Below are 57,671 nucleotides of genomic sequence, written 5' to 3'. Positions count from 1 at the left end.
GCATCCGTCTTGGCCTTCATGACCTCATTGCTCAGGTCGGTAGGAATATCTACGTGGAAGGTGCGTGGTATCACACTCAGCTGCTTCTTATTCGTAATTGGCTTCAGGCCTGGAATAATGGGAATGTCGATCCCTTCTTCGCGGCAGCGCTTGACGAAATCAAAATATTTCTGGTTGTCGAAGAACATCTGCGTCACAACATACTCGGCGCCGGCTTCCACCTTGGCTTTAAGGTACGACAGGTCGTTTTGCAGGTTAGGCGCTTCGAAGTGCTTTTCGGGGTAGCCAGCCACACCAATACAGAATTTGGTACGGAAGCCATCCCGGATATCTTCTTCGAGGTAAATACCATTGTTGAGATTGATCACCTGTTTGAGCAGGTCGAGGGCGTAGCGGTTGCCACCCGGTTCTGGTTCAAAAGTAGCCTCATTTTTAGCTGCATCACCGCGTAATACCAGCACATTGTCAACCCCGATAAAGTTCAGGTCGATGAGAGCATCTTCGGTTTCGCGCTTGTTGAACCCGCCGCAGATCAGGTGTGGAACGGCATCTACCCGGTAATGGTTCATAATGGCGGCGCAGATACCTACGGTGCCGGGACGTTTTCTTACTTCCACTTTGTCAAAAGTGCCATCCGCTTTCTTTTTGAACACATGCTCACTGCGGTGATAGGTAACGTTGACAAAGGAGGGCTTGAACTCCATAAGCGGGTCCAGGTGATCGAAGATCGAATTGATGGTCTTTCCTTTCAAGGGAGGTAAGATCTCAAAAGAGATCAACGGCTTGCTGGCCTGCCGGATATGGTCGATAACTTTCATGAATAATTGTTATAACTGCGTATTTTTCAACAATTCGCGCGCTTGTCGGGTATTTGACCTGTCAAACGGCCTTTATTGAACAGCGTGCAAACATAAACAAGGAATCCCGTATGGCAAATACTTGCCATACAGACTGTTTAACATTATTTTGCGGCGAATAGAGCCGTGCAGGCATGGCAAATCGATTAGTTCCGGTATTTTTGTCCTTAAAGCTACAGCAAGTGATCAGTGAAATTCATACCCGCGACCTCGTCAAGATCTACCGCAACCGTACCGTGGTAAACCATGTTTCCGTGAGTGTAAAGCAGGGAGAGATCGTTGGTTTGCTGGGACCCAATGGGGCCGGCAAAACCACCACTTTTTACCAGGTTGTAGGCCTCATCAAGCCCGATGAGGGACAGGTATTCCTCGATACCACCGAGATCACCCGCTTGCCCATGTACAAAAGAGCCCAGCTCGGCATCGGCTACCTGCCGCAGGAAGCATCCGTATTCCGCAAGCTGACGGTAGAAGAGAATATCATGGCGGTACTAGAGATGACCAAGCTGAAAAAGGCGCAGCAGCGGGAAAAGCTCGAAGCGTTGCTCGACGAGTTTCGCCTGCACCACGTTCGCAAGAACAATGGTGATAGCCTCAGTGGTGGCGAGCGCCGCCGTACAGAAATTGCCCGCGCACTGGCAGTAGATCCCAAATTTATCCTCCTCGACGAACCTTTTGCTGGCGTTGACCCCATTGCGGTAGAGGACATTCAGACAGTCGTTGCCCGCCTCAAATACAGAAATATTGGTATACTGATTACCGATCACAACGTTAATGAAACCCTCTCCATCTGCGACCGGGCCTACCTCCTCATCGATGGAAAGATCTTCAAACACGGCACAGCCGAAGAGCTGGCCGAGAACGAGCAGGTACGCCGCCTGTACCTTGGCCGCAATTTTGAATTGAAGCGGAAGGATTACCTGCACGAAGAAGCGATGAAAGGACAGGCCAGCCTGTCGGATCTCCGTGAGATTGACGGCGTAGAGTAATTCCGCTATTAAAAAACTGTGATAAATCAGGCTGCTCAACCGGCTGCTCCTGATTCTCTCATTACTTTTCTTTATTTTGCCGATGGTGAAACTATTATCGCCTGCCATATCATCTTTGGCCCGCATGCGACTGTGGCGCATCGAAGCGTGGAAAAACAACCCCGTTGATGCGCAGCGTGAGGTATTACAAGACCTCGTGACGTCTGCCCAGAATACCGAATTCGGACGCAAGTACGATTTTGCCTCCCTTTTCAATATCCGGTCATTCAAGCAAACGGTACCTATACACGAGTACGATGATATCAAGCCGTATATCCAGCGTACCATGGAAGGCGAGCAGAATGTGGTTTGGAATACACCCATATACTGGTTTGCCAAGAGCAGCGGCACCACGAGCGATAAAAGCAAGTTCATACCCGTCAGCGACGAAAGTCTGGAAGAATGCCATTACAAGGCCGCCAAAGACGTGCTGACCTTTTATTACCAGTTCTATCCCGAATCAGATCTGTTGACCGGCAAGGGGCTGGTGCTGGGCGGTAGCCATACCATCAATCCCCTCAACCAGGAAGCACAATATGGCGACCTGAGCGCCGTGCTGCTGCAGAATTCTCCTTTCTGGGGGCATTGGCTGCGGGTGCCCGACCTGAGCATTGCCCTCATGGATGAGTGGGAAAGTAAGATCGAAATGCTGGCGCAAAGCACCATCAAGGAAAATGTAACCTCCATATCGGGTGTACCTACCTGGACGCTGGTACTGTTCCGGCGCATCCTCGAGATCACCGGCAAAAGCACCATGGCCGAAGTGTGGCCACACCTCGAATTGTATATGCACGGTGGTGTATCTTTTACGCCTTACCGCGAGCAGTTTCAGAAACTGATCGGCAAGCCGATCCATTACCTCGAAATGTACAATGCCAGCGAAGGTTTCTTTGCGGCACAGGACATTCCCGGTGAAGAAGGGATGCTGCTGTTTGTAGACCACGGCGTGTTCATGGAGTTTATGCCCATAGAAGAATATGGCAAGCCCCATCCGCAAACCATTGGCCTTAGTGAAGTGGAATTAGGGAAGAACTATGCATTGGTCATCAGTACCAATGGTGGTCTGTGGCGCTACCTGGTAGGGGATACGATACAGTTTACCTCCCTGTCGCCTTTCAGGATCAAGGTCAGTGGCCGCCTCAAGCACTATATCAATGCTTTTGGTGAAGAAGTGATCCAGGATAATACAGACAAGGCCATGGCCATCGCCTGCGAGCATACAGGAGCCATCGTCAACGATTATACTGCAGCCCCGGTCTACTTCAGCGACAACGGCAATGGGGCCCATGAATGGCTCGTAGAGTTTGAAAAAGAACCGGTCGATCTTCACGCGTTTACCGAATCGCTCGATGCCGCACTCAAAAGCATCAACAGCGACTACGAAGCCAAAAGACATAAAGACATCGCCCTCCGCCTGCCATTGCTTAGGTCATTGAAAAAAGGTATCTTCAATACCTGGCTGAAAAGCAAAGGCAAGTTGGGTGGTCAACACAAAGTGCCCCGCCTCAGCAACGAGCGTAAATACCTCGAAGAAATATTAACGATCGCCAATTTGTAAACATCGGTGAAGGTATCCAACGTATCATGCGTCAACTGTGGACAGGTGTTCACAGGCAACTACTGCAATCGCTGCGGCGAAAAAGTACTGCACGATCACGACCGATACATTGGTCATTTCTTTGAAGAAGCCTTCCATTTCATCACCCATTTCGACGGTAAGTTCTTCACCACCCTGAAGACTATTCTTACCCGGCCCGGTAAACTTTCATTCGACTTCTGCCGCGGCGTACGGCGTCCCTACTTCCGGCCGCTTTCTTTTTTTCTGATGCTGGTCGTCATTTACTTGTTGTTTCCGGCTTTTTCAGGCCTCAACATGCCACTGTCGGGGCATATGGGGCAGAATGGCACCTATGGCGGTTATGCTACCAGCCGGGTAGAACGTTACCTGCAATCACACCCCGAAGTGACGAAGCAGATATTATCGGATACATTCGCGAAGAAATCGGCTACCACGTCCAAGCTGCTGCTGTTTATCATCATACCACTTACCGCGCTTCCCCTATGGCTATTGGGTTACCGCAAGCGACCCTGGTATTATGATAACCTCGTTTTTGCCACGGAGCTCAACTCCTTTTTTATCCTGTTGAACTTCCTGGTCTTTCCGGCTTTGCTTAATGCACTGCATTTTGTGTTGGGAGGAGCCGGGAGTATGGCCGACCTGGTCCTTACGATACTCGTGTATGCCGTGATCCTGTTGTTCAGTTTCCGGGCCATTACCCGGTTCTACCAGTTTCCGTGGCCGATCAGTCTATTGCTATTACTGGTCTTGATCGTCGTACAAACCTTTATCGTGTACGTGCTCTATAAATTCGTTCTCTTCCTGACCGTCTTTGCCCTCCTGTAATGGCTTCCCGGCATACTTAAATTGTTGAAATTCGATGTTTTCAATACATTCGGGCCTTAATTTAAAACCAATATGAAATTACTGGAGAACAAAGTGGCCATCGTTACAGGTGCTGCCCGGGGAATCGGGGAGGCCATTGCCCTAAAATTGGCTGAGCATGGAGCCAATATCGCCTTCACCTTTGTGAGCGACAGCAGTGCAGAAAAAGCGAATACCTTACAACAAAAAATAGAAGCGTTGGGTGTAAAGGCAAAAGCTTACCAGAGCAATGCCGCAGATTTTGCCGCCAGCGAAGCGTTTGTGAATGATGTCGTAAAAGAATTTGGCGCCATCGATGTATGTGTCAACAACGCCGGTATCTCTAAAGACAATCTTCTGTTGCGCTTAAGCCCCGATCAGTGGGATGATGTGATCAATGTAAACCTGAACAGCGTATACAATATGACGAAGCAGGTGATCCGCCCCATGATGAAGGCACGTAAAGGCTCTATTATCAACATGAGTTCGATCATCGGTATCCGGGGTAATGCTGGTCAAAGCAGCTATGCCGCCTCCAAAGCAGGCATCATCGGTTTCACCAAGTCGGTAGCCCACGAACTGGGTAGTCGCAACATTCGTTGCAATGCCATCGCGCCCGGCTTCATCGAAACGGATATGACCCATTACCTGAAAGACGGCGATGCTTCCAAGGCTTTCCTCGAGAAAATTCCTTTAGGACGTTTTGGTAAGGCAGAAGAAGTAGCCGATACCACCCTCTTCCTCGCTTCCGACCTTAGCTCTTACATCACTGGCCAGGTCATCAGCACCTGCGGTGGTTTAAATATCTAAAAGAAAACAGGGTGTACCATCGGTACACCCTGTTTTCTTTTATTCAAACCCATAGCTCGCGCCTGAGCTTATTTTTTCTTCTTGATCGCCGCAATGGCATTTTTGCTGAAGGTACTCAATACGAGTTTGCCACTGATTGCTGCCCGCTCCTGCAGCAATTGATCCCAGTGTTCCGTTCCTTTCCACAACACCTGTTTCAGCTCATGCATGGCTTCCGGGCTGGCATGTGCTAATGAGTGCGACAAGCGGTCGATGCTTTCATCCATTTCCGTTACACCGGTGTGAAGCTCGGCGTACAGGCTCTTGCGTTTGGCCCAGTCTGCACTGCGCCACATCGCGGCGTCGATGGCGAGATGTCCAAAAGCTGCCGCCCCGATCCGCCGTTCCACCGCGGGTCCTACTACAAAAGGACCGATACCGATGGCCAGCTCACTGAGTTTTACATCGGCTCCTTCTACCGCAATGGCATAATCGGCCGCTGCTGCCAGTCCGACACCGCCTCCCACACATTTACCATGTATACGGGCGATGATCATCTTGGGACATTTACGCATGGCATTGATTACCTGCGCAAAGCCGTTGAAAAAATGTAGCCCCTGCTCTTGGGTGCTGATGGCCGTCAGTTCTTCAAAAGAGGCGCCGGCACAAAAAGCCCCGTTACCCGAGGAGCGCAATACGACCACACGGGTATCGCGTTCGTTGCCCGCACCATGAATGGCATGGTGCAGCTCTTCCAATATGCGATGGGGCAATGAATTGCTTTGGGGGTGAAAGAACTCGATCGTCGTTACCCCATTATGAGTTTCAGTCTTTACGTAGCCATTTTTCACTTCTTGGATCATATGCTAAGTATTAACGTTATTGAAATTTTAGTTTCACCATTGTCAGAATAGTCGCTACGGCCACCGCTTCACCGGTTTGATCGCTGACCTCTACCAGCCATTTTACGATGCCTTTTTTTACATCGCTGGCTTCTTTCTTCTCCTGTACCGTCTTTTGCTTACAGGTCAGTTTCACGCCGATGGTAGTGCCAGCATACACAGGTTTCAAAAAGCGGCACTCTTCCAGTCCATAGTTCAGCAATACCGGTCCCTTCTTCGCATCGACAAACAAACCCGCCGCTGCACTCAGAATGAAGTAGCCATGGGCCACTGGTTTTTCAAAGATGGTACCCTCCAGCGATGTGTGATCGGTGTGGGCGTAGAAATGATCCCAGCTCACATTGGCAAAGTTCACGATATCCGCTTCCGTAACCGTTCGTTTGTGCGTGATCACGGCATCACCGATCGACAGCTCTTCAAAGTATTTGCGGAATGGATGTTTTTCATCTTCATGTACGGCTGCTCCTGCCTGGTACACATTCGTGATCGCCGTGATCATCGAAGGCGAACCCTGAACAGCCACCCGCTGCATATAATGTTTTACACCACGAACACCGCCCATTTCTTCACCGCCTCCGGCACGTCCGGGACCTCCATGCACCAGCATCGGCAGCGGAGATCCATGGCCGGTGCTTTCTTTGGCGCATTCATTGTTCAATACAAGAATGCGGCCATGATGAGAAGCTGCCCCCAATACAAAATGACGCGCTATTGTGGTATCGGCCGTTACGATGGAACAGACCAGCGATCCCTTGCCCATCCTGGCAAGCTGCGTAGCTTCTTCCAGTGATTGATACGGCATAATGGTGCTAACCGGACCAAAGGCTTCTACCTCATGAACAGTTGTATCCGCAAAAGGGTTCTCGTTAAGCAACAATAAAGGACTCATAAACGCGCCTTTTTCTGCATCCGCATCAACCACCTGTACGCTGTCCAGTGATCCATAAACGATCTGAGAGGAACTGAGCAGTTTTTGCACCTGCGCCCGCACCTCGTCGCGTTGCGATTGGCCGGCCAGCGATCCCATGCGCACCTGTTCATTCAGCGGGTTGCCAATGGTGGTTTGCGACAACGATTTGGCGATGGCTTTCCAAACGTCTTCTATTTTACCGGCCGGAACGAAAATGCGACGGATCGCCGTACATTTTTGTCCGGCTTTTGCTGTCATTTCTTTACGCACTTCTTTCACAAAAATGTCCCACTCGGGCATGCCGGGTTCCACATCGCCGCCCAATACAATACAATTCAACGAGTCGGCTTCCATATTGAAAGGCACACTTTCGGCCAATACCCGGGGGTGAGATTTCAGTTTCAGTCCGGTAGTGGCAGAACCGGTAAAGGTGATGACATCCTGCGACTGCACATGATCGAGCAGGTCGCCTGCCGAACCACACAGTAACTGCAAAGAGCCCTCCGGTAATATCCCTGAAGCAATGATCTCCCGTACAACAGTTTCGGTAAGAAACGAGGTCACGGTCGCTGGCTTCACGACCGCCGGCATGCCGGCCAGCAGGTTCACGGCAATCTTTTCCAGCATGCCCCATACGGGAAAGTTGAAGGCATTGATGTGGATGGCCACCCCTTCGCGGGGCACCAGCAGGTGTTGCCCGATAAAACTGCCTTGCTTGCTGAGCCCAATGCTGTCACCATCGATACAAAAAGGCTCATCGGGAAATTGACGGCGCAGGGATGCGTACGAGAATAAATTGCCGATGCCTCCCTCGATATCGATCCAGCTATCGGCTTTGGTGGCGCCGGTCTGGTAGCTGATCTGGTAAAACCGGTCGAGGTGATCGCGCAGGTGAAGTGCCAGGGCCTTGAGTAGTCGGCCGCGGTCGTGAAAAGTAAGCTTGCGCAGGGCGGGTCCGCCCGTGCGGCGTCCATAATCGAGCACACTGCCGAAGTCGAGCCCTTGGGTAGTAGCATGACCGATCAATGAGCCATTCACAGCATGGTACAAAGCCTGTCCATCACCGTCGCCGGTGATCCATTGGCCCGTAACGTAATTCGCCAGTTTAGTCATATAGCAATACAATTTATGAAGATACCTGCCGACCGGTACCGGGTAGGTCCCGTAGCAGCAATACTAAAATAGGGTAAAGCTTCAATTCAACAGGCAACGTATTTTTGTGTTATACTACAACCTACAATTAAATACAAAGAATTATGCATAAAAGGATAAGATTATTCGTGGCTATCGCCTGTATCATGACGGCAGCCTGCAACGATGCCCCCACCGAGGCTGGTCGCAAGGATGGTTTTGGCGATACGCCCGTCAGCAAAGAAGATTCCCTGCACCACGCAGTCATGGAAGGACATGATGTAGGCATGGCCAAAATTGGCCGCCTGCGTAAATGCATCGGCCAGCTACAACAGCGGGAAGACAGCATCGGTAAGCTACCGGTTGCCAAACAAGACAAACAATACCTGCAGGCACTGAGCTCCCTGAAAGCCGACCTCGCGGCGGCCGATAAAGGCATGAATACCTGGATGGAGGAATACAAAGACGATTCTGCCAAAGGCAACGAACCCCTGCGCCCGCAATACCTTGAGTCGGAGAAGGTGAAAGTTACCTTGGTAAAAGACCAGATCCTCGGGGCCTTGAACCGGGCCGACTCTTTGTTAAAGCAACCCTAACTGGCAGATTCCCTACCGGAATACCTGCCAGCCCTTCATAAGTCTGGCCGTCAGGCTCCCGGAATAGCGAAGGGCCCGGCCAGCCTGTCAGCAAATGCGATTGGTCACAAGTTTGACGGATAACCGGTATGGAAACAACAACACCGGTTCGGCTGGTACAGCACAACGATGCTGACCTGCTCGACGTTTATTCGAAGACCATCACCGGGGTCGTCAATACCATTGCCGATGCCGTAGTGCATATACAGGTCACCAAAAAAGTACTGGATCGCCAAACCCGGCAGGAACGTCTCTTGCCGGGCAGTGGTTCGGGTTTCATCATATCTTCCGATGGGTTTATCGTGACCAATCACCACGTGATTGAAAACGCTACCTCCATCAAAGCATCACTCGCCGATGGAAGGCTGGTCACGGCCGAGCTAAAAGGAGCCGACCCATCCACTGACATTGCGGTGCTCAAGATCTATGAAACCAATCTCCGGGCCCTTCACTTTGCCGACTCGGCCCAGCTACAGCCCGGCCAGATCGCTATTGCCATCGGCAACCCGCTTGGGCTGCAGCACACCGTAACCGCCGGTGTAGTAAGCGCGCTCGGCAGAACCCTGCGCGCCACCAATGGACGGCTCATCGATGACATCATTCAAACCGATGCGTCGCTCAATCCCGGCAATTCCGGCGGGCCGCTCGTCAACTCATTCGGACAGGTGATTGGTGTCAACACCGCCATGATCCCCACCGCACATGGTATCTGTTTCGCCGTATCCTCCAACCTCGCCGCTTATGTAGCGGGTAAGCTCATCATTCATGGAGCAGTAAAAAGGGCCTGGCTGGGTATCGCCGGCCAGTCGGTTACCCTGACGGAACGGATGCGTGCGGCCAACAAGCTCACCAACCAGGCAGGCGTATACGTATATGAGATCGTGGCCGACGGACCTGTGTACAACAATGAACTGCGCAATGGAGATATCATCGTAGGGTTTGGCAACAAGTCGGTGTCTTCGGTCGATGACCTGCACCAGCAACTCAGCGATGAAGTGATCGGTCAGCGTACGCCCATGCAGGTATTGCGGGGTGGTCATAAAATGACGATCACGGTAATCCCCGGTCAAATGAAATAAGAACGGGAAGCCTGTCAACTTGATCGGTGACTTGCACAAGCAATGGCGATGAAGTCATCGGCCAGCGTACAACAACCTGTTTCAAAAATAAAAAGGGGGCGTAGCAATTTGTTGATACACCCCCTTTATTATGTGGATGAATAGTCGTTATTGTATAAACAGCTTTTTCAGGTAGCTCTTATTGTCGTGCTGTAATTGTAACAGGTATACGCCAGGCGTCAGCTTGCCTGCGTCGACCACCTGGTTGTAGCGACCAATAAAGCCAGGCGTACGGCTGGTGAATACCCGTTGCCCGATCGCATTCACGATCGTGATACCCAGGTCTGCCTTACGGCTCACGGTAAAGTCGAGCGTAAACCGGCCATTATTGGGGTTCGGCATTACCTTCAATCCAATCTCTGCCGGATCGATATTGGGAATGCCGGTCACTCCATGTGATATCTCGTTCGACACCGACTCGCAACCCAACGGCGACCTGACAATGGTCTTGTATACGCCGCTTTCAGTAGCATCATGCGTTTGACCGGTAGCACCGGGAATTTCATTGCCGTTTACATACCACTGATTGCCGGTAGCAACACTGCTGGTAAACCGATTACCCGTCAGCGTGATCACCGGTATCGCATTGACCGTCGGTACCACAGGTACCCGGGCACTGGGACAGCCATTCAGCTGCACCCGCATATCGTAAAAAGCATAGTACACGGATTTATACGCATCCGGGCTGGTATTGCCGCCATTGCTGTTACCGGTAATGGAAAACACCGAACCCAGAGAGAAAGGATACGGGTTGGTGGCCACACTGGTGTTCCTAAACAGCGTAGCTCCATCTGACAATTGTGCTTGTAATATATAATCTGTGCCCGCCTCGGGAACAGGCAAGTTGACGGTATACACCGTGCCCTGATCATTGGGGTCGTCGGCTGTTTGTCCTGGGGTGGTTCTGGAGGCCTGCACCACCAGCGTGGTACTTGAAATGGGGGTATAATTATAACCTGTACCACTGGTCCAGGCGCCAAACTTGCCTACTGTGATGGTCACTTTGCCGGGATTGCCTACATACAACCGGATGGTTTCGATCGTGAGTGGCAGGCCTGCTGAGAATTTAAGGAAGAACCCGCTGCCAGTGCTGTAAGTGCCGGCGCCCAGGGTATTCTTGGTGGCAGGACCTACTTTTCCGTCCAGGTCATTGCGGGCTACATAATAAGTGCCCACAGATGCTTTATACGCCGTGGTGGCTGGGTTGCCCACAGCAACAGGGCTGGTAGAATTGGCTGTTTCATACCACAGCATGGCATCGTTGCCGGCATTCGTGGCGTTGAACAACACACTGGCATTGTTACACACTTCCGCACTCGCTATGGGATTGGCTGGCGTAGGACTGATCACCACTGTGGTGGTCAATTCGTCGTTGGAGGGATCCTGGTCGCCGGCTATGGAGACTTTGGCCGTGATGGTATAGGTTTTACCAGTTACTGCCGCGAAAGGTGTTTGGAAGGTATACTCCACTTCGCCGGATGCCGCTACCGATGGCACAAAACTGCCGGATAGATTTTGTATCAGGGTTGAGCCGTCCTTGACGGTACCGGTCAGCGTGAAGTTGGCCTTGGCAGACGTACTGAAATTGCGGAAACGTACCGTCACGTATTGGGCGCCGTCGGTGCAGGAGGGGCTGATGGGCGATACAAAAGCCGTAATCGCTGCATCGTTGGCAGGCGCAGCAAAACGAATCCGGAAATCCTGTGTTTCACCTTTGCTATAAGGCCCGCAAGGCACTACATCATTGGCGTTTGAAGTTTCCTGTACGATGATGCGCAGTACACTGAACGTGCCTGCTACGCCACCAGCAGGGATGGTGACATTTGTATTGTACACGCCATCACCATTGATGATGGAGCTGGTACCCAGCAATTCACCGGCATCGGTAAAGTCGCCATCGCCGTTCAGGTCGATCCAGGCTTTGACGATCTTGTCGACGGCTCCGGGGGTGCAACTGTTTACACGAACGTAAATAGGAATCGTCGTGTTGGCCTGGACGGAACCGGTGATAGACGTGAAATTATTATAGCCCAGACAACCTGGATCGGTTTGGTGCTGGATACCTGCGAATGATACACTGTCGATACGTGCGCCGTTGGCCGTGGTGGGTTTCGAGGTATTGCAATAAACAGCGCCACCCACGCCGCTCAGGATGAGCGAATAGGCCTGGGGGCCACGCGCCAGGGTTCCTTTATTGGAAACAGTCACTCTATAGCTTGCACCCGGTTCTACATCCGTTATCACGATCTGCTCTACATTGTCGATTTTGTTATCGCCACGGGTGGCAGCAGCAGTTGGCGTACCAGGATCCATTACCCAGGGCAAATAGGTGATGGAGCCCCGCGTTACCCGGATATCCAGGTCATTGATGAGTTTGGGCGTGGTGACGTCGATAGACTCCTGGTGCGGTATACCTTCGGGGTCGGTCCATGCCAGGGTAACGCGTAATTCTCCATTGCCGGAGGCCACCAGATCAAAGCTCACGGGCTGTCCGCTGGACAGTGTGCTTTCCCGGATCTCGACTTTGTTGCCGGTATTGGCACCGCTGATCAATTTGGCCGCATTGCCAATATTGAGTACCCCCCACCCGAATTTATAATCGGGACCTGCGCTGGGGCCTGCTTCATTGGCAGTATGGATAGCGACCGCCTTGAGTGTGGAAGAGCGCATGAACGTACCGCTATGGAGTGCTGAATATTGTTCCTGTAATAAAAACAGGGAGCCCGCCGCCGAGGGCGATGCCATAGACGTACCGCTGTAGATAGCATAGGCATTGTCGGTGGTGCCGATCGATGAATACAGGTTGACACCATCGGCCACGACGTCGGGTTTGATACGCCCGTCATCTGTAGGCCCCCAACTGCTGAAGTCGGATATAACCGCATCGGCAGGTTGGCTATAACCAGAGGGGATCGCCTCGATGGCGCCTACCGTCAGGATATTTTTGGCGGTTGATGAAGTGGGCAGGATGTCGTATTCATTATTGCTATAGATGCCTTCCGGGCGGGGGCCAGCGTCGGCCATCGAACCATCACTATTATAACGCCAGTAATTGGCGCCTACGGCGGGACCGTTCTGGTTGCGGTTATTACCGGCCGATTTCACGATCAAATGGTAGGGCGCCAGGTAAGAGAGGGAATCAAATTTTTTTGCTTCGCTGTTGTAGTAGCCGAATTTATAATCCTCGGTAGTACCAGCCTGTCCACGGAATTCCCACCGGGCCGGGCTCACACCGCTGTTGTAATACCAGCCAGATATGGTGCCGTACGAGTGGTTCGAGATCAGCATGCCGGAAGCCAACTCACCCGCCATCTCGGATATATTGCTGTTAAAGTCGTACACGATCAGTTCCTGGGCGCCATATGACATGCCCTTGGCCTGGGGATTGACGCCCGAAGCGATGAGGGTGCCTGACACGTGTGTGGTATGATCGCTGATGGCCACCGTGGCATTTTTGTTGTTTATGCGGCCGTTCAGTTCCACATGGGTGGGCCTGGCCCGTCCACCATCCCACACCCCCAACTTACCTTTCATATTGGCCGTAGCGCCCGACAGCGAAAAGCCCAGGCCTCCATTGGCCCACACCTTACTGGTGCCAATGGTATTGGCGGCATTGAGGTTGCTCTCGGTACTCGTATACAACGGATAACCTTTAGCGTCTACGCCCGTCAATACAACTTCTTCTCCAAACTTGTTTTTGAAAGAGAGTGGCCAGTTTTTTTCCCGGGCCAGTCGTTGCAATTGGAGGGTTAACGCTTTTTCTTTCTTAGCTTCCTCTACTGCTGCCAGCCGTAGCTCGTTGGTGCGCGTAGTGGTTTGTGCTACTACACCGGCACTTAATCCTGACAGTAAAAGGAGGATAGGTACAAATTTCCGCGTAGGCATAAAGTTTTAGCTGTTGGGTAAGAAACGATAGTTGAAATTACTTTAAATACGAAAGTCACCTAAATTTAGTCATAAACTGTCCGATTATGGTCAAAAAGCTGGTAAAACCATTGTTATTACTGCCCTTACTTATATTCCTAACTTCATATACGAGCCTTTTCTGTAAAAAGGCGGGTATCCGGGGAATTATTTACCGGATACAGGGCAACCAGATGCCATCACCTGGCGAACCGGCCAGCGTTCCACAGCCTTTTCAAACCACTTTGTATATCTACGAGCTTACCAATCTCTCCCAGGTGAAGCCTGCCACGCCTGCCTTCTACGAAGCGATCCATACCAGGCTGGTGAAAACGGTAAAGGCTGATAAAACGGGAAATTTCAAGGTAAAGTTGCCGCCGGGTAACTATTCCCTCTTCGTCAAAAAGGACAACCTGTTTTACGCCAACATGTTCGATGACAAGAATAACATTGCCCCCGTTGCTGTAGAGAAAGGAAAATACACCGAAGTGACCATCAAAGCCGATTACGGCGCCGTATACTAAAAAAGAAACTCCCACTGCCAGCAGGCAGCGGGAGTTCAATCATCCTAACAAAACTTCTTGCAGGTTACCATTTACGGTCTCCACCACGGTTGTCGTCGCGACGGCCATAGTCATGGTCTCCATCCCGGTCACGGCCCCACCTGTCATCACGATCGTAGCCGTTGCCACCTGACTTCCGCACTACTACATAGTCATTCCTGTTCACATTCAGGTTCACCATTTGATCGGGCGCCACGAAAATATTGTTGCTGAAGATCACTTTGGTGCGGGACTTTCCTAAGAAACCGCCTCTTTCGATCTTGAAGATCTCTACGCGGTGGTTACCGGCTTTGATATTGTCTAGCACAAAATCATTTCGACCCATGTTATAGTTCTTACCATCGATCTTAACAAAGATGGTCGTATTGCTGGCACTGGTCACGGAGATTTTTCCCTTCTTCGGACGATCGGCAGCAAAAGATGCAACACTAAAACCAATCAGGATCGCGGCGAGTGTAAAGAGCTTTTTCATAACTTGTTTCCTCCATTTTGTTTTATACTGTAATAGATGGCTGGCTGCGCCTTTCGTTTACAAAAGCATTGTTAAAGCCCATGCACTGCTTTCTTGGTAATAATCAGTAACTTTTGTAGCAGAAAACTACCTGCAATGAAACAAACCTTATTACTGCTCCTGTTGCTGCCGGGCTTATACACCCGCGCGCAACAAACCATACTCGTCACCTTTACCAATCAGCAAAGTACCGTGCCGCTCGATGGTCGCCTGCTATTGATGCTGGCCAATAACAATCGCTCAGAACCACGAACACAGATCATCGATGGACCGCAAACGCAACTGGCCTTTGGAGTCGATGTCGATCAGTGGCAACCGGGCCAGGCGAAGGCTATCGGTGTTACCGCCTTCGGATACCCGATACAGCATATTGCCGATGTGCCTGCAGGAGATTATTATGTCCAGGTATTGCTGCACAAGTATGAAACCTTTCACCGTAAAGACGGGCATATAGTAAAGCTACCGATGGACCGGGGTGAAGGGCAGCAGTGGAACCAGGCGCCCGGCAACCTGTACTCCAAACCGGTAAAGGTCCGGATCGACAAGCGGCTCAAAAATATCATCCGACTGCAGCTGACCGAGATCATCCCACCCATCGCAGCACCGGAAGACAGCAAATACATCAAGCACATCAAGATCCAAAGCAAGCTGCTGACGGAGTTCTGGGGCCGGCCGATGTTTTTAGGAGCGCATGTGCTGTTGCCCGAAGGCTGGGATACACATCCGGAGGTGAAGTATCCCCTGGCCGTCTTTCACGGTCACTTTCCCGGCAACTTCAGCGGTTTCCGCACCACACCGCCCGACAGTACCTTAAAGCCGGATTACATAGAGCGGTTCAAGCTCAGCGGCTACAACAGGATCGTGCAGCAGGAAGCCTATAATTTTTACAAGCAGTGGACGGGCCCCGGCTTTCCCCGGGTGATCGCGATCGAGATACAACATGCCAATCCTTATTATGATGACTCTTACGCCGTCAACAGCGCCAACCTGGGACCCTACGGCGATGCCATCACCTATGAGCTGATACCTGAAATTGAAAAGCAGTTCCGCGGCATCGGGCAGGGATGGGCGCGCTTTATGTATGGCGGCAGTACCGGTGGTTGGGAAGTGTTGGCCGCTCAGGTCTTTTATCCCGATGAGTACAATGGCTGTTATGCTGCCTGTCCCGATCCCATCGATTTCAGGGCCTATACGGTCGTTGATCTCTATAAAGACAAAAACGCCTACGTATTGGAAAGCGACTTCAAGAAAACACCGCGCCCTGGCATGCGCAATTATCTGGGGCATGTAAGTGCCACGCTGCAGGAGATCAATTACCGTGAGCTGGCCCTGGGCACCAACAGCCGGAGTGGGCAGCAGTTCGATATCTGGGAGGCCGTCTACTCGCCGGTAGGGCCCAATGGCTATCCCAAACCCATATGGGACAAGCGAACCGGTATCATCGACAGCACGGTGGCCGCATATTGGAAAGAGCATTTCGATCTGTCGTGGATCATGAAGCGCGACTGGGCAAAGATTGGCCAGAAGCTAAAAGGGAAAGTGCATATCTACTGCGGCGATATGGACAATTACTACCTGAATAATGCGGTATACCTGACGGAAGAGATGCTCAAAGGGCTCGATAGTCCGACCTATGATGGCGAAGTGGACTACGGCGACCGGGCCGAGCATTGCTGGAATGGCGATCACACCCAGCCCAACTATATTTCACGGCTACGCTACCATTCGATGTTCATTCCGAAATGGGCGGCGGAGATGAAAAAGCGGGTGCCTGCCAATGCCGATACGACGAGCTGGCGGTATTGAGGGAGGAGCGGCAAGTTGCGTGGGGCGACCAACTCCAGTCAAAAGCCAAAAGGCTGCAGTGCAATTGCGCTGCAGCCTTTTGAGTATATCGATTGGTCGACCGGGGGCGACCAATACTTATTTACGGGAGTCGATCTGCCTGCAAAGCGACTGGAAGATCTCATCGATCGTTCCTACGCCTTTTACATACACCACTTTACCAACACCGGCATAATGTCCGGCAACGGGAGCGGTCTTGTTCTCGTATTCTACGAGACGGGCGCGGATCACATTGGGATCGGAGTCATCGCTGCGGCCGGAGCTTTGGCCACGGATCTGGATCCGCTTTACCAGTTCTTCCTGGTCTACTTCCAAAGCCAACACGATGGAGATGCCGGAATTTTTGCTGGCCAGCAGGTTGTCCAGGGCTTCCGCTTGGGCCACCGTACGGGGGAAACCATCAAATAAGAAACCTTTGGCGGCGGGATTGGCTTCCAGGGCGGAGTTGATCATGCCGATCACTACTGCATCCGGAACCAGTTGTCCTTTGTCCATAAAGCTTTTTGCTTCCAGGCCCAGTTTGGTCTGATTAGCAATCTCTTTACGCAGCAAATCACCTGTACTGAGGTGGAGAAGGCCATATTTATCAATAAGTTTCTCCGACTGCGTACCCTTACCGCTACCGGGAGGGCCAAATAAAATAAGATTGAACATGTTTGACTTACTTCACTTAATGAATGGACAAATATAAAGGAAGACCTTTAAAAATCCTTTAACAACCTTATGATTCTGGTTAAAAAACGGTGAGAAAATCACCCCTTCCTTAGTAGAAAAGAAAATGTTAAGTTGTGAGCCGGTCCACGCGCCGGCCAATCCCCAACGAACCCTTGTTACGTAGTTTTGTTATAATAGGTACATATGAAACTATACATCCGTTATATCTGCATCGCATTACTGGCAACCCTTTTGCAGCAATGCTCCTATTCGCAGACACCAGCCCCGAAAAAAGAAGCTATGAATAATAATACCAAAAAAGACTCCACCAATCCCGTCTATTCCCGGACAGACTCGTCAAAAGTGGCCCTGACCGACGCGGAATGGAAGAAAGTACTACCCGAAGACGTATACTATATTGCCCGTATGAAGGGTACCGAACGTCCCGGCACCAGTGCCTTTGAGCATTCAAAGGAAGTAGGCACGTACTACTGTGCAGCCTGCGGCAACCCGCTGTTCAAAAGTGACACGAAATTTGAAAGTGGTTGCGGATGGCCCAGTTTCTACCAGCCGATCAGCAAAACCAGCATCATCTACCTGCCCGACAATTCGCACGGCATGACCCGCACCGAAGTCGAATGCGGACGCTGCAAGGCGCACCTGGGGCACGTATTTGAAGATGGTCCACCGCCCACAGGTCTCCGCTATTGCATCAATGGCGTAGTGCTCGATTTCGAAAAAGCAAAAGATGCTGAAACGAAATACAACGAGCAGCACAAGAAGAGCGAAGAATAAAATAAAGGAATAGGATTCAAGTAGAGAGCAGCCCCCGGGGTTGCTCTTTTTTTATGCCTGCACCCGCCAAATCTGGTGCGCTATCACTACTTGGGGCCTCACCCACCCACTTTGTTCTCAGCCAGGTCAGGTATGCTATCGCTATTTTTTTGAGGGCCAGACCTGGCAACGATGTCTTCAGCAAACCAGGCTTCCATTTCGATGGCGCTTTGACCAGCCATGAACCTGTTTTCCGCACCTTGTATAGCATACCCCTTCAAGGGACCTGGACTGCTACCAAATTGCCTATTATCAGTTAATAACAAATATATAATTTCAGCATGTGTGATTTACTGCCGAGCTCATGCCGAGGTCCTGCCGAGCTGGTGCCGGGTCTCAGATTGGGTGTAGATCCGGTCGCGATCCGCTGGTTATAGTCTGAACACTGTCTGTACCCTTTCACGTACCTGCCTGGAGTACGCCCCTTAGAAGACCATGTTTAGGCAATATCAAGGCAAGTGGGTGAAAGGGTGCCGGCCATCCCGCGAGACATGGGGCCGTTTTCTGACAGGCGAACACCACAACCTGCTCATAATGATCGCCCAACGGGCTTTTTGGCGATCTCACCTGTCTTTGCGAGGTATTAAAATTTTAAGACAAGCTTAATATTATTTGGTAGTGTGTATCATGAACACATTATATTTGTGTAGCAGATACACATTATTTACACACCTAAACGAAAGCTTGTATTATGATGCCGAAACGATCGCTTGTGGGGATCCTTATGCTCCTCCTGTGCATACCCGTTTTCAGCTGGGCACAGAGCAAAACCGTTACCGGTAAGATTACCGATGCCAGCAATGGCTCGCCGGTACCCGGTGCCTCGGTTACCGTTAAAGGTTCCAAAGCAGGAACATCTACTAAAGCAGACGGCAGTTTCTCCCTCGCCGTTCCTTCCTCCACCACCACTTTAACTATTTCCGGCGTAGGCTTCGAATCACAGGATGTCGCCATCGCGGCCGACGTGATCCTCGTCGCACTTAAATCTACCTCCGCCAACCTCAATGAGGTCGTGGTGATCGGCTACGGCACCCAACGTCGTAAAGATGTGACCGGCGCCATTACCAAAGTGTCGGCTGAAAAACTCACTTCCATCGCAGCGCCTTCGTTTGAAGCGGCCCTGCAGGGAAAGGCGCCCGGCGTGCAGGTTATACAAGGTAGCGGCCTGGCCGGTTCCGGCTCGGTGATCCGCATCCGCGGTATCGCCTCCATCAGTGCCGGCGCCGATCCACTCTATGTGATCGACGGCATACCGGTGATAGCCGATGCATTCCTCCGCAGCAACAGCGGCGGTATGAACCAGAATCCCCTCGCCTCCCTCAACCCCAACGACATCGAATCGATCGAGATACTGAAAGATGCGGCAGCTGCCGGAATCTACGGTAGCCGCGGTTCGAATGGGGTCATCCTCATTACCACCAAGCGGGGTAAGAACGGACAGCCTACGTTCAACTACAACAATAAGATTGGTATCTCTACCTACGCCAACAAACCCGACTTTGTCAGCGGCCAGGAGTGGTTGCAATTGCGCCAGGAAGCCTGGGAGAATGACGGCAACACAGGCAAAGCCCCCCTGCCCGGTGGCCTTACCTGGGAGCAGGCGCAAAAGAACAATACCAATTGGTGGGATGAGCTCACCCGCACCGGTTTCATCAACGAACACAGTCTAAGCATGACGCAGGGCAACAAGTTCGTCAAGAGTTTTATCGGTGCCACCTACGGAGAAAACCAAAGCTACCTGAAGAACAACAGCTACACCCGCTACGGCCTTCGTACCAACTTCGACTTTACCATCACCCCCAAGTTCAAGGCCACCCTCAGTGCAGCCTACAACCGGGGTATCAATAAAAGGGTTCCTGCAGCCTGGGCCGGTGGCCTGGGTGATGCGATGAGCACGGCCCTGCCCATTTACCCCATCTACAACGACGACAAGACCTGGTTTACCGGTGGTGCGAATCCGGTTCGTCGCTTGAATGAAACCGTCTGGAGAAATACCGACAACCGCCTGATCGGTGGTTTGATGCTCGATTATGAAGTGATCAAGAACCTGAACGTGCGCGTGAATGGATCGTACGATTACCTGACCGGCATCGACGATCAGTGGGAGTCTTCCAACTGGATCAACGACAATAGCAAACCCGGTATCGCCAAACGTTCTCCTTACCGCGGCAGAAACTGGGTGGCTTCTGCAACAGCTACCTACAACTGGACCCTGAATGACGATCACCGCTTTACCTTCCTCGCGGGTACCGAATTCCAGGAAAAGAGCTTTGTGAACCGCGTATACGTTGAAAAGAACAGCGACCGTCCTTTCTATAAGAACAAGTCACTGTACGATCACGCGCTTGATTCCATCAAGCAAACCGGTACACCGCTTACAGGGCCCGATTACAATGCAGAAACATTTGCCAGCGTATTTGGACGAGTAAACTATATCTACAAAGAGCGCTATGCCCTGCAAGCCTCTATTCGTCGTGACGGGTCCTCCAAATTCGGTCCCAATAAAAAATACGGTGTATTCCCCACGGTATCCGCCGGCTGGACCATCAGCCAGGAAGATTTCATGAAGGATATTCGCTTCATCAACTTCCTGAAACTGCGCGCCAGCTACGGTCTCACCGGTAACTCTGGATTCCCCTCCGGCCAATACTATTCCATGTATTTCGCCGGCACCAACCAATACAATGGTGGCGCGACGCTTTATCCGAGCAACGTAGCCAACCCCGATCTGCATTGGGAAGAGACCGCCAACACCGATTTTGCGATCGAGTTTGCGGCCCTCAACAACAGGCTGACAGGTGAAGTAGCATACTACCATAAGAAAACTACCGACCTGTTGCTGAATACTGCGGTATCTCCTTCTACCAGCTTTGGTAGCGGCTACCGCAACATCGAGGGCAGCGAGATACTGAACCAGGGTATCGAGTTCAGCGCGAACTACAAAGTCATCAACAACAAAGAAGTTACTTTCAGCGTGGGTGGTAACATCGCCAAGAACTATAACGAGCTCGTGAGCCTGGGTGGTTTGAGTGCCGATGCCGCCGGCGGTGGTAGCAACGATACCCGTGTGGTAGAAGGATATCCGATCGGTACCAACTACCTCGTGCGTTATTATGGTGTAGATCCCAATGACGGCTTGCCGATCTGGTATGATAAAACCGGTAAGCTCACCAAAACCTTCAGCCTCGACAACCGTATGCCGGTAGGCTCAGTGGTACCCGACTTTATCGGTGGCTTCAACCACAACCTGACCTATAAAGGATTTGAATTTTCCAGCTTGTGGGTATTCACCATCGGTGGTAATATCTACGACGGTTCTGGCAAAAGACAGGCAGGGGTGATCACTGATTGGGTGATCCGTAAAGACCAGCTTGATCGTTGGAGAGAGCCAGGCGATGTGACCAAGTATCCCCGCCTCACCATGAATACCGGCACCTATGCAGGATTGAGCAGCGAATGGCAATACAACAGCACCATGTTTCTGTACGACGCGTCTTACCTGCGTCTGCGTGAACTGTCGCTGGGTTATCGCTTCAGCGCCAAAACGCTTACCAACCTTCACCTCAAAGGAGCCCGCGTATTTATCACTGGTATGAACCTGCTCACCTTCTCCAAGTATCCTGGTGGTGATCCGGAAATTGCCCGAGACTTTGAGAATCCCACCGACCGCAACCTCAGTCCCAACATTACCTACCTCACCCCGCCGCAACAGAAATCATGGGTGATAGGGATCAATGTTAATTTCTAATTCATAAATGCTCGACACAATGAAAAAAGCGATCTATATAGCGTTGTTGGGATGCGCGGTCATGACAGCCACCTCCTGTAATAAATTTCTCGACAGAAAGCCGGAAGGCGCCCTGACCGAAGAAGAGGCGATAAAGAATGACGCCGACCTGCAGGCCCTCTTAAACGGATCTTATTCAGACTACAGCAATAAAGTACAAAACGGTAAATATACCTGGATCGAAGACCTGCTCGGCGACCAGGCCAATGGTTCTCTGTATACGGGTGATGATGGGGAGATTTTCAAACGTAAAACCTCCATCTTCGGCGACTATAAGAACGGGATGTACACCGATCTGTATCGCCCGGCCTATGTTGGCAACAATGTACTCGCCAATATCGAAAAAGCCACTACTTCCCGCAACAGCATCGAAGGACAGGCTTATTTCCTCCGTGCCTTATCACATTTCGACGCCGTGCGCATGTGGGCACAACCCTGGGGTTTTACGGCCGATAACAGTCATCCTGGCATTGTACTGCGTCTTCAAACAGCCATCACACCTGGCGAACGCAATACCGTGAAGGAAGTCTATGAGTCGATCATTGCCGATCTCAAAAAGGCCGATGACCTGTTGGGCGACCAGGTAACGCTGGGCTCTCCCAGCAAGTGGGCAGCCAAAGCCTATCTGGCCCGTGTATATTTCTTGCAGAATGATTTTGCGAACGCCTTCACGTATGCTGATCAGGTGATCAAGAGCAACAAGTTTCAATATGATGCCTCCTATGCCAACCGGTTCTCGATCGGCCTGTCGAAGGAGATCATCTTTGGCTTCAAGTTCATTGACAACAACCTGTATCCCGGTTCTGAACTCCGGAACCGTTACCGCAGTGATGTAGGATTTAGCGCACAGGGCCGGTTCCACATTACGGATATCTTTTACACGGCAGCCACTACGGCGGGCGATGTACGCGGCACGGCCTGGTACAGCAAAACACTGGTGCCTGGTTACAATGTGTTGACCAAATACAACAAGAACAACTTCGATATGCCGCTGATCGGCTTTACCGAGATCAAGTTGATTCGTGCTGAAGCAGGCGCTGAAACAGGCGCCGCCAACCTGGCAACGGCCATCACGGATATCAACGAGATTCTGACCCGCGCTTATGGAGGCACCTCCAAAAACCTTGCGACCAATGCGGTAGTGGCTACCGTGATCAGCACTACCCGCCGGGAGCGTGAGTTGGAACTGATTGGCGAAGGCAACCGTATCCAGGAGATCAAACGCATCGGTGCCCGCTCGGGTACGAATGTGGATCGCCGTGGAGGTCGCTGGAACTGTCCTGGCCTCGCGTTGCAATTCCCCATCAGCGAACAGGCTGCCAATGCATCCTTTAAGATGAATACAGAAGGTGGTTGCGATTAATAAACACATTCAACCTAATAACATGCGATCAACATATTTGCTCTCGATATTGCTTCTCGCTGTGCTGGCCATGAATGGCTGCCGGCCCGAAGGCTTTGCGCCGCTCGGCGATACAAACGATAACCTCACCGCCATTGCCGGCGTGTGGAAACTGACGAAGGTTACGCAAACCGATTTCGAATCACAACGCAAGGGCTTCCCTTATGCGGTAGAGGACATCACCACGCTGTTTGCCTACAGCACCCTGCAAATGACGCTGAATGCGACTGCAGGAGCGCCCGGCAACTTTACCATCAACAATGATACGGCGCCGCCCATCACCAGTATCACTTCCGGTACCTGGAGCATCGATGATCCCAAGGCACCCAAGACCATCACCCTCAAGAGTGGTGCGGTCACGGAGATCATGACGCTGGGAGGATACCCCAACAGTGTGAATCAAACACTGAAGGTGAAAGTGACCCGCAGTGACGCCGCTACCAATAAGGTGCTCATTGTGTATGATTATGAATTTTCCCGCTAACCCTTCAATGCAGCAATTATGAAAAAGTTATTGATTATAGCACTCATGATATTGACCGGCCGCATGGTGCAGGCGCAGGAGTTCACCAACTTCACCATCAGCCCCGCCACTTTCTCGGCAGAAGATGAGATCACCATCACCTTCGATTTCACCGGTACCAACCTGGCCGGCGAAACCGATCTGTATATCTGGACCTGGGCCAACAAAGACGCCGTTGGTTTTCCGGGCAAAGACGGTAGCACCAATACGGAATGGGGCAATTCACCGGCAGCCGCCAAACTGACCCCGGTAGAAGCCACGCCCAATAAGTTTACCTACAAGATGACGGGTACCACCATGTATGGTCTGGCACCCGGCCAGCTCAAACATTTTCAGTTCCTCGCTAAAACAAAGAGTGGCAGCAAGCAGTCGCCCGATAGTAAGAAGAATGTATTCGATCCGCTGGTGTTTGTGCCGAGCATGCTGCGTTTGTTCCCGGCCCGCGTAGGACAAAATGATGTGGTATCGCTCTACTTCCACCAGGACCTTGCCACCACGCCCAATGAGCAGCGTATGCAGCCAACGACGGTCACTATAGAAGTATTTGACAATACCGGCGCCGCTGCTGGTCAGCCAGTGACACTCCCTGTAAAAAATGCAGGTACTAAACTATGGAAGGCCTATTTCATCCCTACCCGTTCCTATACGCCTGGCGCCGGTAAGAAATTTACCCGCTTTACGTACAAGTTCAATGGCACGGTACAGGATGCCAACAACCAACCCGTCACCGTAAGCACCAATGTGGTGGAAGTGACATTAGCAGACATGAAATAGCCTTCACTCTAAACATTAATAATGATGTTGCGTATGAAAAAGATATTGGTTCCTGCTTTGCTGGCGATCGCCGCTTTGGCAGGATGTCAGAAAACGGATTTCGACGAAACGGTGACCGGCGAATCCCTGGGCACCTTCACGCTGAATGCTCCCGTGGCCGATGCGGTGGTTGCGCTCAATGCGGCAACGCCCGGCTCAACCGTGGAAATCAGCTGGTCGGCCGCCAAACCCGGCGTAGACGTACTGCCCACCTACAAATGGGTGGCTGCCCTGAAAACGAATGGCACGCTCGAAACGCCCTTGCTGGAGATCGCCTCCAACAACAGCGGTAAGGATGCAAAACTCACCCTTACCCACAAACAACTCGACGACGCCCTGAAAGGCAAAGGCATTGCAGACGGCGCCAAAACGGATCTTATCTGGAGCGTGAAAGCCGACAATGGTTCTACCAACCTGTTGGCTACAGAAACCAGGAATATTTCCATCACCCGCATGAAAGATGGTGCCACAGCATTCATTTTGCTGGGCCCCGCTACCAGCGGTGATGTAACGGCCATCGATCCCAATAGCACTTCCCAAACGATGAAATTCAACTGGACCAAATCCAAACCCGCTACGGGTGGTCCGGCCATGAAGTATAAAGTACTGTTTGCAGAAAGGAAAGTGGATGCCACAGGCGCGGTGATCGCCGTTGATTGGACGAAGCCGCTGATAGCGGTAGACGCAGACAACAGTGGAGCCGATTCTGTAGCCAATATTACTTACAAGGCCATCGGCGATTCGCTCACGAAGAAAGGGTTTACCAACCAGGAGCAGCCGGTAGACCTGCTGTGGACCGTAGTCGCTACTTCCGGTAGCTGGAGCCAGTATGCCGAATACGTAAACCAGGTCGTGATCCTGCGTGAGATCAAGGTATTTATCGTGGGAAGCGCTACCCCTGCAGGCTGGACCATTGAAAATGCCTCGCGCCTGATCCCCGATCCAAGGTTCCCCGGCACTTTCTTCACCTACGTCAACCTTACCGGCGGTGGAGAATTCAAATTCGTGAATGGTCAGCAATGGCCACCCGCACCGGGTATCATCGATTGGGGCCAGGATCCCAATGGCGCAGCCGGCACGATCACCGACAATGGCGAGTCGAATATTGCGGTAGCTACCTCGGGTGTTTACCGGGTAACGTTCGACTATTCGAATAAGAAATATTATGTGCAAACAGCAGCCAGTGGTGGTATCGGTGGACTGGGCATCGTTGGTGCCTTCCAGACACCGGGCTGGACACCCGCCAGCAATGTTCGCATGAGCAGCCTGGCACCGAACAAGCTCATCGTCTTCCAGACGATGTCGGCCAATGATGAATTTAAATTCCACGACGGCAGCGAATGGGACAATGGCGCCAATAACAAGGCCCGTTGGTTTGGCCCCGAAACAGAAGGCGGCAGCAAACTGATCGTAGACGGCGGTGGTGCCAAGAATGTGAAGTGGACAGGCACAGCCGGTCTGGTGCGCGTGATCTTTGATGGCACAGATGTAAAGAACCTCACCTATAACCTGAGCGCTGCTACCGAAATGCGCATCGTGGGTAACGGCATGGCGGGTGTGCCCGACTGGGATCCAGGCAACTCACCCAAGATGACCTACCTCGGCAATGGCAAGTGGGAACTTTCGCTCAATCTGGTAGGTGGCAAGGAAATCAAATTCCTGGCTGGCAATGCCTGGGGTGCGTTCGACTACGAAGATGCAGGCAGTGGCAAGATCAGGTATGATGGCAGCACCAACTTCAGTACTCCGGCCACCAGCGGCACTTATAAGGTGACGCTCGATGAGCTGAACGGTACGGTCGTTATTCAATAGACTACAACGTTAAAACATGGGGCTGACCAAAAAAGGTTCATGAAGACCAGGAGGATCATGTAAACGATCGCTTGTCTCCATCGCCTACCCGAGAATGGGTACCCTTTTTAGTCAGCCCCATTTCCCGCCCACCCTTTTGAGAATGATAAAACGATTGCCGATGAGGTTATTTGTACTTACCCTGATGATGGTGGCGTACTGTGCAACAGCCAGTGCCCAATTGTTGACCACCGCGCCTGCTTTTCCTACCGATAATGCAGGGGTTACCATCACGGTCGATTGTAGTAAAGGTAACCAGGGGCTGCTCAACTATGCCAACACCAACGATGTCTACGTGCACATCGGGTTGATCACGAGCCAAAGCAGCAACAATGGCGATTGGCGGTATGCAAAGTTTACCTGGGGTACGGCAGACGCCGCAGCCAAAGCCACCTGGATAGCTACCAACAAATACCAGTACACCATCGGCAATATCCGCAGCTTCTTCAATGTGCCAGCAGGCGAAACCATTCGCCGCATCGCGATCCTGTTCAGGAGTGGTAATGGAAATGTGGTACAGCGCATCAGCGATCAAAGCGTCGACAACGGCAATATGTACATCACGGTGTACGACAATATCCTGACCGGTAAATTTGCTGCACCGGCCATGGATCCCCGGTTTGTACCGGTGCCAGAACCGATCACCAAAGTGCAGGGAGAAAACATCGACATCACTTATTTATCCAACAAGTCGGCCGATCTTACTGTGTTCTTCAACGGCACAGCGATAGCCACTGCCACCGGCAATACGACCGTGCAGGCCACTCCGGCGATCACGGTTGCCGGCAACCAGCAGGTCGTTGGCCGTGTTACCGATGGCAGCACGACCCATTCGGATACCATCAACTTTTTCGCAGCCCCGACCGTCAATGTACAGCCGCTGCCGGCTGGTGTGCGTGACGGCATCAATTATGAACAGGGCGATACGTCGGCCATCCTGGTACTGTACGCGCCCGGCAAAAACAAGGTATCGATCATTGGAGACTTCAACAACTGGACCGAGTCGGTCAACTTTCAATGCAACAAAACACCGGATGGGCTGCGTTTCTGGAAACGGATCACGGGCCTTACGCCGGGTACGGAATATGGATATCAGTACGTGGTCGACAACAGCCTGAAAATTCCTGATGCTTATACGCAAAAGGTGCTCGATCCCAACAATGATCAGTACATCACAGCAACGACCTATCCCAACCTGAAGCCTTACCCCACGGGGAAAACGACCGGCATTGTCAGTGTACTGCAGACGGCCAAACCAACCTATGCCTGGCAGACCACCAATTTCGCACGGCCCGACAAACGCAACCTGTTGATCTATGAGTTGCTGTTGCGCGATTTTGTTGGCAACCACGACTGGAAGACCTTGAAGGATACCCTCGGCTACCTCAAGCGGCTTGGAATCAACGCCATTGAGCTGATGCCCTTCAATGAATTTGAAGGCAACCTCAGCTGGGGCTACAATACTTCCTTCTATTTTGCGCCTGATAAATATTATGGTCCGGCCAATGATCTCAAAGCGCTCATCGACGAATGTCACAAACAAGGTATGGCGGTGATCATGGATATGGTGCTCAACCATTCCTTCGGACAGTCGCCCATGGTGCAGCTCTACTTCGATGCTGCCAAAGGACAACCTACGGCACAAAACCCCTGGTTCAATACCGCAGCCAAACACCCGTTCAACGTGGGCTACGATTTCAACCACGAAAGCGCCGCCACGCAATACTTTGTGAGCCGGGTGGTAGAATACTGGCTGCAGGAATACAAGCTCGATGGTTTCCGGTTCGACCTGTCGAAAGGCTTCACCCAAAAAGCCTCCTGTGATGCCAATGGAGAAAATTGCAACCAGGCGAGCTGGGATGCCTATGATGCCAGCCGGATAGCCATCTGGAAAAAATACTATGATACCCTGCAAGCGAAGTCGGCAGGCAGTTATGTGATACTCGAACACCTTGGGGTGAACGACGAAGAGAAAGAACTGGCTGCTTATGGTATGATGCTTTGGGGTAATATGAACCATGCCTTCAACGAAGCTACCATGGGATGGGTAGGCACGTCCGATTTCAAAGGGGCGATCCACAGGGAGCGGGGATGGGCGCAGCCCAACCTGGTAGCCTATATGGAAAGCCATGATGAAGAAAGGCTCCAATACAAAAATGGGCAATTTGGCAATGCTTCGGGTGGCTATAGCACCAAAGATCCCGTGACAGGTCTGCAACGCAATGCGATGGCGGCTGCCTTCTACTTCTCCATTCCTGGTCCTAAAATGATCTGGCAGTTTGGAGAACTGGGGTACGACTACTCCATTAATTATTGCGAGAATGGTACCATCGACAACAGTTGCCGTACCAATCCCAAACCGGTGCGCTGGGATTACCAGCAGAGTGCCGACCGAAAGAAGCTGCATGACATCTACAGTGTCATGCTGGCTTTGCGGAAGCATCCATCGTATAGAAACGGATTTGTTACCGATCGCATCACCTGGGATCTTTCCGGCGCCTTCAAATGGTTGAAGCTGACTACTGATACGTCTAATATACTGGTCGTTGGAAATTTCGATGTAAACGGAGTTACGGGCAATGTTAGTTTTCAAAATGCCGGTACCTGGTATGACTACCTGACGGGGCAAACCATCAATGCAACGGGTGCTGCACAAAGCATTTCCTTGCAACCCGGCGAGTATCACGTATATTTGAACCGAAACATCACGAATATTCTTACCCCCGTAACCGATCTGGACAACCAGCGTAAGAATACACGGCTAAGTATATTTCCCAATCCGGTCTCGTCGAACTCTACTATTGAATATGAACTACCGCTCAATACGGAAGTCACCTTATCCTTGCTGAATATAAGCGGACAACAGCTTGCCAGCTACCGTGCTGGTTTTAAGCCACAGGGTGTCCATCAACTGCCTTTGCAGACACTCGATGCCGTCGGTCTTGCTAAAGGTCTTTATTTCGTTCGAATGCAATATGGAAACAACAGCATAGTAAAGAAAATCATCATTAATTAAGCCTTAACGATCATAACACCAAGATTATGGGGAACGCCTTGCAGAAAACGATACAGCAGTTGAAGTCTGACAATAGGGAATTCTTCCACATGGCCCTTTCCGTAGATTGCGTGATCTTCGGTTTCGACGATAATGAACTCAAAGTATTACTGATCAAATCGGATCTCGAAGAGTTTCATGACGAGTGGTCGCTGTTGGGTGACCTGGTCATGCCCAACGAGAATCTCGATAGTGCCTCTTACCGAGTTCTGAAGGACCGCACGGGCCTCGACGATGTGTTTCTCGAGCAGGTGTATACTTTCGGAGATGTGAACCGCCACCCGGCCGGCCGGGTAATAACTACCGCCTGGTACTCGCTTATCAATATTAAAGATCACCAGCTGTCGCTGGCCCACAATGAACTTCACTGGCATCCGGTGAATGAGATCAGCACCCTCGCCTTCGACCACAAAAAGATATTGGATACCTGCCTGAAGCAATTGCAGTCGAAGATCGATGAACATCCCATCGTATTCAATTTACTGCCGGAGAAATTCTCTCTGCGGGAATTGCAAAGCCTGTATGAGTCCATCCACGGCACCAAGCTCGACCGCCGTAACTTCAGGAAGAAGTTTTTCCTGATGGACTGGCTGATTGACGTAAATGAGTTGGAGCAGGATGTTCCCCATCGTCCTGGTAAACTATACCGATTCAATGCCGACAGGTTTTCCGACGGTAAGAAGGAGAACGTACAGGAAGCACAACTCCATTAACGACCATTAATGATGGACCGTATTATATAAGGTATGCCTGCCAGTCGGCAGGCATACTTCGTTATTGGAGCCCCACAGCTGGGCAACTCCTTCGCTGGCAATGCGTTGAATAAGGTAAATCACTAACGGATACCCTAAGGGTAGGGTGTTAGTGCCAGCTAAGGGCTTTCCTTTACCACAAACTTTTTTTTAGGCCGCACCAGGCCTGCGTTTCAGGACATTCAATCACGCATAGTTGATTGATTGATATATTCTTGTCGAGAAAAAGGGCATAGTAAAAATAGCAATACGCCATCCTGTACAGTGATGAAACTGGTGTTAATTTTTTGGTAATACCAGGCCATTGCTTTAAATTGTGTATAAGCTACACGTTCACTTATTCCGCCATTTTATAACTACCTAACTGATTGCTATGACAGCAAAACGATTGCTTGCGTCATCAACCTTGCTATTGATGGCCCTATGCATACATATTGCCAGTTTCGCCCAGGAAAAGATCGTTGTAGGAAAAGTGACAGACTCAAAAGATCAATCGCCCGTTGTTGGCGCATCAGTAGTCCCTAAAGGATCTACACGAGGAACATCCACCGGTTCCGATGGCACCTTTCGAATCAGCATTACAGGCGCCGTAAACACCTTAGTCATTTCCACGGTAGGCTACGCTACACAGGAAGTCGACATCACCGACAAATTACAGGTCAATGTATCGCTCGAAGCGAACAATGCCACGCTCAACGAGATTGTGGTCATCGGCTATGGCGGTACCGTTAGGCGTAAGGACGCCACCGGTGCCGTAGCTTCTGTAAAAGCCAAAGACTTTAACCAGGGCGTACAGATCTCTCCCGATCAATTGATCCAGGGTAAAGTGGCCGGTGTACAGATCCTTAACAACAGCGGCCAGCCTGGTGGCGGTACCACGGTGAAGATCCGCGGTAACTCAACCATCCGGGCGGGCAGTAACCCGTTGTATGTAGTAGATGGCGTACCATTGGATGGCCGATCTGCCCGACCCGGTGGCTCAGGTGCCGGTATCGGAACATCGCCGGCTGCGAATCCGCTCAACTTTATCAACTCCAATGACATTGCGTCGATCGATGTATTAAAAGACGCCTCCGCGACCGCCATCTACGGTTCGCGCGGTGCCTACGGTGTGGTCATCATCAATACCAAAAAAGGGGAGTCGGGACCAACGAAGGCGTATTTCAACACTTTTTTTGGTATGAGTAAATTGATCAAACAGTTGAAAGTACTGGATGGTAATGAGTACCGCAAAGCGTTAACGGACTACGGACTGACCAGCGGTGATTTCGGCGGCAACGTCGATGCGATGGATGCTGTGTTGCGGACGGCCTATACCCAGAGTTACGATATGAGTATCAGTGGTGGCACGGAAAATTCCCGCTATCGCATGGGCGCCGGTTACCTCGATCAGGAAGGTATCGTACGCAAATCAGGATTTAAGAAATACTCTACCAACATTGCCGGTGGTTTCAAGTTCCTTGAAAGCAAAGCTATTGGTATCGACTACAACCTGATAGCCGCGCAAACAGTAGAAGCTATTGCGCCCGTGTCCAATGATGCAGGCTTTACAGGCAGTGTGATCGGTCAGGCACTTCAGTGGAATCCTACCATGCCGCTGGTAGTGAAGAAAGCGAATGGACAGGATTCATTAAACGTACTGCGTGGCTCAACGACCGTCAATCCACTGGCGATGTCGGAAGCGTACGACGACAACTCGAAGGTAACTACCGTGCTGGGAAGCATTTCTCCTTATGTGAAGTTGTTCAAAGACCTCGAGTACAGGATGCTGTTCAGTATCAACTACAGCACCGGTATCCGTCGTGCACAGATTGCTTCCTTCATCAACCTGGAGAATATCGTTGACCGTGGTGTAGCCTATACCGGCAGCAATGAGCTGATCACCAAACAGTGGACCAACACGCTGAACTATACCAAGAAGCTATCGCCCGATTTTACCCTCGGCGCGCTGGTGGGTTATGAGTACATGAAGTTCGACTTCAAAGCGAACGACAACAGTGCCAGCGATTTTGGCAACTATGGTATCCCTTACTATAATTACTTCCAGTACAGTTCACAAAGCACCCGTCAGTTGTCTTCTACGGTTGATCCTACTACGGAGCTACAATCTTATTTTGCCCGCGGCAATATCAACTGGAAAGATAAATACCTGCTTACCGCCACGATCCGCGCAGATGGATCTACCAAATTCGGTAAGAACAACCGCTATGGATACTTCCCTTCATTCGCTGTAGCCTGGAATGCCAGCAATGAAGAATTCCTTAAAAATGTAGAGTTCATCAATAACCTGCGGCTCAGGGTTGGCTGGGGTAAAACGGGTACACAGGATGTGCCGGCTGGTTCGGCCCAGGACAGGTACCGGTTTACCGGACCTGGTGCAGTACAACCCGCCAATAGCGCCAATCCCGACCTGAAATGGCAAGCCGATGAGCAAACCAATATCGGTATCGATTTCGCGGTCATGAACAACAGGATCACCGGTTCGGTTGACTATTTCAACAAAAAAACAACGGACCTGCTATATCCTACAATTTCTGCACAGCCTGTGCCACCTGGTGCACCGCCTACCTGGAAGAACCTGCCGGCTGAGATCATCAACAAGGGTGTGGAAGTAACCCTCAATGCCAATCTCGTGCGAACAAAAGATGTATCCTGGGATCTGGGCGTGATCGCTTCCTTTGTCAAAAACAATGTTACCAATCTCGATGTACCAATTCCTACTGGTGCTTTGCACGGACAAGGTATATCAGGTGCTACGGTACAGCAAATTACCAATGACCAGCCAATCAATGTCTTTTATATGTCAAGGTACCTTGGCCTGGATAAAACCACAGGGCTGGCCTTGTATGACGAAGACGGCTATGTTAACTACTACCTGGGTAACCCCAATCCTAAGACGGTGCTGGGTGTTACTATGTCTGCCCGGTACAAGAAACTATCCGGCGTAGTCAACTTCAACGGCGCCTTTGGTCAAAAGGTATACAACAACACAGCCAATACAGTGTTGCCAATCAGCAACCTGAATGGTGGTAGAAATGTTGCCCGGTCACTGATCGGTGGGGAAGTGAAAGAGTCACTCTCCAACCGTATCACGCCTTCTTCCCGGTATATGGAAAATGGCAGCTACCTCAAGCTGGCCAACGCAAGTGTTTCTTATGAGATCGGCAATATCGGCAAGTCATTGAAAGCGCTGACAGTATTTGTGGCCGGTCAGAACCTGTTGGTGATGACCGATTTCACCGGGTTCGATCCGGAAGTCAATACGGATAAGCAGGTAAACGGTGTACCTTCCGTGGGTATCGAGTACACGCCTTACCCTTCTGCCCGTTCCTTCCAGGTCGGTGTTAAATTTTCACTACAATAACAAAAGCATTTTATGAAATATATACGATTGCTCTACGGTATGTCCCTTTCCCTTACGCTGGTTGCCTGCACCCGGCTGGAGGAAAAGCTGAATGGAGAAGTGCCCGGCAGCGCAGTGGGTGGTGGATCCGCCAATACGGCTGCCTTGCTGAAAGGTGTCTATGATGCCATGCGAACCCCCTACCAGGATCAAAGCCGTTTCTGGGCTGCCCAGGAGCATACCTCCGATGAAGCGATCGGACCCACACGCGGTGGCGACTGGGACGATAATGGTGTATGGCGGGTACTGCACGTACACCGCTGGGATGGTAATCACCTCTTCCTGCGCCAGACTTTTGAAGACCTGGGTGGTATCATTTACTCTGCTACAGACTTCCTGCGCTACAATCCATCGGCCGCACAGGCCGCAGAAGCCAGGTTCATCCGCGCTTTCGCTACCTTCTCCATGCTCGATGGATGGAACCAGGTGCCTTACCGCGATCCCGGTACCAGCATTCTCGATGTACCCAAGGTGCGCAAAGGCAGTGAAGCGCTCGATTTCATCATTTCCGAGGTCAATGCGATCATGAACGACCTGCCGGCTGGTCCGGCGTATACGGCCAATAAAGACGCTGCCCGTGTGCTGCTCATGAAATGTTATATCAACAAAGGGGTGATCGCCAACAGAGCAACACCCACCTTTGCAGCGGCAGACATGCAACAGGTGATCACCCTGGCCGACCAGATCATCAACAGTACCAAGTATAAACTGGCTGATAATTACTTTGATAATTTTGCGCCCAACAACGATGCGATCTCTACGGAGAACATTTTTACTGCACAGAATATCGGAGGTTCCAATAGCGGCCCTGTACGCTCCCGCTGGTTCTGTACCTTGCATTACAACAACAACCCCAGTGGCTGGAACGGCTTTACAACGCTGTCTGACTTCTACAATAAGTTCGATGCGGCAGATCTGCGCAGAAGCCAGAGCTACCCTGGTGTCACCAACGTCAGTGGTATCAAGCCCGGATTCCTGGTGGGTCAGCAGTTTGACCAGAATGGCGTCGCGCTGAAGGACCGTGGTGGCCGTCCGCTGGCCTTCACCCCCGAAGTAAAAGCCATCGAGATCGGACAAAACCTGGAAGTGACCGGTATCCGCGTGATCAAATATCCCATCGATTACAATTCAGGCGATAATGCCAACAACGACTATGTTTATTACCGGTATGCCGATGTGTTGATGATGAAAGCCGAAGCGCTGCTGAGAACCAGCAACGCGGCCGCTGCCCTTACCATCGTCAACTCTATCCGTACTAAGCGTGGTATCGCAGCTCTGGCTTCTGTCAGCCTCGATCAGATGCTCGACGAAAGAGGCCGCGAATTCTATTGGGAAGGTATGCGCCGCAATGACCTGATCCGTTTTGGTAAATACCTGCAGCCCTGGCAGGAAAAGCCAACAGACGACCCAAAGAACCTATTGTTCCCCATTCCCAATCAGCAGTTATCGGTCAATCCAAATCTTGCCCAGAATCCTGGGTATTAATGGATAAGTTAGCTAAATTACAGGAGGTCATTCCATCAGGATGACCTCCTGTTTTATGATGAAATGTCAACCAGCTATTGCCTGCCTGCTCATTGCTTTTGTATCCTTTCTGTCCTGTAATCAAAAACAGGAGCAACAGACACTGTTTCAACTAATGAAGGGTACAGGCATCGACTTTGTCAATAAAGTAGAGGATACCCGCGACTTCAATATCTTTTCCTACCGTAACTTCTACAACGGTGGCGGCGTGGCGATCGGCGATATCAACAACGATGGGTTGAGCGATATCTTCTTTACCGCCAATACCGGCGCCAACAAACTGTACCTTAACAAGGGCAACTGGCAGTTTGAAGACATCTCGGCGAAGGCGGGCTTCACCGACAAGAAAAAGTGGAGCACCGGCGTCGTAATGGCCGACGTGAACAACGATGGCTGGCTCGATATCTACGTGTGTAACGCAGGTTACCAGCAGGGCGTAGGGCAGGAGGATGAATTGTTCATCAACAACCACCAACTAGGGTTTGCAGATTCGGCCGCGGCTTACGGACTGGCCGAGAACGACTACACGACCCACTCCTCCTTCTTCGATTATGATCTCGATGGCGACCTCGATCTCTACGTACTCAACAATAGTTTCATTCCTGTCAATACGCTTAACTATGCCAATAGCCGCGACCTGCGTGCAAAAGATTGGCCAGTGGAGAATTTCCTGAAAGGCGGAGGCGACCGTTTGCTGCGCAACGACAATGGTAAGTTTACCGATGTAAGTGCAGAAGCTGGTATTTATGGTAGCCTGATCGGTTTTGGACTGGGCGTCACCGTAGGCGATGTCAACAACGACCACTACCCGGATATCTATATCTCCAACGACTTTTACGAGCGCGACTACCTATACATCAACCATGGTAACGGAACCTTTAAAGAAGAACTGGAAAATTGGACGCAGCACATCAGCCTCTCCTCCATGGGAGCCGATATGGGCGATATCAACAACGACGGTTATCCGGATATCTTCACCACCGATATGCTGCCCGATAATGAATACCGGTTAAAGACCACAGCCTCGTTTGAGAATATTGATGTGAACCGGCTCACCACCAAAAAAGGATTCTACCACCAGTACATGCAAAATGCGTTGCAGGTGAATAATAAGAATGGCAGTTTCCTCGAAACGGCGCATTACAGCGGTGTTGCTGGCTCAGACTGGAGCTGGGGCGCGCTGATATTCGATGCCGACAATGACGGACTCTCCGATATTTACGTGTGCAATGGTATTTACCGCGATGTTACAGACCAGGATTTTATCGACTTCTTTGCGAATGAGATCGTGCGCAAGATGGCCCTGACAGGCAAGAAAGAACAGATCGATGAGATCGTTTCCAAAATGCCCTCCCGCCCCATCGTCAACAAAGCATTTCGCAATACCGGTAATCTTCGTTTCGACGATGCCGGTGCCAGCTGGGGCATCACCACCCCTTCCTTCTCCAATGGAGCCGCTTACGGCGACCTCGACAATGATGGCGACCTAGATCTGGTCGTGAGCAACGTTAATGACGAAGCTTTCATTTACCGCAACAATAGCCGGGAGCTCGGCAACAGCCACTACATCGGTGTACAACTCAAAGGCAAAGGCAGGAATACGTACGCAGTGGGCAGCACCGTGAAAGTGTACCAGGGTGATCAGGTCATGACCCGCGAAATGATTCCCGCGCGTGGCTTCCAGTCGTCCATCGATTATAAGCTGCTCATCGGCCTGGGCAACAAACCAGTCGATTCGTTGGTCGTCATCTGGCCCGATAGAACCTATACACACATCAACCAACCGGCACGCGATACGGTACACGTGATCAGTCAGCCGGTCGATGGCAAGCGTCTACCCTTGATAGACACGATGTCGGTGCAACCTTTGCTGCAAGTGGCGGATACCAACTTCGACAAACATGAGGAAGATGATTACGTCGACTTTTATTACGAACGCAACGTGCCCATGATGTTATCGCGGGAAGGCCCCAAAGCAGCCACCGGAGATGTAAATGGCGACGACCTGGTAGATATATACATTTGTGGTGCACAGGGTACACCTGGCCAACTGTACCTGCAAACCCGCAATGGCTTCCAAAAGAAACCGGAGAAAACGTTTGAGCAGTTCCAGAATTTTGAGGATGTGGCAGCCCTGTTCTTCGATGCCGACAACGACGGCGACCTGGACCTGATCGTTGGGTCTGGTGGCAACAACCACCCATTGGGTAGCCGGGAAATGCAAAACCGGCTATACCTGAATGACGGGAAAGGAAACTTCACGATCAATACAAAAGCATTGCCGCCCAATGAAGGCAATACTGGCGTATTGGTGGCAGCCGATTTCGATGGCGATGGCGACCAGGACCTTTTCGTAGGTAGCCGGAGTATTCCCGGTAACTATGGTACATCCCCGGTCAGCTACCTGCTGATCAACGATGGCAAAGGACAGTTTACCGATATTGCACCAGCCAGCAATCTCGATATTGCCCATATCGGCCTGGTGACAGGTGCCGTGATGGCCAACCTGACAGGCGATGCAAAACCCGAGCTGGTGATCGTGGGCGAGTGGATGGCGCCACGCATCTTCTCCTGGTCGGGCAATCATTTTGTGGAGGTAAAGAATAGTATGGAGCAGTTATTCGGCTGCTGGCAGTCGGCGGCGGTGACGGATATCGACAACGATGGCGACCTGGACCTCGTGTTGGGTAATATGGGAGAGAACTTTTACCTCCGCCCTGCTGAAAAGGCGCCACAGCGGATATGGATCAACGATTTTGACGGCAATGGCATCACTGATAAGATCATGACCCGTACCATCGATGGAAAAGAGGTGACGGTCTTCATGAAGCGGGACCTCACCGATCAGTTGCCATCCGTTAAGAAACTCACCCTGAAACACGAAGACTTCGCCCAAAAAAGTATCCAGGATCTTTTTGCTCCAGACTTGTTGAAGAAAAGCCAGGTAAAGACTATTAATTATGCCAGTTCCTGCATTGCCTACAACGACGGTAATGGAAAGTTCACGATACAGGCATTGCCTTATACCACCCAGCTATCCTGCATCAACAGCATCCTCTGCACTGACATCGATAAAGATGGTACGGTAGACCTGGTAATGGGGGGCAACTGTTTTGGTTTCCTGCCCCAGTTTGCCAGGATGGATGCTTCTTTTGGGCATGTATTGCTGAATGAGGGAAAGCGATCGTTCCGGGCACTGTCGCCAAAACAATCGGGCCTTAAGCTGAAAGGCGTGATACGGGACATCCGGGAAGTACCAGCCAGGAATGGCCGCTGTTTGCTCGTATTACAAAACGATGAGAAGCCCGTCATGTTGAAAATGAGGCAATAAAGTATTATTCCTGGCATGGTTTTTAACAAAGCACCTGATACCTCCCAATTGAAAAACCCTATCTTTGATTTCTATGAAACATTTGTTCGTTGCTGCTTTGTTGAGCTTAACAGCAGGTACCATCACCGCTCAGGACCAGGATTGGAAAGCCATGCACGAAAAGGCAAAGACCTTTACCCGTGAGGGCGACTACCGCAATGCCATCCTGGTATTGAACAGGGCATTGGAAAAAGAAGGCACTAACCTCGAATTGAAGAAAGATCTGGCATTTGCCCACTACCTCAACCGCGATTATGTGCATGCCCTGGAAGTGGCCAAGCCCCTGCAGGAAGATCCACAGGTAGATGTACAAAGCTTCCAGATACTCGGTATGGTGTACAAGGCGATAGAAGAGGCCAAAGAAGCAGAGAAGATGTACAAAGCCGCGTTGAAAAAATTCCCCAATAGTGGCGTTATCTATAACGAATACGGCGAGATGATGTGGAGCAAGAAAGCGTATTCGGATGCCATCAAATTATGGGAAAAGGGCATCGAGGTCGACCCTACACAATCCGGTAACTATTACAACGCCGCCAAGTATTACTATTTCACGAAGGATAAAGTATGGGGCCTCGTGTACGGAGAGATCTTCGTGAACCTGGAAAGTTACTCCAAACGTACACCCGAGATAAAAATGCTGCTCCTCGACGGATACAAAAAGCTGTTCCTTGATAGCGACATCACCAAGGGACAGGATACGAAGAATGAATTTGTAAATGCCTGGCTGGAGATCATGAAAACACAGGCAGGATATGTGGCCAGCAACGGCATTACTTCCGAGACGCTGTCGGCTGTGCGGACCAAATTCGTGATTGCCTTCCAGGAGCGGTATGTCAGAAGATTCCCTTTCCGCCTGTACGAATACCAGCAGCAACTGTTGAAATCGGGCATGTTCGAAGCCTATAACCAATGGCTTTTTGAAACGGCGACCAATTTGTCGGCCTACGAAAGCTGGACAAAAGCACATGCCGACGAGTACAACCAGTTCAATACTTTCCAGAAGAATCGGGTATTTAAACTGCCTACCGGCCAGTACTACCAGAATCCCTCCAAATTATAGGTATTAACGTCTTCATAATCAATACAAGCTCCGCTTCCACGGGGCTTTTTTTATTAGTACATATTCGTTAATTTGACCCCAGATTGCCAAGGGAAACAACAAGATGGGCACCCGCCTGTTGTACTAGAGGTGGCCCCTTTTACTTTCACATAAACCACGATTGTTATGACCGAGCCCAGGCGCCTTTTCGATTGTATTGATTACCATCTCCAGCGCAAGCCCCTGCCGGACATGTTTGCCGGTAAAGAGAACGGTCAATGGCGGAAATACAGCACACAGGAAATAAGAGAAACCGTAGATACATTGAGCGCAGGATTGCTCAACCTCGGCATTGGCCCCGGGGATATGACGGCAGAAGGACGTGATAAGGTCACGATCATCTGCAAGAACCGGCCCGAATGGTTGATCATCGATATGGCCGTACAGCAGATCGGTGCTGTGCTGACACCCGTGTATCCCACCATCAGCATCAGTGAGCTGGAATTCATCCTGCAGGATGCCCAGGTGAAACTGGTGATCGTCAATGACGAAGACCTTTATCACAAAGTGCAGCATGTAATGCCCAATATACCTTCGTTGAAAGAGATCTACACGATCGAGAAAGTACCTGGTGCCAAACAATGGAAGGAGATACTGCCATTGGCAGATGCCGCGGCGGCCACCAGAGTTCGCTCTATCGCCGATTCGATCCGGTACGAAGACCTCGCCACCATCATCTATACTTCCGGTACTACCGGCAAGCCCAAAGGGGTGATGCTGTCGCACCGCAATATCATGAGCAATGTGATCGATTGTATCCCCTGCTTTCCGCCGGGTAATGATATGCGGGCACTGAGCTTTCTGCCGCTCAACCACGTGTTCGAACGCATGGTGAGCTATATCTACCTGTTCAAAGGAACAGCGATCTACTACGCCGAAAGCCTGGAAACCATCGGCGATAACCTGAAGGAAGTACAGCCTACGATGTTCACCACCGTACCCCGCCTGCTGGAGAAAGTGTATGATAAGATCATGGCCAAAGGCGCAGAACTGAGAGGCATCAAACGCAAACTATTCTTTTGGGCCCATGACCTGGCCACCCGTTTCGAGATCAACAAGAACATGGGCATTGGCTATCGCCTGCAACTGGCGCTGGCCAATAAGATCATATTCAGCAAATGGCGCGAGGCCCTGGGCAACCGGTTGCTTTGCATCGTTACCGGCGGCGCAGCTTGCCAGGTAAGGCTGATCAGGATCTTCACCGCTGCCGGTATACCCATCATGGAAGGGTATGGCCTTACCGAAACCTCACCCGTGATCAGCGTCAACCGCTACCAGGAGAAAGACAGAAAGTTCGGTACAGTAGGTCCACTCATCGATAACATCGAAGTGAAGATTGCCGAAGACGGCGAGATACTCTGCAAGGGCCCCAACATCATGATGGGGTATTACAAGCGTCCTGACCTCACCGCCGAAAGCATTACCGATGGCGGTTGGTACCATACCGGCGATATCGGAATGATCGACGAGGGCAGGTTCCTGAAGATCACCGATCGCAAAAAGGAAATGTTCAAGACCAGTGGTGGTAAATACGTAGCGCCCCTGCCCATCGAGAACAAACTGAAGGAATCACCCTACATCGAACAGATCATGGTGGTAGGTTCCGAGCGCAAGTTTGTGGGCGCCCTGATCGTTCCGTCGCCCAGCAACCTCAAGGATTGGGCACGGCAGCAGGGTATTCAAACCACCAATGTGGCAGAGCTGGTACGCGACCCAAAGGTGATCCGGTTTTATAAAGACCTGGTAGAGAGCTTCAATACCTATTTCAGTCATGTGGAGCAGATCAAGAAGTTTGAATTGCTGCCCGATGAGTGGAGCGTGGAGACCGGCGAAATGACGCCCAAACTGAGTCTCAAACGCAAGGTGATCATGGAGAAGTTTCAGGCGGCCATCGAACGCATTTACCACGATACACGCCAGGAAACAGTCAGTTAATCAACCACATAATATCGTTAAGGGCCCGGAGCACCAGCTTCGGGCCTTTTTGTTGCCAGTCTCCCCTGTTGGTGGGCTGTTGGTTGGGCCTCGTTGGCAGGCTCCTGGTGACTGGCTCGTAGGTTGGCGCGCCCACCGCCCCCCTGGCACAGGAGCCAAAAAATCAACATCTCATCCGGTATAACCTACAGTTCAGGCACCCTGCCATTGCCCGGGGAGGTGATCTGGCAGACATTTGTATCCTTATGTAGCAGCACCATTGTTTATCAGCCAACACCTTTGTATGAAAAAGATCATCTTCCTGTTGTGCATCAGTGCATCGATGGGATTTACAGTAGCCAACGAAAAAAATGCCGGACTGGTAGCAGCCCCGGTAGCCAAAAAAATTGAACGTACCTACGGGTACCTCGAAACAACCTCTCCACAGTCGTACACCATCACGTTACAGTAGTACGACGGCGGACCATTGAGCTGAACCTATCCTGATTAAAAACATTGAAAGGCGTTGCCCGGAACCCGTAGTTCCGGCCAGCGCCTTTGATCATTTGGAGGGCTGGCTCCCCCCATGTGGTGGTATCATTTCCCTCCTCCCGCGTCATCTGATCCAGTTAAAATAGGCAAATCTGAATCTGTTTTTAATTAGAAAAACACAGGAGCTTTGTAGTGTTCGATGCACAACAACACCTGGCAACGCGCAAAGGCAAGCATCAAATTGTACCGGCCTGCGCAGTCTTTGATCTTCGTCTATCAGGCCATAAAAACTATATAGCATGAAAAAAGTACCGGAGCTGTTGGAAGAAACAAGTCTCGACCCGGCCGATTGGGCCGCCTTCAAACAATTGGGGCATCGCATGCTCGACGATATGTTTCATTACCTGCAAACATCACGCGAACGGCCAGCCTGGCAAAAGCCACCCGTCGAAGCGATCGACGGTATGCAACAACCATTGCCCCAGCAACCAGCAGATCCTGCTATGGTATACGATCAGTTTCTAAACCACATATTACCCTACAATACGGAGAATGCACACCCGCGATTTTGGTCATGGGTGCAGGGAGGTGGCACGCCCCTTGGCATGCTGGCCGATATGCTGGCGTCGGGCATGAATACCAATGTCAGTATCGGCGATCACATGCCCATGTATGTAGAGAAGCAGGTGATCGATTGGTCCAAAGAGATGATGGGCTTTCCGGCAACGGCCGGTGGTATACTGTTGAGTGGAGCCTCCCTGGCCAATATTACCGCCCTGGTCGTAGCGCGCAATCATTTTCAGGAACAGGTACGGAAGAAAGGACTGCAGGCCGTGCCGGCACAGATGATGATGTATGGATCGGCCGAAACACACAACTGCGTCATCAAGGGCGTGGAAGTGATTGGCATCGGCAGTGACAATTTCCGCAAAGTACCGGTAGATGATCAATACCAGGTGCGTGTCGACCTCATGCGACAGCAGATCCGGGAAGACCGTGCTGCGGGGCTGCTACCATTTTGCATAGTCGGCAACGCAGGAACGGTCAATACCGGATCCATCGATTCACTACATGAATTGGCAGCCCTCGCGCGGGAAGAAGGCCTTTGGTTTCATGTGGATGGCGCCTTCGGTGCCGTGCCTAAAATACTACCTGAGTTCGACGACCGGCTCAAAGGCATTGAACAGGCAGATAGCCTTTCCTTCGACTACCACAAGTGGTTATATGTCAACTACGAGGTAGCCTGTGTGCTGATCCGCGATGCTGCGATTCATCGCGCTGCCTTTGCCAGCAACGTTACCTACCTCGTACCGCATGAACGCGGATTGTCTGGCGGTCCCGACCCCATGAGCAATTACGGCATGGAACTTTCCCGCGGCTTCAAAGCATTGAAAGTATGGATGTCGATCAAGGAGCATGGGCTCGACCGGTACCGGCAGATGATCCGCCAAAACCTGCGCCAGGCTCAATACTTGGCCGGATTGATCAAGGTAACACCCGGACTGGAGTTGATGGGCCCGGTGCCACTCAACATCGTGTGCTTCCGGTACAATCCCGGCGGCCTTACCAACGAAGCACTCAACCAGCTCAACCAGGAGATTCTGATGCGCCTGCACGAGCAGGGCATCGCAGCGCCCTCCTATACGGTGTTGCAGGGCAACTATGCGATCCGCGCCGCCATCACCAATCACCGCAGCAGGATGGACGATTTTAATGTCCTGGTAGAAGCGGTGCAGCGTATCGGTAGCTCCGTCCCGTCATAAAAACTAATAGGGAAAGTATAGCCAGAAAAACAACCAGGTAAAAACGTCAACCATGGAACTAACACAACCCATTTCGGTGCAGCGGGTACAACAGTCCCGCTTGCAGGAAGTAGACTTCAGCAACCTTGGCTTCGGCACCTACGTGGCCGACCATATGCTGGTATGTGATTACAAACAAGGCGAATGGCAGGCACCAGCCATTATGCCGTTTGGCAACCTGACCCTGTCGCCAACCTCCCTGGCCCTGCATTACGGGCAAACGGTTTTCGAAGGCATGAAGGCGTTCCGCATGCAGGATGGGCGCATCAACCTGTTCAGGGTGCATAAACACCACGAACGGCTGTCCCGGTCGCTCGACCGCATGGCCATGGCCATTGTGCCGGAAGACGTGTTTGTGGAAGGATTGCGCCAATTGATATCGTTGGATAAAGACTGGATACCGACTGCGCCCGGTACGGCATTGTATATTCGCCCATTTGCCTACGCCAGCGAAGCCAAATTTGGGGTGAAGGTCTCCGACGAATACAAGTTTGTCATCTTTTCAGGTCCGGTAGCCGCCGCTTTTCAAAAGCCGCTGCGGGTACGGGTAGAAACGCAATACGTTCGTGCCGCGCGTGGCGGTACGGGAGCAGCCAAATGCGGCGGCAATTATGGTGGAGCGTTTTATCCCACCACCAAAGCCAAAGAAGCAGGTTATGACCAGGTGCTCTGGACCGATGCGAAAGAGAATAAATACATTGAAGAGTCAGGAATGATGAACGCGGTATTTGTGATCGATGGTACCGTGGTGACACCACCGCTCAGCGATTCAATCCTGGATGGGGTTACCCGCGACTCGCTGCTCACGGTGGCGCGCGACCTGGGCATACCGGTCGAAGAGCGGCTCGTGTCGATAGAAGAGCTGGAAAAAGCATTCCGCCAGCACACCATTACGGAAGCTTTCGGTGCCGGTACCGCAGCCATTGTGGCCCCGATCGGTACCATCTGTATCCATGACATCGACTACCAGTTGCCGGCTTACGATGCGCAGGCCATCATGTTCCGACTGCGCGATCAACTCGAAGCCATACGCACCGGGCAGGCAGCAGATAAACATCACTGGAACTATGTGTTATAAAGGATCAAACGAGTCCATGTTGGTTATAGCCGGCGTATTTACGCCGGCTTTTTTTATGCCTACCAATCTCATCCCCTACATTTGTACCACAATCCAACTACCATGGCCAAAACAATACTTATTACCGGCGCCAACGGCGGCCTCGGTACCGCAGTCGTTAAAAAATTCCTCGATGAACAGTATAAAGTGATTGGAGTCGATCATTCCGGCAGTCACCTGGGTTTTGCCCATGATCACCCGCAGTTCGAATTGCATGCGGTAAACCTTTCCGACGAAACGGCCAGTGATCTTTTTGCTAAAGAGGCGATCAGTCTGTATAAGCAGATCGATGGTGCCCTGTTGTTGGTGGGAGGTTTTGCCATGGGCGATATTGCAGCTACCGATGGGGCAGCACTGAAGAAGATGTTTGCCATGAACTTCGAAACCGCCTATTACCTCGTGCGTCCCTTGTTCCAGCACATGATGGAGAACGGATACGGACGGATCGTGCTGGTAGGTGCCCGGCCTGCCCTGCAACCGGAAGCAGGTAAAAACCTGATCGCGTACTCGCTCAGCAAATCACTGCTGGTGCAACTGGCCAACCTGCTCAACGAGTCGGCCAAAGGAAAAGATGTAGTGGTCTCGGTCATAGCACCCAGTACCATCGACACACCAGCCAACCGAAAAGATATGCCCGATGCCGATTTCAGCAAATGGGTCAAGCCTTCCGAAATTGCCGATGTGCTCGAGTTCATTTGCAGTGGTAAAGGCGACATACTCCGCAAATCGGTTTACCATGTATACGGCAATGCCTAACTGATCTGCAGACATAAAAAAGGTGTAAAGTGGCAACCTGCCTGGCTGTCGCTTTACACCTTACTGTTGTTACTGTTAATGGTTATACCGTGAGCACACTGTACCAGCCACATACCCCATCGGGCTCACGCAACTGGTTCTCAATGTCCTCCATCCACATCCTACCATCAATGAAGAATTTGTAGTGATACTTTCCCTCCGGCAGCATAGGGATCTCGATGAGCCAGTCACCGTCTTTTGTGAGGCGCATCTTCAATTCATCCTGGGCCCAGTGGTTAAAAGTACCTGCCAGCGTGATCTGGCCGGCGCAGCTGTTGCGAATGTGGAACTCGATTGTCTTCTTCCGCTTGTTGATGTACGGCGATTGATGCGGTTTCATAGCTTCTCCTTTTTGAAAGTGACAGGATAGATGTTGGACACCCAAGGGTACCGGGCAACGCTTTCATAAGGTTAGGGACGCGGGGATCTGATTAAAACGGGCTGATAAAACAAAGCGGGCGGGCAATCGATGAGGCTGTTTCTTAGAAGTTATTTCCGGGCAGAAAGTAAATGCCTTTGCGTTGCATAAGTTACGAACAGTTTTCACATTCCGGAAGAATAAGCACAAATTTTTACATTAAAAATACACGGGCCACAGGACGGGTTCACACACCTGCCCCCAAAAAACAAGACCCCGGCAACGCCGGGGTCATTAATTACCTGGAAGCGATAGTTGCCAAATGGCTTCCTGCTATAGAGTACGGATAATAGCTAAACGAAATATCATCGTCCTGATCAGTCAGGAAGTCGCAGCCGGCTGGCAGAGGCACTATTCATACGTACACTGTCGAGGGTCGATTGAAGCTTGGAGAGCTCTTTCGAAAGTTGGAGGTTAACCGATAGAATAGAATCATTCTGAAGCACCAACGCATTGTTCTTGTGAACAAGATGCGAGTTCTTCTGCCCCAGGCTCACCCCGGCAACCACGACCAGCAACAGGCAAAGCAACGGGATCCAACGAGAAAACAACTGATTGTACATACCTGAATGATGAGTATTCAAATATGGCTCATTGCCGTTAAACGTCGATTAAACGTGCATTAAAAGGCAATTAATTAAGCCTCAATGCGCAGAGAACGCTTTTACAGATGGGAGTTGTATAGTGAACATCGTACCTGATTGAGCATCAGATTCAACAGTGATATTGCCACGGTGCAGGCTGATGATCCTTTTAGCCAGCGCAAGCCCCAGGCCGAAACCCTTGATATGAGTCGCCGCGTTGGTACGATAGAAAGGTTGAAAGATATGTTCTCTTTCCTCTTCGGCAATCACATCGCCATGGTTCCTCACCTGAACGATTACCTGATCATTGGAGAAAGAAAGGTCCACCCACGACAAATGATCCGGAGAATACTTGCAGCCATTTTCTACAATATTCTTCAGTGAGCTGTATAACAAGTCGTTATTGCCGAAAACCAGGAATCTTTTTTCGTCATCCGGAAACTCGCCAAACTGGAGTTCGACCTGGTATTGCGCACTGATCTTACGCACATCGCTCATGACCTTAAACAACACCTCATCGATCCGTACCTCATTGAGTTCGATCGTTCCCTGTGTGCCGGTTTTGGTGATCTCGAGCAGACTCTTGGTAAGTTGTCGCATCTGTTGTACATCTTCATACACAGAATGCAGCACCTGCTGGTACTCTTCCGTACTCCTGTCTTTCTGCAGCGTTACTTCCAGTTGGCTCGATACGGAAGTTAGCGGCGTCGATAATTCGTGCGAAGCATTGGAAATGAAGCGCCGCTGTACAATAAAGGATTCCTGTAACCGGTTGAGCAGTTCATTGAACGTGGTAGCCAGTTGATGCAGTTCATCATGACCACTACCGGCTTCGATGCGGTGCGACAGGTTTTGGGAAGAAATATCATTCACTTCCTTGATCATCAGGGTGAGCGGGGTCAGCAATTGGCGCGAAAAAAGAAACCCGACGATCGCTGCAGCCGCAATGCCGATCAGCAAGCTGATGATCAGCAGCTTCCGCAGCTGCGAAAGGCGGTTCCAGCCGTCGGAATCATAACCGGCAACCACCACCACGATCCGGTTCAGCGAGTCTGTATGGTGAAAGGCGATCACGTCGCGGTTATCCACCATATAGTAAGCCTCTCCATTGAGACGGGCCTTTTCCAGCATCAGTAAGTTGGTGGGGGGAGTGGCCTCACTACCTGCGTTGAATTCGTAAACAGGTTGATTCAGATAATTATAGATCACCACACTTTTTGCCTGCAGGGTATTGGTAGATCCCGAATCGAAACGGCGCAACATCGTGGTGCTGCTGTCGCCAAAATAGGTGTACAGCTGCGCATTGTTGTTGGCGCGGCCCTTCAACCGTTGTTTAAAAGCCTGCAGCCGTTCCAGCGAAGTAAAGTAATAGATGGAAAAGCTGAGCAATAGCAGGATAGCCGTAACAAGCAGGGTAAAGAGAGCAGTTATTTTGAATTTGATCTTCACCTACGCCTGTTCTTTTAGAATATAACCCATCCCTACTTGCGTATGGATCAGCTTGGAGTCAAAGTCCTTATCCAGTTTTTTGCGAAGGAAGTTCACGTAGACATCGATTACGTTGGTCTTGGTGTCGAAGTCGATATCCCATACATTTAACGCGATATCGGCCCGGGAAACCACCCGATTCTTGTTGCGCACGAGGAACTCCAGTAGCTGAAATTCTTTGGCAGTCAGGGAGATCGGCTTTTCCGCACGGGTTACCTCCTTGCTGTCCAGGTTCATCACCAGGTCGGCCACCTTCAGCATATTGCCGCTGGGCACATTCTGGTAGATCCTCTTCAGCAGGGCCCGGATGCGAACCAGCAACTCCTTGAAGTCGAAAGGTTTCACAATATAGTCATCCGCACCCGCGTCGAAACCTTCGATCTTGTCTTCGGTAGCACTCAGGGCAGTCAGCATGACCACCGGAATACGCTCATCCCGCTTACGGATCTCCTTGCAAAGTTCATATCCATTCATGCCTGGCAGGTTGATGTCGAGAATGACAAGGTCGAAAGAATAGGTCTCGATCATTTTCTTCCCGATGAGGCCGTCGTATGCCACTTCTACGTGGTACTGTTGCTCCATCAGACCTTTCTTCAGCGCCTCGGCAATCTTTTTCTCATCCTCTACCAATAAGATTTTAACTTCTTCCATAACGTAAGTAGATGATTGTGTTGACAAAAGTCTGAAATAATGCCCATCTACCGGGAACCACTTGTAAATATCACATTAAAAGTAAATTAAAATGAAATATATCGAGCCCGGGAAATGGGTGTACTTACTAATAACAAAAATCCGGATTACCGGTTTGCGTGCTTTGCAGCAAGTGGAGAGTTGCTGAATGCAGTAACCGGTAATCCGGATTAACAGATCGTAAAAATGATACCCACCCGGCCGATAGCCGGGTGGGCCTGTCCTTATTCCAAAACTATTTTGATCACCTGTCTTTCTTTAGCCGTGGTAAACCGCAGCACATAATTGCCTTTCAACCAGCCGGCTTCACGCGGTATCACCATCACCTGTTTAGTGCTGTTGACGACCGCTCGCATGGTTTTCACCAATTGCCCGTGGCTGTTCACCAGTTCTACCTTGTATTCTCCGGCAGGCATACGGTTCCAGACGATCTGCACCTGGTCGCGAACGGGATTGGGAGCCACCGTAATACTACGGCCAGCCCTATCCTGCCGGATCAGCACGATCTTGGAAAGCGTCGCGCGTTGATCGATGTCTACCATCCGCAGGCGGTAATAGTTCATACCCGCCAGTGGTTGGTGATCCGTAAAGCTATAATTGACTACCTGATTGCTGTTGCCCTGGGCTGCCACCTTGCCAATAGGCTCGAAGCTGGCGCCATCGCCACTACGCAATACCTCGAAATGCGAAGCATTTTGCTCGGAGGCGGTAGACCAGTCAAGCACTACCGTGCCGTCTGCCAGCCTGCCTGTGAAAGAAGCCAGGATAACGGGCAATTGAACCAGCGTATTGCGCCAGTCACGCTCCGTGAAGGCCACGCGAGCCTGTAAGGGACCACGGGAGCCAGGTACAATAGGAGTACCCATACCGGCGGTGGTGACGTTGGGGCCCGTTGCCAGGTCAAAATTATCGTCGATGCCGTCGCCATCTGTATCCACATTGGCCAGCACCACGTTGTCGTTATTGACGCCGTCGAGGTTATAGTCATGCCCCTCGATCATATCCGACATGCCATCGTTGTCACTATCGGTATCCAGGTAGTCGGGTGTGCCATCACTGTCCTGGTCGTTGGGGGTGATGCCACCTCCGGTGGTGCCTTCATACACATTGGCCAGGCCGTCGAGGTCTGTATCTGCGGTAATCGGCAGCACATAGAGAGTCGTCGATTGTGCTTCCACATTGTCGGTAATACCATCGTTGTCCGAATCCGCATCGAGGAAATTGTATCGCGCGTCGGAGTCGGTATTGTCTGTAGTAGGACTACCATTGTACCGGCCATTGGCGTCCGTGTCGGCAGGTGTCTGTGTAGAAGCAGTACCGGGACCAGCCGGGTCACTCGCACCCGAATGTCCGTTCTTGGGGTCGATCGAATTGGCCAGACCATCTCCGTCTGCATCCACAAAGCCGTCTACCAGGCCGTTGTTGTCGGCATCGGGCAATCCGGCTTCACGCAGATCGGAGATACCGTCGCCATCGCTGTCGAGGTCGAGATTATTGGGGATGCCATCTCCGTCGAAGTCGGGAGCGGTAAGACCATTACCCGAACCTAAAATACCACCGGTAGGCGTAATGTCGATGGTGGTAGCGAGGCCGTCCGCATCCGAGTCGGAGAAATTATCAAGGATACCGTCGCCATTGGTATCTACACCACCTGCTTCGATCACATCGGGTATGCCGTCATTGTCACCATCGATATCGAAGTGGTTGGGTACGCCATCGCCATCTTTATCAAACGCAATACAGATACCATTGGCATTAAGGCCGCCGCAGGGGGCATAGTCTGCATCCCTGTAGTTGGGTACGCCATCCCCATCGTTATCGGCCGAAGGATCGGCCGTCATCGCCATGCCGGGATATTCCGACATATCGGGTGTGCCATCATTGTCGTCATCCAGGTCAATGGCATCCGGTACACCATCATTGTCAAAGTCAAGATCTACATTGGCCAGGCACCCGAAATAACTATAGGCGCTACCTATGCTATTGGTCGTGATATAGCCGAGCGTACTGCCGACGATACCTGTAAGTGTGCCGCCGAGGTTGAGTGTTCCGTTGGGCGCACCGATGATCACATCGGCAGTGCCGTCGCCATTGACGTCGCCGGCGGAGCTTACACTGGCGCCCAACAGGTTGGCCGCAGACAGCGTGGTAGAGGCGGATTCTTGTATTAAATAAGAGGGATAGTTTATAGGACCTGTACCCGCACGGCCATAGTAAATATAGACCTTGCCCGAAAGTACGCTGGCTGTAACCAGGTTGGGGATACTAACACCGACTCCCAGCGCGGTGCTGCCTGGTTCACCAATGATCAGGTCGTTGATGCCGTCACAGTTGACGTCGCCGGCGCTGTCTACGCTAAAGCCAAACAGCAGATTGCCCGTAACACCAAGTATTGCTGATACCAGGCTGCTGCGGGTTCTGGGGCTCGATAGGGTAGATGTGCGCGCCAGTGCCAAACCGGTGGCACTACCATAGAAGATATGTGCTTTACCCGCCAGTGAAAGGTCGGTGATAAGGCCATCGGGCGAAAGTGGTTCTCCCACGATCACATCGCCAAAGCCATCGCCGTTCACATCACCCGCTTGGCTCACACTGAGACCGAATAAAGTCGCCGTTAGCAAGCCGCTGGCAGGTGCAGTAAGGGCAATATTGGCGCCGGAAACCGTAGTCGCACTGATACCTCCCGACGCTCCATGAAACACATAGGCATTACCTACACTTAGTAACCCGAGACTGGCCGGTGCGCCAACGATGATATCCGAATAGGCATCGCCATTCACATTGCCGGCGGAGCTGACGCTATAGCCAAACAGGCCGCCCACGAGGTTGCCCACGATGGTGTGTGTGGGAGTCGCGGAAACGCCAGTGGCACTGCCGTGGTAAATATCCACGCGGCCACCGAGTGTAATGGGTAAGGGAAGTAGTCTCAAATAGGCAGGTGCACCTACGATCAGATCGGCATAGGCATCACCGTTTACATTGCCGGCGCTGCTGACGCTGAAGCCATAGAGCGGATTGGCCACGGAGGTAATGCCCCCCAGGAAATCCGAAGGCTGCAGACTGAGGCTGATCGATACGGTGGGTTCTGTATTCACATTGCCGTCGAAAATAGCGCCGCCGTAATAAACATATATTCGGCCGATCGCGGCATTGGGTACCAGCAGTCCTGCATTGGCATGATCACCTGGAGCACCTACCACGATATCGTCGAATCCATCGTTATTCAGGTCACCGGCAGCCGATACACTGAAACCAAACAGTGCGCCTATCTGCGTGGTAGATTGTAACACCTCGGTAGGGGTAGCAGCAGGTCCACCGCCACTTCCATAATACAAAAAGGCCGCACCGACAGATGCCGCCGTAAAAGTGCCGCCTGCTACATTGATGATGTTGACATAAGCCGGCGCTCCAATGACGATATCATCAAAACCATCATTGTTGACGTCACCGACGCCGCTCACGGTATAGCCAAACAACAGCGGAACCGTAAGGTCGCTGACCGCGGCAAACAAAAGCCCTGTGCCGTTATCAGTCCAGTTGGGCGTGTGGTTCAGCGGATCGATCGTGAGGGGATAGGTGGCTTGGTCATCATCCGCTTCAATAGCGATCTTGCCATCGCCTTCATCCACGAATCGAACTGCCACCGGTTGGTTATTGGCGTCCCAGGCACGCAGTTGGTCATACACCAGCCTGTCAGATGATCCATTAGCAGGATCACGCAGCACGATCCGGTCGGGCCCGGTAATGGAGGCAGCCAGGTCGCCACTGATGGCTAGCTGTACGCGCAGCGAGCCGTCGCCGGCCGGCTTTTGCTGCACGATGAAGTTCTGCCGCATACCGCGGGCGTCATTGATGTATTGGGCTGAGAAACCTTCGTAGTGATAAATGACCTCGTTTTGGTTATGAACAAGGGCCTTGGGCGCCTGTGGGGCCTTTAGAGCCTGTCCACGTCCAATACCTGCAATGTCGAAAGCCACTTCCCAGGTGGCTGCAGGTTGTTGATCCGTTAGTAGCGGTTTTACATGGTAACCATTGGGGGTAAAATAATAAGCCAACTGGTTGTTCCGGTTGGCTGCTCCAAAGCTCGCCCCTTCAGACGGCTTCATAAAAAATTCTCTTTCCTGTAAATGCGCTGTGGCTCGCTCGTACCAGCTGGAAGATACGTTGGACGGTAAAGAAAAGCTGGATTGTTTCGATTGAAGCAGCGATGTCGTGGAGGTTCCTTGTTGTGCAATAGAGGCGAATGGCATGGTGGCGCATAATAATCCCCTGCACAAGGATAGTACAAATGGTCTCATAGTAAGCTTTTTTTGTGTTAAGTGCTGAAGTACTACCAATGCAATAACAGATCATGCCCCCTTGCATGGAGGCAAAATCATATGTTTATCCGGAGCCTTGGCCACGACTCCTGACAGTAAAAAAGAATAAGGAAATAACCATCAACGCGCTGCTGCATGCAATGCGTTGATGGTTAGTGGTGGTGCGAGAAAGAGAGTTTGCCATGGATCCAGGTAGGGTACGCAATAGTTATCACGCCTGGTATGGCCCTGTGCTCTTTCTTATTTGTGGTTTTTCAGTATGCTACAATGGTTCTGTTCAAAGGCAGGCTTTTGTGGAAAGCATGCTATAAATTAGTAACTACTATACGGCTGCTGTTGCTGCTGACGAGGCTTTTTTCTTGATCGTGCCCGGAGAGAAGCCATGGTGTTTCTTGAATATCCAGATAAAATTGCTCACCTTTTCATACCCCAGCCTCGAAGCTGCCTGGTATACGGTCAGTGGTTGTTCCTGCAACAGGTTTTTAGCCAGCTGCATTTTCTTCTCGAGATAATATTCATACAGGCTCTTGCCGAATACGATCTTGAAGTGACGCTTCAACGTCGATTCACTCAGCGATACCTGTTGTGCGATCATATTGACGGTCGGCAAATTAGCCTCCAGGTGAGCCTTGAGGATAGCTTCTGCTTCCAGCACCTTGATAAAGTGGGCGTCTGTATTGGAGGGGCCTTGTGGTACCTGTGGGTTCAAGGTCTTGCTCAGGAAATCTACCATCAGGGTATTCACCAGCAATTCTTTCCGTCCGGCTGGTTGCTCTCCCCCCATCAGCGCTTCAAACAACATATTGACCTGTGTAATGACATGCGCTGTACAGATATTGGTCAGGATCAACGGCTGCCCAGGATTGCTGACGCGGTCCAGCAGATTCTCCAGGGGCAGATCGGCCCTTCTGAATTGTTGTGCCAGCCAGAACGTATTGGCGCTGATCTCGATCACCTGAACAGGTTGAAAGGGCAATACTTCATATTGCAGATCGACGCCGTTGGACACCATTAGCCCATTGCGCGCATCGCTTTGATTGAATTGTTCGTGGCCGCCGATCGTACGCAGCTTGCACGATCCTGGAGTCAGTACATACACGATCGTACAGTTCTTATGATCAGATTCATTCCCCCGTTTATTCAGTTCTACCGCGTGATTGAAGTTGAGGTTCCAGATTCGTATACAACAACCAGGTTGTAATTGACAACGCCGCACGATGCCCTTGGCAATTCCCCCGGAAATATTGATCTCGTCGTCGCTGGTCAATTCGCCTTGCAGCACTTTTGCCAACTCTTCAAAATCTTGTTCGCAGCTCACCGCAGGAAATGGGACGCTATAATGCTTGTTAGATGGTTTGAGATTCATAGACAGCTTTGAGTAAGTCAATTGGTTTAAGAAAAAAATGCAATAAAAAGTGGGGCTGATCGTGTTGCGTGTAACTGATTACTGCAATCTTGTTGCCCTGGGAGGAATACGATCTGAAAAAAAGGCGGGTATTTGTAAGTGTTACATGCCCGGTGGAATTGACGAATTAGCAATACCTGTCGTTAACACAGTAATTCTCAACGCGTCGTTGGCGCTTAGCCTCGGATAATGGTAAATGATCTGCATTCGATAGTGGTTTTTCGGTAAGTAGTTATTGACCTTATTTGGGTATACGGTGATATTGTACGGGTATGAGAGCCAGTGTCTTCTGTAGGATTTATAACCCATTGTATAAAGGGGTGATGTTTTCCTCAAAATATTGGGTACGCATACCGTATATATATGAAACAACTAAATGGCGATGTTGTACTAAAAGAAATGAGCGTTTTTTTGTCTTTTTTTCTTGAACAAGGGAAGATGAGCCCCCGGGAACTCTTTTTTAAAGAAAGTTGAAAAAAAGTGGCTGTCTGGAAATCCAGACAAACTTGTTATTCGTATAATCTTTAGCGGTACGGATGAAAACACAGGCCTGCGTAAGATAGGTCAGTTAATAGAGGTATGTAGTTTTCAAAACTTGTCCTTAATAGAGTGCATTCCGATGAGGACAAGGTTGCAACGTTAATAGCAGGGTCATTATTCATAGGGTATCAATTCACACAGGCGAGCCACCCACGAGGGTGGCTTTTTTTTGTGCTTACCAGAAAAGAAAAAGGCCTACCGGAAATATTTCCCGGCAGGCCTTTGCTACAAGTATTATCAGTTATTATAAAAAGCCCAGCTCCAGCTTGGCTTCCTCACTCATCATTTCACGGTTCCACGGTGGGTCGAAGGTCAACATCACATTCACATCGCTGACATCAGTCACCGCACGCACCTTCTCATCCACCTCCCGAACAATCTCGCCGGCTACCGGACAGGCAGGCGCCGTCAACGTCATCGTTACCTGCACATACCCATCATCCCGGATATCTACGCCGTATACCAAACCCAGCTCGTAGATGTTTACGGGTATCTCCGGGTCATGTACCGTCTTGAGCGTTTCGTATATATCCTCTTCAATCTTTTTCTTGTCGATCATATCACTTCAGTTTTACGACGCTTTCGATTGCAGCGCCAGCGCATACACTTTCATTTGCTTGATCATAGACAACAAACCGTTCGACCGGGTAACAGACAAGTGCTCTTTCAAACCCACTTTGTCAACGAAATACAAATCAGCCTGCACGATCTCGGCAGGCTGATGGCCCGATAAAACCCGTACAACCATGCTCACCAGTCCCTTCGTAATGATCGCATCGCTGTCGGCAGTAAAATGTACCAGCCCGTCGCGGTAATCGGCATGCAGCCACACCCTTGCCTGGCATCCACGGATCAGGTTCTCGTCCAGTTTGTATTCATCCTTGATCAACGGCAATTCCTTGCCCAGCTGAATGATGTATTCATATTTCTCCATCCAGTCGCTGTACATCGAAAATTCGTCGATCAGTTCATCCTGTATTTCATTAATGCTCATCATCGTCAATACTCTTTTACAACCAGCTTAGGTCAGCATGTTGACTGCCCGGGTAATACCCGCCGCCAGTTGGTCGATTTCTGCTTTGGTATTATAAAAAGCCAGCGATACCCGCACGGTGCCGGGAATGCCGAAGAACTCCATCAGCGGTTGCGTACAGTGGTGGCCAGTGCGAACGGCAATGCCAAGCTTGTCGAGCAATACGCCCACATCGTAAGGATGCACGCCTTCCACGATGAACGACACCACCCCCGATTTCTCCGCGGCAGTACCAATGATGCGCAACTTGTCGATTGCCAGCAATTGCTCCGTCAGGTATTCCAGCAGCTCGTGCTCATATTGCTGAATGGCCGGAAGGCCAATATTCGTAACATAGTCGATCGCTGTACCCAGGTTGATACAGGCTTCGATATTGGGCGTGCCGGCCTCAAAGCGGAAAGGGAGATCATGGTAGGTCGTCTTTTCAAACGTTACCTGCTTGATCATGCTGCCGCCACCCTGGTAGGGAGGCATCTGGTTCAGCAACGCCTCTTTACCGTACAGAATGCCGATGCCGGTAGGGCCATAGATCTTATGACCCGAAAACACCAGGAAGTCCACATCCAGTTCCTGCACATCGATCGGAATATGCTGTACGGCCTGTGCCGCATCGAGAAATACCGGGATCTTATACTGGTGCGCCAGCTCAATGATCTCCTTGACAGGGTTGATCGTGCCGAGCGTGTTCGATACATACGCCACCGAGATCAGCTTCACCCGGTCGTGCAGCAATTGCGCAAAGGCATCCATCTGCAGCTCACCCTTGTCGTTGATCGGTATCACCTTCAGTTGGGCACCACGGTCTTCGCACATGATCTGCCAGGGCACGATATTCGAATGGTGCTCCATCGCAGAAATGATCACCGTGTCGCCGGCTTTCACGAATTGTTTGCCATAGCTGTACGCTACGAGGTTGATGGCATCGGTAGTGCCCTTGGTATAGATCACCTCGTGCTCATGCTTCGCGTTCAGAAAAGCCTGGATCTTACGACGCGATGCTTCGTACGCATCGGTGGCTTGCTGGCTCAGGTGATGCACACCACGGTGTACATTGCTGTTCAGCTGCGTATAATAATCCTCGATGCCTTTGATCACTGCCCACGGCTTTTGGGCCGTTGCGCCGTTGTCGAAGTACACCAAAGGCTTGCCGTATACTTTTCGCTCAAGTATCGGAAAATCCTTTCTGATCTTTTCTATGTCCAAAGTGGCGGAAGCTACCATAACGTCTGTACTCATGTTTTTTAGATTAACGATGAACAATGAGTGTTCTAAGGGACCCTTACGGAGCGTGTTGGTTAAATAAACTACCCTGCCACAAGCGCGGCAGGGTGGTTCTATAGTAAAGTAACTATATCAAATGTTGATGTATGAACGACCGGTGCGATCAGTTGCT

41 protein-coding genes (1 of these 41 cut by a window edge) are annotated in these 57,671 nt (G+C 51.1%); 25 read left to right on the top strand and 16 right to left on the bottom strand.

Annotation, left to right across the window (positions count from 1 at the left end; genetic code table 11):
* On the bottom strand, positions 1-818 hold the 5' portion of the coding sequence (metF, locus tag P2W70_RS07110; protein ID WP_276480744.1) for a methylenetetrahydrofolate reductase [NAD(P)H]. Its footprint begins 136 nt before the window's first position; only the first 818 of its 954 coding nucleotides appear in the window; the start codon lies at positions 816-818; its stop codon lies off the left edge, out of view.
* A gap of 173 nt (positions 819-991) precedes the next feature.
* Between metF and lptB the strand changes: the two genes are divergently transcribed.
* From lptB to fabG, 4 genes are all read left to right on the top strand, one after another.
* Positions 992-1,846, top strand: a complete 855-nt coding sequence (gene lptB / locus P2W70_RS07105) for an LPS export ABC transporter ATP-binding protein (RefSeq protein WP_338119814.1) — start codon at positions 992-994, stop codon at positions 1,844-1,846.
* An 82-nt stretch (positions 1,847-1,928) separates the two neighbouring features.
* Positions 1,929-3,443, top strand: a complete 1,515-nt coding sequence (locus P2W70_RS07100) for a GH3 auxin-responsive promoter family protein (protein WP_276480743.1) — start codon at positions 1,929-1,931, stop codon at positions 3,441-3,443.
* Positions 3,444-3,488: 45 nt separating this feature from the next.
* Complete coding sequence (locus P2W70_RS07095) at positions 3,489-4,289, top strand: DUF3667 domain-containing protein (protein ID WP_276480742.1); 801 nt, start codon at positions 3,489-3,491, stop codon at positions 4,287-4,289.
* A gap of 72 nt (positions 4,290-4,361) precedes the next feature.
* Positions 4,362-5,117, top strand: coding sequence for a 3-oxoacyl-[acyl-carrier-protein] reductase (gene fabG, locus P2W70_RS07090; RefSeq protein WP_276480741.1), 756 nt, complete (start codon positions 4,362-4,364; stop codon positions 5,115-5,117).
* A gap of 68 nt (positions 5,118-5,185) precedes the next feature.
* Here the strand turns inward: fabG and P2W70_RS07085 are convergent, their stop codons facing one another.
* Both P2W70_RS07085 and paaZ read right to left on the bottom strand, forming a co-directional pair.
* Entirely contained in the window at positions 5,186-5,959 is a 774-nt protein-coding gene (locus tag P2W70_RS07085; protein ID WP_276480740.1) for an enoyl-CoA hydratase/isomerase family protein, read from the bottom strand.
* Between the two features lie 16 nt (positions 5,960-5,975).
* Positions 5,976-8,021 carry a phenylacetic acid degradation bifunctional protein PaaZ gene (paaZ, locus tag P2W70_RS07080; protein WP_276480739.1) on the bottom strand — a complete coding sequence of 682 codons (2,046 nt, stop codon included), beginning with the start codon at positions 8,019-8,021 and terminating at the stop codon, positions 5,976-5,978.
* Positions 8,022-8,164: 143 nt separating this feature from the next.
* On the opposite strand from paaZ, the gene P2W70_RS07075 reads away from it, so the two are divergent.
* Together P2W70_RS07075 and P2W70_RS07070 are read left to right on the top strand one after the other, a co-directional pair.
* A complete protein-coding gene (locus P2W70_RS07075) occupies positions 8,165-8,635 on the top strand; it encodes a hypothetical protein (RefSeq protein WP_276480738.1) in 471 nt (156 codons plus the stop codon).
* 128 nt (positions 8,636-8,763) lie between these two features.
* Positions 8,764-9,753 carry a S1C family serine protease gene (locus tag P2W70_RS07070; protein WP_276480737.1) on the top strand — a complete coding sequence of 330 codons (990 nt, stop codon included), beginning with the start codon at positions 8,764-8,766 and terminating at the stop codon, positions 9,751-9,753.
* 147 nt (positions 9,754-9,900) lie between these two features.
* Here the strand turns inward: P2W70_RS07070 and P2W70_RS07065 are convergent, their stop codons facing one another.
* Entirely contained in the window at positions 9,901-13,677 is a 3,777-nt protein-coding gene (locus tag P2W70_RS07065) for a S8 family peptidase (protein WP_276480736.1), read from the bottom strand.
* A gap of 86 nt (positions 13,678-13,763) precedes the next feature.
* On the opposite strand from P2W70_RS07065, the gene P2W70_RS07060 reads away from it, so the two are divergent.
* Positions 13,764-14,219, top strand: coding sequence for a hypothetical protein (locus P2W70_RS07060; RefSeq protein WP_276480735.1), 456 nt, complete (start codon positions 13,764-13,766; stop codon positions 14,217-14,219).
* Positions 14,220-14,283: 64 nt separating this feature from the next.
* Here P2W70_RS07060 and P2W70_RS07055 read toward each other — a convergent pair whose 3' ends face one another.
* Positions 14,284-14,730 carry a hypothetical protein gene (locus P2W70_RS07055; protein WP_276480734.1) on the bottom strand — a complete coding sequence of 149 codons (447 nt, stop codon included), beginning with the start codon at positions 14,728-14,730 and terminating at the stop codon, positions 14,284-14,286.
* Positions 14,731-14,865: 135 nt separating this feature from the next.
* Between P2W70_RS07055 and P2W70_RS07050 the strand changes: the two genes are divergently transcribed.
* The gene (locus tag P2W70_RS07050; RefSeq protein ID WP_276480733.1) at positions 14,866-16,575 is read left to right on the top strand and encodes an alpha/beta hydrolase; all 1,710 of its coding nucleotides are present in this window, start codon (positions 14,866-14,868) and stop codon (positions 16,573-16,575) included.
* Between the two features lie 117 nt (positions 16,576-16,692).
* On the opposite strand, the gene P2W70_RS07045 is transcribed toward P2W70_RS07050, so the two are convergent.
* Positions 16,693-17,268 (bottom strand): adenylate kinase, encoded by a 576-nt coding sequence (locus P2W70_RS07045; protein ID WP_276480732.1) that lies wholly within the window; start codon positions 17,266-17,268, stop codon positions 16,693-16,695.
* A gap of 204 nt (positions 17,269-17,472) precedes the next feature.
* Between P2W70_RS07045 and msrB the strand changes: the two genes are divergently transcribed.
* A complete protein-coding gene (gene msrB, locus P2W70_RS07040) occupies positions 17,473-18,063 on the top strand; it encodes a peptide-methionine (R)-S-oxide reductase MsrB (RefSeq protein WP_276480731.1) in 591 nt (196 codons plus the stop codon).
* Positions 18,064-18,161: 98 nt separating this feature from the next.
* On the opposite strand, the gene P2W70_RS07035 is transcribed toward msrB, so the two are convergent.
* The gene (locus P2W70_RS07035) at positions 18,162-18,284 is read right to left on the bottom strand and encodes a hypothetical protein (protein ID WP_276480730.1); all 123 of its coding nucleotides are present in this window, start codon (positions 18,282-18,284) and stop codon (positions 18,162-18,164) included.
* 530 nt (positions 18,285-18,814) lie between these two features.
* Between P2W70_RS07035 and P2W70_RS07030 the strand changes: the two genes are divergently transcribed.
* From P2W70_RS07030 to P2W70_RS06955, 16 genes are all read left to right on the top strand, one after another.
* Positions 18,815-21,850, top strand: coding sequence for a SusC/RagA family TonB-linked outer membrane protein (locus P2W70_RS07030; protein ID WP_276480729.1), 3,036 nt, complete (start codon positions 18,815-18,817; stop codon positions 21,848-21,850).
* Positions 21,851-21,869: 19 nt separating this feature from the next.
* A complete protein-coding gene (locus P2W70_RS07025) occupies positions 21,870-23,252 on the top strand; it encodes a RagB/SusD family nutrient uptake outer membrane protein (RefSeq protein ID WP_276480728.1) in 1,383 nt (460 codons plus the stop codon).
* A 22-nt stretch (positions 23,253-23,274) separates the two neighbouring features.
* On the top strand, positions 23,275-23,775 hold the full coding sequence (locus tag P2W70_RS07020) for a DUF5004 domain-containing protein (protein WP_276480727.1): 501 nt from the start codon (positions 23,275-23,277) through the stop codon (positions 23,773-23,775).
* Positions 23,776-23,793: 18 nt separating this feature from the next.
* Positions 23,794-24,588 (top strand): hypothetical protein, encoded by a 795-nt coding sequence (locus tag P2W70_RS07015; RefSeq protein WP_276480726.1) that lies wholly within the window; start codon positions 23,794-23,796, stop codon positions 24,586-24,588.
* Positions 24,589-24,621: 33 nt separating this feature from the next.
* A complete protein-coding gene (locus P2W70_RS07010; protein ID WP_276480725.1) occupies positions 24,622-26,439 on the top strand; it encodes a SusE domain-containing protein in 1,818 nt (605 codons plus the stop codon).
* Positions 26,440-26,599: 160 nt separating this feature from the next.
* Complete coding sequence (locus P2W70_RS07005; RefSeq protein WP_276480724.1) at positions 26,600-29,494, top strand: alpha-amylase family glycosyl hydrolase; 2,895 nt, start codon at positions 26,600-26,602, stop codon at positions 29,492-29,494.
* Positions 29,495-29,520: 26 nt separating this feature from the next.
* Positions 29,521-30,246: an NUDIX hydrolase gene (locus P2W70_RS07000; protein ID WP_276480723.1), complete on the top strand. Its 726-nt coding sequence runs from the start codon at positions 29,521-29,523 to the stop codon at positions 30,244-30,246.
* Between the two features lie 412 nt (positions 30,247-30,658).
* Entirely contained in the window at positions 30,659-33,649 is a 2,991-nt protein-coding gene (locus P2W70_RS06995; protein WP_276480722.1) for a SusC/RagA family TonB-linked outer membrane protein, read from the top strand.
* A gap of 12 nt (positions 33,650-33,661) precedes the next feature.
* Positions 33,662-35,173, top strand: coding sequence for a RagB/SusD family nutrient uptake outer membrane protein (locus tag P2W70_RS06990; RefSeq protein WP_276480721.1), 1,512 nt, complete (start codon positions 33,662-33,664; stop codon positions 35,171-35,173).
* 55 nt (positions 35,174-35,228) lie between these two features.
* Positions 35,229-38,543 (top strand): VCBS repeat-containing protein, encoded by a 3,315-nt coding sequence (locus P2W70_RS06985; RefSeq protein WP_276480720.1) that lies wholly within the window; start codon positions 35,229-35,231, stop codon positions 38,541-38,543.
* Between the two features lie 73 nt (positions 38,544-38,616).
* Positions 38,617-39,642, top strand: coding sequence for a tetratricopeptide repeat protein (locus tag P2W70_RS06980; RefSeq protein WP_276480719.1), 1,026 nt, complete (start codon positions 38,617-38,619; stop codon positions 39,640-39,642).
* Positions 39,643-39,807: 165 nt separating this feature from the next.
* Positions 39,808-41,616, top strand: a complete 1,809-nt coding sequence (locus tag P2W70_RS06975; RefSeq protein ID WP_276480718.1) for an AMP-dependent synthetase/ligase — start codon at positions 39,808-39,810, stop codon at positions 41,614-41,616.
* A gap of 283 nt (positions 41,617-41,899) precedes the next feature.
* Complete coding sequence (locus tag P2W70_RS06970; RefSeq protein ID WP_276480717.1) at positions 41,900-42,067, top strand: hypothetical protein; 168 nt, start codon at positions 41,900-41,902, stop codon at positions 42,065-42,067.
* Positions 42,068-42,386: 319 nt separating this feature from the next.
* Positions 42,387-43,850: a pyridoxal phosphate-dependent decarboxylase family protein gene (locus tag P2W70_RS06965; protein ID WP_276480716.1), complete on the top strand. Its 1,464-nt coding sequence runs from the start codon at positions 42,387-42,389 to the stop codon at positions 43,848-43,850.
* Between the two features lie 52 nt (positions 43,851-43,902).
* A complete protein-coding gene (locus tag P2W70_RS06960) occupies positions 43,903-44,967 on the top strand; it encodes a branched-chain amino acid aminotransferase (RefSeq protein WP_276480715.1) in 1,065 nt (354 codons plus the stop codon).
* Positions 44,968-45,069: 102 nt separating this feature from the next.
* Positions 45,070-45,762, top strand: a complete 693-nt coding sequence (locus P2W70_RS06955; RefSeq protein WP_276480714.1) for an SDR family NAD(P)-dependent oxidoreductase — start codon at positions 45,070-45,072, stop codon at positions 45,760-45,762.
* A gap of 82 nt (positions 45,763-45,844) precedes the next feature.
* On the opposite strand, the gene P2W70_RS06950 is transcribed toward P2W70_RS06955, so the two are convergent.
* The 9 genes from P2W70_RS06950 to P2W70_RS06910 form a co-directional block, all read right to left on the bottom strand.
* On the bottom strand, positions 45,845-46,141 hold the full coding sequence (locus P2W70_RS06950; protein WP_276480713.1) for an early set domain-containing protein: 297 nt from the start codon (positions 46,139-46,141) through the stop codon (positions 45,845-45,847).
* A 395-nt stretch (positions 46,142-46,536) separates the two neighbouring features.
* Positions 46,537-46,782, bottom strand: a complete 246-nt coding sequence (locus P2W70_RS06945) for a hypothetical protein (RefSeq protein WP_276480712.1) — start codon at positions 46,780-46,782, stop codon at positions 46,537-46,539.
* A gap of 81 nt (positions 46,783-46,863) precedes the next feature.
* Positions 46,864-48,252 carry a HAMP domain-containing sensor histidine kinase gene (locus P2W70_RS06940; RefSeq protein ID WP_276480711.1) on the bottom strand — a complete coding sequence of 463 codons (1,389 nt, stop codon included), beginning with the start codon at positions 48,250-48,252 and terminating at the stop codon, positions 46,864-46,866.
* On the bottom strand, positions 48,253-48,942 hold the full coding sequence (locus tag P2W70_RS06935) for a response regulator transcription factor (protein WP_276480710.1): 690 nt from the start codon (positions 48,940-48,942) through the stop codon (positions 48,253-48,255).
* A 263-nt stretch (positions 48,943-49,205) separates the two neighbouring features.
* A complete protein-coding gene (locus P2W70_RS06930) occupies positions 49,206-53,279 on the bottom strand; it encodes a T9SS type A sorting domain-containing protein (protein ID WP_276480709.1) in 4,074 nt (1,357 codons plus the stop codon).
* A gap of 343 nt (positions 53,280-53,622) precedes the next feature.
* A complete protein-coding gene (locus P2W70_RS06925; protein ID WP_276480708.1) occupies positions 53,623-54,666 on the bottom strand; it encodes a helix-turn-helix domain-containing protein in 1,044 nt (347 codons plus the stop codon).
* A gap of 823 nt (positions 54,667-55,489) precedes the next feature.
* Positions 55,490-55,804, bottom strand: coding sequence for an iron-sulfur cluster assembly protein (locus tag P2W70_RS06920; RefSeq protein WP_276480707.1), 315 nt, complete (start codon positions 55,802-55,804; stop codon positions 55,490-55,492).
* Positions 55,805-55,816: 12 nt separating this feature from the next.
* The gene (locus P2W70_RS06915; protein ID WP_276480706.1) at positions 55,817-56,242 is read right to left on the bottom strand and encodes a SufE family protein; all 426 of its coding nucleotides are present in this window, start codon (positions 56,240-56,242) and stop codon (positions 55,817-55,819) included.
* Positions 56,243-56,266: 24 nt separating this feature from the next.
* Positions 56,267-57,514 (bottom strand): aminotransferase class V-fold PLP-dependent enzyme, encoded by a 1,248-nt coding sequence (locus tag P2W70_RS06910; protein WP_276480705.1) that lies wholly within the window; start codon positions 57,512-57,514, stop codon positions 56,267-56,269.
* Positions 57,515-57,671 lie beyond the last annotated feature (157 nt).

This window comes from Paraflavitalea pollutisoli (assembly GCF_029360705.1).
Classification (GTDB): Bacteria; Bacteroidota; Bacteroidia; order Chitinophagales; family Chitinophagaceae; genus Paraflavitalea; species Paraflavitalea pollutisoli.
This window is presented reverse-complemented; position numbering and strand designations above follow the sequence as displayed.

Bases quoted from the DNA above. Each gene is read 5' to 3' on its own strand.
- lptB (WP_338119814.1), top strand. From the start codon at position 992: ATGGCAAATCGATTAGTTCCGGTATTTTTGTCCTTAAAGCTACAGCAA.
- P2W70_RS07100 (WP_276480743.1), top strand. From the start codon at position 1,929: ATGGTGAAACTATTATCGCCTGCCATATCATCTTTGGCCCGCATGCGA.
- fabG (WP_276480741.1), top strand. From the start codon at position 4,362: ATGAAATTACTGGAGAACAAAGTGGCCATCGTTACAGGTGCTGCCCGG.
- P2W70_RS07085 (WP_276480740.1), bottom strand. From the start codon at position 5,959: ATGATCCAAGAAGTGAAAAATGGCTACGTAAAGACTGAAACTCATAAT.
- paaZ (WP_276480739.1), bottom strand. From the start codon at position 8,021: ATGACTAAACTGGCGAATTACGTTACGGGCCAATGGATCACCGGCGAC.
- P2W70_RS07075 (WP_276480738.1), top strand. From the start codon at position 8,165: ATGCATAAAAGGATAAGATTATTCGTGGCTATCGCCTGTATCATGACG.
- P2W70_RS07070 (WP_276480737.1), top strand. From the start codon at position 8,764: ATGGAAACAACAACACCGGTTCGGCTGGTACAGCACAACGATGCTGAC.
- P2W70_RS07065 (WP_276480736.1), bottom strand. From the start codon at position 13,677: ATGCCTACGCGGAAATTTGTACCTATCCTCCTTTTACTGTCAGGATTA.
- P2W70_RS07060 (WP_276480735.1), top strand. From the start codon at position 13,764: ATGGTCAAAAAGCTGGTAAAACCATTGTTATTACTGCCCTTACTTATA.
- P2W70_RS07055 (WP_276480734.1), bottom strand. From the start codon at position 14,730: ATGAAAAAGCTCTTTACACTCGCCGCGATCCTGATTGGTTTTAGTGTT.
- P2W70_RS07050 (WP_276480733.1), top strand. From the start codon at position 14,866: ATGAAACAAACCTTATTACTGCTCCTGTTGCTGCCGGGCTTATACACC.
- P2W70_RS07045 (WP_276480732.1), bottom strand. From the start codon at position 17,268: ATGTTCAATCTTATTTTATTTGGCCCTCCCGGTAGCGGTAAGGGTACG.
- msrB (WP_276480731.1), top strand. From the start codon at position 17,473: ATGAAACTATACATCCGTTATATCTGCATCGCATTACTGGCAACCCTT.
- P2W70_RS07035 (WP_276480730.1), bottom strand. From the start codon at position 18,284: ATGGCTGGTCAAAGCGCCATCGAAATGGAAGCCTGGTTTGCTGAAGAC.
- P2W70_RS07025 (WP_276480728.1), top strand. From the start codon at position 21,870: ATGAAAAAAGCGATCTATATAGCGTTGTTGGGATGCGCGGTCATGACA.
- P2W70_RS07020 (WP_276480727.1), top strand. From the start codon at position 23,275: ATGCGATCAACATATTTGCTCTCGATATTGCTTCTCGCTGTGCTGGCC.
- P2W70_RS07015 (WP_276480726.1), top strand. From the start codon at position 23,794: ATGAAAAAGTTATTGATTATAGCACTCATGATATTGACCGGCCGCATG.
- P2W70_RS07010 (WP_276480725.1), top strand. From the start codon at position 24,622: ATGAAAAAGATATTGGTTCCTGCTTTGCTGGCGATCGCCGCTTTGGCA.
- P2W70_RS07005 (WP_276480724.1), top strand. From the start codon at position 26,600: ATGAGGTTATTTGTACTTACCCTGATGATGGTGGCGTACTGTGCAACA.
- P2W70_RS07000 (WP_276480723.1), top strand. From the start codon at position 29,521: ATGGGGAACGCCTTGCAGAAAACGATACAGCAGTTGAAGTCTGACAAT.
- P2W70_RS06995 (WP_276480722.1), top strand. From the start codon at position 30,659: ATGACAGCAAAACGATTGCTTGCGTCATCAACCTTGCTATTGATGGCC.
- P2W70_RS06990 (WP_276480721.1), top strand. From the start codon at position 33,662: ATGAAATATATACGATTGCTCTACGGTATGTCCCTTTCCCTTACGCTG.
- P2W70_RS06985 (WP_276480720.1), top strand. From the start codon at position 35,229: ATGATGAAATGTCAACCAGCTATTGCCTGCCTGCTCATTGCTTTTGTA.
- P2W70_RS06980 (WP_276480719.1), top strand. From the start codon at position 38,617: ATGAAACATTTGTTCGTTGCTGCTTTGTTGAGCTTAACAGCAGGTACC.
- P2W70_RS06975 (WP_276480718.1), top strand. From the start codon at position 39,808: ATGACCGAGCCCAGGCGCCTTTTCGATTGTATTGATTACCATCTCCAG.
- P2W70_RS06970 (WP_276480717.1), top strand. From the start codon at position 41,900: ATGAAAAAGATCATCTTCCTGTTGTGCATCAGTGCATCGATGGGATTT.
- P2W70_RS06965 (WP_276480716.1), top strand. From the start codon at position 42,387: ATGAAAAAAGTACCGGAGCTGTTGGAAGAAACAAGTCTCGACCCGGCC.
- P2W70_RS06960 (WP_276480715.1), top strand. From the start codon at position 43,903: ATGGAACTAACACAACCCATTTCGGTGCAGCGGGTACAACAGTCCCGC.
- P2W70_RS06955 (WP_276480714.1), top strand. From the start codon at position 45,070: ATGGCCAAAACAATACTTATTACCGGCGCCAACGGCGGCCTCGGTACC.
- P2W70_RS06950 (WP_276480713.1), bottom strand. From the start codon at position 46,141: ATGAAACCGCATCAATCGCCGTACATCAACAAGCGGAAGAAGACAATC.
- P2W70_RS06945 (WP_276480712.1), bottom strand. From the start codon at position 46,782: ATGTACAATCAGTTGTTTTCTCGTTGGATCCCGTTGCTTTGCCTGTTG.
- P2W70_RS06935 (WP_276480710.1), bottom strand. From the start codon at position 48,942: ATGGAAGAAGTTAAAATCTTATTGGTAGAGGATGAGAAAAAGATTGCC.
- P2W70_RS06930 (WP_276480709.1), bottom strand. From the start codon at position 53,279: ATGAGACCATTTGTACTATCCTTGTGCAGGGGATTATTATGCGCCACC.
- P2W70_RS06925 (WP_276480708.1), bottom strand. From the start codon at position 54,666: ATGAATCTCAAACCATCTAACAAGCATTATAGCGTCCCATTTCCTGCG.
- P2W70_RS06920 (WP_276480707.1), bottom strand. From the start codon at position 55,804: ATGATCGACAAGAAAAAGATTGAAGAGGATATATACGAAACGCTCAAG.
- P2W70_RS06915 (WP_276480706.1), bottom strand. From the start codon at position 56,242: ATGATGAGCATTAATGAAATACAGGATGAACTGATCGACGAATTTTCG.
- P2W70_RS06910 (WP_276480705.1), bottom strand. From the start codon at position 57,514: ATGAGTACAGACGTTATGGTAGCTTCCGCCACTTTGGACATAGAAAAG.